Source organism: Pilosibacter sp. NGB245 (assembly GCF_057397225.1).
On record NZ_CM171584.1, the window covers coordinates 2,788,242 to 2,845,912 of the forward strand.

The 57,671-nt window shown below is 48.3% G+C and carries 46 protein-coding genes (2 of these 46 cut by a window edge); 20 read left to right on the forward strand and 26 right to left on the reverse strand.

What is annotated here, in order from left to right:
- Positions 1-760: the 5' portion of an enoyl-CoA hydratase-related protein gene (locus ACXMYH_RS12430; protein WP_486555002.1), read on the reverse strand. Its footprint begins 17 nt before the window's first position; the window shows 760 of its 777 coding nt (coding positions 1-760); it begins with the start codon at positions 758-760; its stop codon lies beyond the left edge, outside the window.
- A 41-nt stretch (positions 761-801) separates the two neighbouring features.
- On the reverse strand, positions 802-1,986 hold the full coding sequence (locus ACXMYH_RS12435) for an acetyl-CoA C-acetyltransferase (RefSeq protein WP_118321339.1): 1,185 nt from the start codon (positions 1,984-1,986) through the stop codon (positions 802-804).
- 382 nt (positions 1,987-2,368) lie between these two features.
- Between ACXMYH_RS12435 and ACXMYH_RS12440 the strand changes: the two genes are divergently transcribed.
- Positions 2,369-3,712, forward strand: coding sequence for a butyryl-CoA:acetate CoA-transferase (locus ACXMYH_RS12440; RefSeq protein ID WP_118530428.1), 1,344 nt, complete (start codon positions 2,369-2,371; stop codon positions 3,710-3,712).
- 32 nt (positions 3,713-3,744) lie between these two features.
- Here the strand turns inward: ACXMYH_RS12440 and ACXMYH_RS12445 are convergent, their stop codons facing one another.
- Positions 3,745-3,846, reverse strand: coding sequence for a hypothetical protein (locus ACXMYH_RS12445; RefSeq protein ID WP_243022268.1), 102 nt, complete (start codon positions 3,844-3,846; stop codon positions 3,745-3,747).
- A 360-nt stretch (positions 3,847-4,206) separates the two neighbouring features.
- Positions 4,207-5,112 carry a LysR family transcriptional regulator gene (locus ACXMYH_RS12450; RefSeq protein WP_118530426.1) on the reverse strand — a complete coding sequence of 302 codons (906 nt, stop codon included), beginning with the start codon at positions 5,110-5,112 and terminating at the stop codon, positions 4,207-4,209.
- A 361-nt stretch (positions 5,113-5,473) separates the two neighbouring features.
- Between ACXMYH_RS12450 and ACXMYH_RS12455 the strand changes: the two genes are divergently transcribed.
- On the forward strand, positions 5,474-6,667 hold the full coding sequence (locus tag ACXMYH_RS12455; protein ID WP_215703217.1) for a pyridoxal phosphate-dependent aminotransferase: 1,194 nt from the start codon (positions 5,474-5,476) through the stop codon (positions 6,665-6,667).
- Between the two features lie 711 nt (positions 6,668-7,378).
- Here ACXMYH_RS12455 and argH read toward each other — a convergent pair.
- The 4 genes from argH to ACXMYH_RS12475 form a co-directional block, all read right to left on the reverse strand.
- The gene (argH, locus tag ACXMYH_RS12460) at positions 7,379-8,758 is read right to left on the reverse strand and encodes an argininosuccinate lyase (RefSeq protein WP_405581107.1); all 1,380 of its coding nucleotides are present in this window, start codon (positions 8,756-8,758) and stop codon (positions 7,379-7,381) included.
- Entirely contained in the window at positions 8,755-11,448 is a 2,694-nt protein-coding gene (locus ACXMYH_RS12465; RefSeq protein WP_405581104.1) for a YfhO family protein, read from the reverse strand. The genes argH and ACXMYH_RS12465 overlap by 4 nt, the downstream gene beginning before the upstream one ends.
- An 85-nt stretch (positions 11,449-11,533) precedes the next feature.
- Positions 11,534-11,989, reverse strand: coding sequence for a GtrA family protein (locus ACXMYH_RS12470; protein ID WP_215703215.1), 456 nt, complete (start codon positions 11,987-11,989; stop codon positions 11,534-11,536).
- Between the two features lie 411 nt (positions 11,990-12,400).
- Entirely contained in the window at positions 12,401-13,681 is a 1,281-nt protein-coding gene (locus ACXMYH_RS12475; protein WP_405581101.1) for an aspartate aminotransferase type Ic, read from the reverse strand.
- Positions 13,682-14,012: 331 nt separating this feature from the next.
- Here ACXMYH_RS12475 and ACXMYH_RS12480 point away from each other — a divergent pair, with 331 nt between their 5' ends.
- From ACXMYH_RS12480 to gltS, 3 genes are all read left to right on the forward strand, one after another.
- Complete coding sequence (locus ACXMYH_RS12480; protein WP_405581098.1) at positions 14,013-15,308, forward strand: ATP-binding protein; 1,296 nt, start codon at positions 14,013-14,015, stop codon at positions 15,306-15,308.
- Positions 15,305-16,147: a response regulator gene (locus ACXMYH_RS12485; protein ID WP_142412291.1), complete on the forward strand. Its 843-nt coding sequence runs from the start codon at positions 15,305-15,307 to the stop codon at positions 16,145-16,147. The genes ACXMYH_RS12480 and ACXMYH_RS12485 overlap by 4 nt, the downstream gene beginning before the upstream one ends.
- Positions 16,148-16,436: 289 nt before the next feature.
- Positions 16,437-17,627, forward strand: a complete 1,191-nt coding sequence (gltS, locus tag ACXMYH_RS12490; RefSeq protein ID WP_215703213.1) for a sodium/glutamate symporter — start codon at positions 16,437-16,439, stop codon at positions 17,625-17,627.
- A gap of 136 nt (positions 17,628-17,763) precedes the next feature.
- Here the strand turns inward: gltS and ACXMYH_RS12495 are convergent, their stop codons facing one another.
- A complete protein-coding gene (locus ACXMYH_RS12495; RefSeq protein WP_405581090.1) occupies positions 17,764-18,654 on the reverse strand; it encodes a LysR family transcriptional regulator in 891 nt (296 codons plus the stop codon).
- Between the two features lie 243 nt (positions 18,655-18,897).
- Between ACXMYH_RS12495 and ACXMYH_RS12500 the strand changes: the two genes are divergently transcribed.
- The 6 genes from ACXMYH_RS12500 (at position 18,898) to ACXMYH_RS12525 (ending at position 26,432) form a co-directional block, all read left to right on the forward strand.
- Entirely contained in the window at positions 18,898-20,253 is a 1,356-nt protein-coding gene (locus ACXMYH_RS12500; RefSeq protein WP_486555003.1) for an MATE family efflux transporter, read from the forward strand.
- Positions 20,254-20,431: 178 nt separating this feature from the next.
- Entirely contained in the window at positions 20,432-21,958 is a 1,527-nt protein-coding gene (locus ACXMYH_RS12505) for a BCCT family transporter (protein ID WP_215703210.1), read from the forward strand.
- Between the two features lie 237 nt (positions 21,959-22,195).
- Positions 22,196-23,608, forward strand: coding sequence for a hypothetical protein (locus ACXMYH_RS12510; protein ID WP_486555004.1), 1,413 nt, complete (start codon positions 22,196-22,198; stop codon positions 23,606-23,608).
- A gap of 265 nt (positions 23,609-23,873) precedes the next feature.
- Positions 23,874-24,497 (forward strand): hypothetical protein, encoded by a 624-nt coding sequence (locus ACXMYH_RS12515; RefSeq protein ID WP_486555005.1) that lies wholly within the window; start codon positions 23,874-23,876, stop codon positions 24,495-24,497.
- Between the two features lie 413 nt (positions 24,498-24,910).
- Complete coding sequence (tnpA, locus tag ACXMYH_RS12520; protein ID WP_142411559.1) at positions 24,911-25,351, forward strand: IS200/IS605 family transposase; 441 nt, start codon at positions 24,911-24,913, stop codon at positions 25,349-25,351.
- Positions 25,314-26,432, forward strand: a complete 1,119-nt coding sequence (locus ACXMYH_RS12525) for an RNA-guided endonuclease TnpB family protein (protein ID WP_486555006.1) — start codon at positions 25,314-25,316, stop codon at positions 26,430-26,432. The genes tnpA and ACXMYH_RS12525 overlap by 38 nt, the downstream gene beginning before the upstream one ends.
- Positions 26,433-26,724: 292 nt before the next feature.
- On the opposite strand, the gene prfB is transcribed toward ACXMYH_RS12525, so the two are convergent.
- The gene (gene prfB, locus ACXMYH_RS12530; protein ID WP_118299253.1) at positions 26,725-27,864 is read right to left on the reverse strand and encodes a peptide chain release factor 2; all 1,140 of its coding nucleotides are present in this window, start codon (positions 27,862-27,864) and stop codon (positions 26,725-26,727) included.
- 91 nt (positions 27,865-27,955) lie between these two features.
- Positions 27,956-30,532 (reverse strand): preprotein translocase subunit SecA, encoded by a 2,577-nt coding sequence (gene secA, locus ACXMYH_RS12535; RefSeq protein ID WP_118533619.1) that lies wholly within the window; start codon positions 30,530-30,532, stop codon positions 27,956-27,958.
- Between the two features lie 1,213 nt (positions 30,533-31,745).
- Between secA and hpf the strand changes: the two genes are divergently transcribed.
- Complete coding sequence (hpf, locus tag ACXMYH_RS12540; protein ID WP_118533617.1) at positions 31,746-32,273, forward strand: ribosome hibernation-promoting factor, HPF/YfiA family; 528 nt, start codon at positions 31,746-31,748, stop codon at positions 32,271-32,273.
- A gap of 140 nt (positions 32,274-32,413) precedes the next feature.
- Here hpf and sdaAA read toward each other — a convergent pair whose 3' ends face one another.
- The 5 genes from sdaAA to ACXMYH_RS12565 all read right to left on the reverse strand — a co-directional run bounded on the left by sdaAA (position 32,414) and on the right by ACXMYH_RS12565 (position 38,947).
- On the reverse strand, positions 32,414-33,295 hold the full coding sequence (sdaAA, locus tag ACXMYH_RS12545; RefSeq protein ID WP_486555007.1) for an L-serine ammonia-lyase, iron-sulfur-dependent, subunit alpha: 882 nt from the start codon (positions 33,293-33,295) through the stop codon (positions 32,414-32,416).
- Positions 33,296-33,309: 14 nt separating this feature from the next.
- Positions 33,310-33,987 carry an L-serine ammonia-lyase, iron-sulfur-dependent subunit beta gene (gene sdaAB / locus ACXMYH_RS12550; protein ID WP_021905496.1) on the reverse strand — a complete coding sequence of 226 codons (678 nt, stop codon included), beginning with the start codon at positions 33,985-33,987 and terminating at the stop codon, positions 33,310-33,312.
- Between the two features lie 260 nt (positions 33,988-34,247).
- Positions 34,248-35,546: a C40 family peptidase gene (locus tag ACXMYH_RS12555; RefSeq protein ID WP_486555008.1), complete on the reverse strand. Its 1,299-nt coding sequence runs from the start codon at positions 35,544-35,546 to the stop codon at positions 34,248-34,250.
- Positions 35,547-35,620: 74 nt separating this feature from the next.
- A complete protein-coding gene (gene trxB, locus ACXMYH_RS12560) occupies positions 35,621-36,619 on the reverse strand; it encodes a thioredoxin-disulfide reductase (protein ID WP_215703098.1) in 999 nt (332 codons plus the stop codon).
- A 366-nt stretch (positions 36,620-36,985) separates the two neighbouring features.
- Positions 36,986-38,947: an aconitate hydratase gene (locus ACXMYH_RS12565; RefSeq protein ID WP_486555009.1), complete on the reverse strand. Its 1,962-nt coding sequence runs from the start codon at positions 38,945-38,947 to the stop codon at positions 36,986-36,988.
- A gap of 356 nt (positions 38,948-39,303) precedes the next feature.
- On the opposite strand from ACXMYH_RS12565, the gene ACXMYH_RS12570 reads away from it, so the two are divergent.
- The 6 genes from ACXMYH_RS12570 to ymfI all read left to right on the forward strand — a co-directional run bounded on the left by ACXMYH_RS12570 (position 39,304) and on the right by ymfI (position 45,673).
- Complete coding sequence (locus tag ACXMYH_RS12570) at positions 39,304-40,179, forward strand: LysR family transcriptional regulator (protein WP_486555010.1); 876 nt, start codon at positions 39,304-39,306, stop codon at positions 40,177-40,179.
- A 147-nt stretch (positions 40,180-40,326) separates the two neighbouring features.
- The gene (locus tag ACXMYH_RS12575; protein WP_486555011.1) at positions 40,327-41,193 is read left to right on the forward strand and encodes a LysR family transcriptional regulator; all 867 of its coding nucleotides are present in this window, start codon (positions 40,327-40,329) and stop codon (positions 41,191-41,193) included.
- A 260-nt stretch (positions 41,194-41,453) separates the two neighbouring features.
- Positions 41,454-42,503, forward strand: coding sequence for a lactonase family protein (locus ACXMYH_RS12580; RefSeq protein ID WP_486555012.1), 1,050 nt, complete (start codon positions 41,454-41,456; stop codon positions 42,501-42,503).
- A gap of 12 nt (positions 42,504-42,515) precedes the next feature.
- Entirely contained in the window at positions 42,516-43,769 is a 1,254-nt protein-coding gene (locus ACXMYH_RS12585; protein ID WP_486555013.1) for an SLC13 family permease, read from the forward strand.
- 323 nt (positions 43,770-44,092) lie between these two features.
- Positions 44,093-44,761 (forward strand): RraA family protein, encoded by a 669-nt coding sequence (locus ACXMYH_RS12590; protein ID WP_118532579.1) that lies wholly within the window; start codon positions 44,093-44,095, stop codon positions 44,759-44,761.
- A gap of 183 nt (positions 44,762-44,944) precedes the next feature.
- Positions 44,945-45,673, forward strand: coding sequence for an elongation factor P 5-aminopentanone reductase (gene ymfI / locus ACXMYH_RS12595; RefSeq protein ID WP_486555014.1), 729 nt, complete (start codon positions 44,945-44,947; stop codon positions 45,671-45,673).
- Positions 45,674-45,703: 30 nt separating this feature from the next.
- On the opposite strand, the gene ACXMYH_RS12600 is transcribed toward ymfI, so the two are convergent.
- Both ACXMYH_RS12600 and ACXMYH_RS12605 read right to left on the reverse strand, forming a co-directional pair.
- Positions 45,704-46,648, reverse strand: coding sequence for an arginase family protein (locus ACXMYH_RS12600; protein ID WP_118298704.1), 945 nt, complete (start codon positions 46,646-46,648; stop codon positions 45,704-45,706).
- A 15-nt stretch (positions 46,649-46,663) separates the two neighbouring features.
- Complete coding sequence (locus ACXMYH_RS12605) at positions 46,664-48,031, reverse strand: sodium/glutamate symporter family protein (RefSeq protein WP_215701837.1); 1,368 nt, start codon at positions 48,029-48,031, stop codon at positions 46,664-46,666.
- Positions 48,032-48,221: 190 nt separating this feature from the next.
- Here ACXMYH_RS12605 and ACXMYH_RS12610 point away from each other — a divergent pair, with 190 nt between their 5' ends.
- A complete protein-coding gene (locus tag ACXMYH_RS12610) occupies positions 48,222-48,995 on the forward strand; it encodes an IclR family transcriptional regulator (RefSeq protein WP_118532573.1) in 774 nt (257 codons plus the stop codon).
- 56 nt (positions 48,996-49,051) lie between these two features.
- Here ACXMYH_RS12610 and fliB read toward each other — a convergent pair whose 3' ends face one another.
- From fliB to ACXMYH_RS12640, 6 genes are all read right to left on the reverse strand, one after another.
- The gene (gene fliB / locus ACXMYH_RS12615; RefSeq protein ID WP_486555015.1) at positions 49,052-50,341 is read right to left on the reverse strand and encodes a flagellin lysine-N-methylase; all 1,290 of its coding nucleotides are present in this window, start codon (positions 50,339-50,341) and stop codon (positions 49,052-49,054) included.
- Entirely contained in the window at positions 50,338-51,045 is a 708-nt protein-coding gene (gene tsaB, locus ACXMYH_RS12620; protein ID WP_215701834.1) for a tRNA (adenosine(37)-N6)-threonylcarbamoyltransferase complex dimerization subunit type 1 TsaB, read from the reverse strand. Before tsaB ends, fliB begins: the two co-directional genes overlap by 4 nt.
- A complete protein-coding gene (tsaE, locus tag ACXMYH_RS12625; protein WP_021905508.1) occupies positions 51,046-51,471 on the reverse strand; it encodes a tRNA (adenosine(37)-N6)-threonylcarbamoyltransferase complex ATPase subunit type 1 TsaE in 426 nt (141 codons plus the stop codon).
- Positions 51,468-51,962, reverse strand: a complete 495-nt coding sequence (locus ACXMYH_RS12630; RefSeq protein ID WP_486555016.1) for a YcxB family protein — start codon at positions 51,960-51,962, stop codon at positions 51,468-51,470. The genes tsaE and ACXMYH_RS12630 overlap by 4 nt, the downstream gene beginning before the upstream one ends.
- The gene (locus ACXMYH_RS12635; RefSeq protein ID WP_486555017.1) at positions 51,959-53,149 is read right to left on the reverse strand and encodes a MalY/PatB family protein; all 1,191 of its coding nucleotides are present in this window, start codon (positions 53,147-53,149) and stop codon (positions 51,959-51,961) included. The genes ACXMYH_RS12630 and ACXMYH_RS12635 overlap by 4 nt, the downstream gene beginning before the upstream one ends.
- 191 nt (positions 53,150-53,340) lie before the next feature.
- Positions 53,341-55,491 carry a Tex family protein gene (locus ACXMYH_RS12640; protein ID WP_486555018.1) on the reverse strand — a complete coding sequence of 717 codons (2,151 nt, stop codon included), beginning with the start codon at positions 55,489-55,491 and terminating at the stop codon, positions 53,341-53,343.
- Between the two features lie 196 nt (positions 55,492-55,687).
- On the opposite strand from ACXMYH_RS12640, the gene ACXMYH_RS12645 reads away from it, so the two are divergent.
- Positions 55,688-56,431, forward strand: a complete 744-nt coding sequence (locus ACXMYH_RS12645) for a DUF4190 domain-containing protein (protein ID WP_486555019.1) — start codon at positions 55,688-55,690, stop codon at positions 56,429-56,431.
- A gap of 199 nt (positions 56,432-56,630) precedes the next feature.
- Here the strand turns inward: ACXMYH_RS12645 and ACXMYH_RS12650 are convergent, their stop codons facing one another.
- Together ACXMYH_RS12650 and ACXMYH_RS12655 are read right to left on the reverse strand one after the other, a co-directional pair.
- Complete coding sequence (locus ACXMYH_RS12650; RefSeq protein WP_118532559.1) at positions 56,631-57,167, reverse strand: bL17 family ribosomal protein; 537 nt, start codon at positions 57,165-57,167, stop codon at positions 56,631-56,633.
- A 144-nt stretch (positions 57,168-57,311) separates the two neighbouring features.
- On the reverse strand, positions 57,312-57,671 hold the final stretch of the coding sequence (locus ACXMYH_RS12655; protein WP_118298697.1) for a DNA-directed RNA polymerase subunit alpha. The gene runs 603 nt beyond the window's last position; only the last 360 of its 963 coding nucleotides appear in the window; its start codon lies beyond the right edge, outside the window — the gene reads right to left on this strand; its stop codon occupies positions 57,312-57,314.

A 57,671-nucleotide genomic window follows, 5' to 3' on the forward strand; every position in this document is an offset into this window, starting at 1 on the left:
CGTCCACTTTTCTCTTTTCGAGGAACGCCTTCATTCCTTCCTTCTGGTCCTCGGTCTCGAAGCACTCGGAGAAATATTTCTCTTCGATGGAGATTGCGTGGTCAAGGTCGGAAAGATAACCATCTGTCAGGGACTCCTTGGAATTTCTGACAGCAATCGGTGCGTTGGAGGCGATCTTCTTTGCCAGCTTCATAACTGTCGGCATAAGTTCTTCCTTCGCACATACACCGTTTACAAGACCGATCCGGTATGCCTCGTCCGCTTTGATATTGACAGCAGCATATACCATTTCCTTTGCTTTTCCGGTTCCGATCAGTCTTGCGAGACGCTGGGTTCCGCCGAATCCCGGAGTGATGCCAAGACCAACCTCCGGCTGTCCGAACATAGCGTTTTCGGAGCAGTAACGGATATCGCAGCTCATTGCAAGCTCATTTCCACCGCCAAGCGCAAAACCGTTGACAGCAGCAATCGACGGGATCGGAAGTGTCTCCAGCTTACGGAAAACATCGTTTCCTGCTTTACTGAATTCACGTGCTTCCTGTACAGTCATTGTACTCATTGCAGCAATGTCCGCACCGGCAACAAAGGATTTCTCACCTGCGCCGGTCACAACCAGCACTCTTGTTGTACCAAGATCGATGCTGTCAAGAACAGCGTCAAGATCCTGGATAACCTCTGTATTTAAAGCATTTAATGCTTCCGGACGGTTGATGGTGATAACACCAATAAAACCGTCCTGCTCATATTTTACAAAACCCATATCGTCGTTCTCCTCAGATTTTGTCTATGTCCCAGATCAGATTAGTCTCTCTCTACGATTGTAGCACAGCCCATTCCGCCGCCGATGCAAAGAGTTGCAAGACCCTTCTTAGCATCTGCCTTCTCCATCTCATGAAGAAGTGTAACGAGAATACGGCATCCGGAAGCTCCTACCGGGTGTCCGAGAGCGATCGCGCCGCCGTTCGGGTTTAACTTGTTAAGGTCAAAGCCAAGCTCCTTACCTACTGCTACAGACTGTGCAGCGAATGCCTCATTAGCCTCGATGATATCGAAGTCTTTGATCTCCATGCCTGTTCTCTTAAGAACTTTTCTTGTAGCTGCAACCGGTCCGATACCCATGATCTTCGGATCTACGCCGCCGAGAGCACCGGCAACCCATGTAGCCATCGGCTTAACACCGAGCTCTTTAGCTTTCTCTTCGCTCATAACAACAACTGCTGCTGCACCGTCGTTGATTCCTGAAGAATTACCAGCTGTAACTAAGCCGCCGTCTTTCTTGAATGCCGGTTTTAACTTACCGAGAGTCTCAACCGTTGTTCCGTGACGCGGGCCTTCATCTGTATCTACGATAACTGTCTCTTTTTTCTTCTTGACTTCTACCGGAACGATCTCGTCCTTGAATGCGCCGGACTTCTGAGCAGCCTCTGCCTTCTGCTGGCTTACTGCAGCGAACTTGTCCAGTTCTTCTCTTGTAAGACCCCACTGATCGCAGATGTTCTCAGCTGTGATACCCATGTGGTAGTTGTTGAATGCATCCCAGAGAGCATCGTTAACCATTGTATCAACTAATGTAGCATTGCCCATACGGTATCCGTAACGGCCCTTCATCATAGCATACGGAGCCATGGACATGTTCTCCATACCACCTGCAACAACGATATCAGCGTCACCGGAAAGGATCATCTCAGCAGCCATGTTGACAGCCTCAAGACCGGAACCGCATACAACATTGATCGTAACAGCCGGAACCTCGATCGGGAGACCAGCTTTTAATGTAGCCTGACGTGCTACGTTCTGTCCCTGACCAGCCTGGATTACGCAGCCCATGTAAACCTGGTCAACAGCTTCCGGAGCAACTCCTGCTCTCTTTAAAGCCTCTTTGATTACGATTGCGCCAAGTTCCGGAGCCGGTACTGTGCTTAATTCGCCACCCATTGTTCCGATTGCCGTACGGCATGCACCTGCAAGTACAACTTTCTTTGCCATTTTCTTTTCCTCCTCATCATACCGCTGCCAAGCTCTACACCATATATTTTTCCATAAGCAAGGCAGTATATTATGTATAACTAATCATATCACCAAACCGTTTTGCTGTCAAATCATTATCAAAAGCTTTTTATATATTTTTTCTAAACAAATTAGGAACTTTACTCTTCATTTCGTACAAAAGTTACTTTTATGCTCTGACGCGTCACTTTCTGTTTTTGTCATGTTTTACCATTTCTTTCTATTCCTTTTTCACCGGATTTCTTGACCTTGCCGGCAGATAATGATAAAATAATGTCAGAGTTTAGCCCCGGATCCTATGATCCCGGCAAAGTTCTGAGATGCAGTAATATTTTTATGGTTACAAAGAGAGGGTATTAAAATGGATTTCAAACAGATGTATCAGGAAAAGCTGGTTTCCGCTGAGAAAGCAGCTTCCGTTATCAAATCCGGTGACTGGGTCGATTACGGCTGGACAACAGCAACTCCGATCGCAGTCGATAAGGAAATCGCAAAAAGACTTCCGGAATTAACTGACGTAAACTTCCGCGGCGGTATCTTAATGTGGGTACCGGAGATCTTCAAGATCGAGAACCCGGCTGAACATATGACATGGAACTCCTGGCATATGAGCGGGATCGAGAGAAAAGCGATCGCACAGGGCTTCTGCTACTACGCTCCGCTCCGTTACTCCGAGCTTCCGAGATATTACAGAGAATCCCAGAACAAGCCGGATGTCGCTGTCTTCCAGGTTTCCCCGATGGACGAGCACGGCTTCTTCAACTTCGGACCGAACGCATCCCATATGGCTGCTGTCTGCGAGACCTCCAAGGTCGTTATCGTGGAAGTAAATGAAAATATGCCGGTATGCTTCGGCGGTACTGAGGAAGGTGTTCATATCTCCCACGTTGACATGATCGTAGAAGGTGACAACCCGGCGATCGCTGAGATGGGCGGCGCTGCAGCTGCAAGCGATGTCGATGAAGCAGTTGCAAAGCTGATCCTTGAGGAGATCCCGGACGGAGCATGCTTACAGCTCGGTATCGGCGGAATGCCGAACGCAGTCGGTGCTCTGATCGCAAAATCCGACTTAAAGGATCTCGGTGTGCACACAGAGATGTACGTTGACGCTTTCGTTGATATCGCAAACGCAGGAAAGATCACCGGCGCGAGAAAGAATATCGACAAAGGCCGTCAGGTTTATGCATTCGGCGCAGGTACAAAGAAATTATACGACTACTTAAATAAGAATCCGGAGTGCATGTCCGCACCGGTCGACTACACAAACGATGTCCGCACGATTGCGTCTCTCGACAACTTCATGTCCATCAACAACGCAGTTGACCTTGACCTCTTTGGCCAGGTAAATGCTGAGTCCGCAGGAATCAAGCACATCAGCGGAGCCGGCGGACAGCTCGACTTCGTTCTGGGCGCTTATCTTTCCAAGGGCGGAAAGAGCTTCATCTGCTGCTCTTCTACCTTCAAGAAGAAAGACGGCACCTTAGAGTCCAGGATCGTTCCGACTCTGGCTCCTGGCTCCATCGTTACCGATACCCGTGCGAATATCCACTATCTCGTTACTGAGTACGGTAAAGTAAACTTAAAAGGTCTCTCCACATGGCAGAAGACTGAAGCTATCATCTCCGTAGCACATCCGCAGTTCCGCGACCAGCTGATCGCAGAGGCTGAAAAGATGCATATCTGGAGAGCAAGCAACAAGAGATAGTATTTTCCCGTTTTTTCAGGAGAGCTTTCATTTTAGGAAGGCTCTCCTTCTTCTTTCTTTGTCTCGCCCTCTGCTTTTTCCGTTGAATGAAGATTAAACTGTTTGATCCGGCGTGTCGCGATCGGACCGCCGATCGCACATCCGGCAACAAGTCCGAAGGTTGCAGATGCGATCGCAAAGCTTCACATTTTTGTATCATAAGCCAATCTCCTGCTACACTATTTTCAGATATGTATTTTGCGTATCACTTGTGTCCATTTTTTTTACAGAAAGTTCCATCGGAATTTCCTGTAAACAAGTGAAAACACGCTTCGCGAGTTTCCCCTTGTTATCGCGACAGTCGCCAAGGTCTCGCGCAAGCGCGGACTTTGGCGACTGTCCGCAAAAAAGCAGCAGCATTTTCTGACATTCTCTCCAGAAAATGCTGCTGCTTTTTATTTCTGCAAATGATCTCTTTCTCTAAACGATCCGCTAAATCTGAATTTTTTCTCCACTCACAGATTCAGGATCGGCTCCATCAGCGTGATCCCGCTTTCCCCGGCTAATTTCTGCCTGCAGATCTCGAGAAGATGTTCCTGATATGGAGATTCATCCCCTGCCCGGTACAGATAGTACAGGGTCCGGTTCGGGAGCTCCACATCCAGTTCATGGATGGAAACCGGGGTGCTTTTTAAGATGCTCTTTGCAACCGACACAGGTAGAAACGCCCAGTTGTCACCATTCTGCGTAAAGTACTGTAAAAAGCCCATTTCATCGAGATAGACACTCGGGACGGCCGCACTACTGAAATAGTAGTTGTGCCAGCTGTCAAAATTCTGATCCCACTGCGTCCGGATCTCCTTGCGAGGATCGAGGTCCGAAATGCTGATCCGCTTCGGAAGTTTCAGCTCCGTCCCGACGACCAGGCAGAGCTTTTCTTTAAACAGGATCTCCGTCTTTACCTGGGAAGAGTACATCGGATCCGTGATAAATGCGATATCCACCGTCTTATTGTTCACATACCCATAGGCATCACTGGAATGGAGTGTCGTCACATGCAGGCTGCACTCCGGCGTATCTTTCATGAACTCCTGAAACACGGTCGGAAGCATGAATGCCAGGAGACTTCCTACACTCGCAACATAGAAACTCTTCTCATTTCCGAGGAGCGATTCTTCCTGTGTCTCGTTCCAGAGAGCCTGCCAGCGATGAGCGATCCCGACAAAGGCACGTCCCTGTCTCGTGAGTTCCACATGGCGGACTCCTTTATTCCGGATAAACAGGGAATATCCAAGTTCTTCCTCCAGCGCCCGGATCCTTCGTCCAAGAGCCGGCTGTGTGATATATAATTTTTCTGCCGCCGCGGAAAAACTTCCGCACTGAGCGATCTTTAAAAATGCTTCAATTTCCAGAAATGTCATCACGTTCTCCTTTCTGCCGGGACCGGCAGTTTTCTATTTCGATCCTGCTTTCACACATGTTTTTTTATAACGCTCATCTCTCTTCTGCTTTTTTACCACAGGATTTCATTTTTGTCCAGAAATATTATTTGAAAATAGTTTAATTCTGAAAACTAAAAGTTTGACAGCTACCATTTTCCATTTCTGTTTCTTCTATATTTATAGTAACATTCTTTTCATTTAAATGTTAATATTTATGAATATTATATCAAAAAAAGAAACATTTTACAATTATATTCACTTATGGTATCATTTAAGCATAAACAAGAACGAATTGTTCGAATCTCAGGGGAATATCAAAACATACAGGGAGGAAATCATTATGATGCTTACAAAGAGGATCCAGAACATTAAACCGGCCGCTACACTTGCACTGACCGGAAAGGTCGCTGAATTAAGAAAACAGGGAATCGACGTGATCGCCTTCAACCTCGGCGAACCGGATTTCGGTACTCCGCAGAATATCTGTGATGCGGCAAAGGCAGCGATCGATGCCCAGAAAACAAAATACACGGTTGTCTCCGGTATCATGGACTTAAAAGAAGCGATCTGTGCAAAATTCTTAAAAGACAACAATGTCGTTTACAAACCGAACGAGATCTGTATCGGAACCGGCGCAAAACAGCCGCTCGTCAATGCAGTTCTTGCCCTCTGTGAAGAAGGTGACGAGGTTATCATCCCGACTCCGTGCTGGGTCAGCTACATCGAGATGGTAAAACTTTCCGGTGCTACTCCGGTCCTCGTACAGAACCGTGAGGAAGACGGTTTCGCCCTCAACGTGGAAGGTATCAAGAAAGCCATCACACCGAAAACAAAAGCGATCATGATCAACACACCGAACAACCCGACCGGTGCTGTATATACAAAAGAACAGCTCACAGAGCTCGCAGAACTTGCCTGCAAACATGACTTCTATATTATTTCCGATGAAGTTTACGAGAAGCTGATCTATGAAGGAAAGAAACACTTCTGCGTTGCTTCGATCTCCGAGGAAGTAAAGGATCGTACCGTTGTCATCAATGGTGTTTCCAAAGCTTACTCCATGACCGGATGGAGAGTTGGTTACGCAGCCGGAAATGCAGCTCTCATCAAAGGAATGACTTCTCTTCAGGGTCATACAACATCCAACACCTGCTCGATCGCCCAGTACGCAGCTCTCGAAGCGATCAGCGGACCGCAGGACAGCGTGGAATCCATGAGAGTTGAATTCGACAAACGCCGTAAATTCCTGGTAGAGCGCTTAAATTCCATGGATGGCATCACCTGCAACAACGCAGACGGCGCTTTCTACTTAATGCCGAATATGACTGCTTTCTATGATAAAGAGTGGAACGGAAAGAAGATCGCTGATTCCTTCGGAATGGCAGATTACCTCCTTGCCGAGGCAAAGATCGCGGTTGTTCCGGGCGGTGCATTTGAGTCTCCGGACAACATCCGTATCGCTTACTCCAACTCCATGGAAAGCCTGATCGAAGGTATGAACCGTATGGAAGCAGCTTTAAAGAAACTTGGCTGATCTGACAACCTTCCATATTCGTAAAACTCTCCCGCTCCGGCGGTGATAAGGACAGATCAAACTTAGCTTTCTTCCCATATATTCAACGAACAACAGCAAGGATTCTCCTACTGACACGAAGCAAAGCACAGTCAGTCTCCGTGAAATTACCGACTGTGGATTGAAACAATATATGTGATGAAAAATCCCTGAAAAAAGCCTGTGAATGCAGGCTTTTTTCATTTACGCGAACAACAGGCCAAAGTATGCGCTTACGCGAGACCTTGGCGACTGCCGCGATAACAAGAGGACATTCACGAAGCATGTTTTCACTTGTCTATGAGCGCCGGTCTCCCTGCCGCTATACAAATTTTCACATTTTTCACGACAGTATATGAGCCTCGCCCATGCGCTGTAACAGAATAAATATAATGTATTATTAACATTTAATGGTAAAATTTGTTATTTTTCATTCGACAACAATCATTTTACATTCCGCATGATTCATGCTATAATAATCAAATGAACGGAGAAGCCGCACCAACTTCTCCCAAAAACTTTCTTCTCATTATATTTTACAACGCGATATAAAAGAAACACAGCCGCCCGGAACGATAATTGGGGTATCGTCCGTGGCGGCTGTGTTCGTATAAAGATATAGCCGACATTTTCTATGTATACAAAGACCCTGAATGATCCCATTTTGCAGGAACAGCCAGGGCCTTTCTTTTTTTATTTCTCTCCGTTCAGTTCTTTCTTATAGACCTCAATGACTTTCTTCATCGCATCCGCACCCGGAGCTCCGATTGTCACACGTTTCTCCACGCAGGTCTTCATGGAGATCGCATCGTAGATATCTTCCTCAAATACCGGGCTGATCGACTTGAACTGCTCTAAAGTCAGATCGTCAAGCGCCTTGTTCTCATCGATGCAGAGAAGGACCAGCTGTCCGATAATTCCATGTGCATCGCGGAACGGAACACCGTGGTTTACAAGGTAGTCCGCAGCGTCTGTCGCGTTTGTGAAGCCGTTCTTTGCGCTCGCCTCCATCACATCCTTGCGGAAGGTCATCGTGGATACCATTCCTGTGAAGAGTAAGAGGCAACCCTTTACGGTATCGATCGCGTCGAAGGTCAGCTCCTTGTCCTCCTGGAGGTCTTTATCGTAAGCCAGCGGGATTCCCTTCATGACCGTCAGCATGGACATCAGAGCGCCGTAGACACGCCCGGCCTTTCCGCGAATCAGCTCAGCGATATCCGGATTCTTCTTCTGCGGCATGATGCTGCTTCCGGTGCTGTAGGAATCATCCATCTCCACGAAGCGGTACTCATTGCTGTTCCAGATGATGATCTCCTCGGAGAAACGGCTCAGATGCATTGCGATCGTGGAGAGCGCAGCCAGGAGCTCGATCAGGTAATCACGGTCGGATACGGAATCCATGCTGTTTAAGGTCGGTCCGTCAAAGCCGAGAAGCTCTGCAGTGTACTCACGGTCCAGCGGATAAGTTGTCCCTGCAAGAGCGCCGGATCCCAGCGGGCAGTAATTCATGCGCTTTCTGATATCAGCGAGGCGTCCTCTGTCACGGCGGAACATCTCATAATATGCGCCGACATGGTGCGCCAGTGTTACCGGCTGTGCCTTCTGAAGGTGGGTAAAGCCCGGCATGTAAGTATGAAGATTGTCCTCCATGAGCTTTAAGAGGACCTCAAGAAGTCCCTTTAAAAGTCCGTCCATCTCGTCGATCTCGTCTCGCGTGTAGAGCTTCATATCGAGAGCAACCTGGTCGTTTCTGCTGCGGCCGGTGTGGAGTCTCTTTCCTGCATCCCCGATCCGCTCGATCAGGTTCGCCTCAACGAAAGAGTGGATATCCTCGGACTCCGTTGTGATCTTTAAGGTTCCGTTGTCGATGTCCTCGCGGATGCTCTTTAAGCCTGCGATGATCGCGTCACGGTCCTCTTCTGTGAGGATCCCCTGTTTTGCGAGCATCGTCACATGCGCGATGCTGCCCGCGATATCCTGTCTGTAAAATTTCTGATCGAAGGAGATGGACTCATTAAAGTTATGTACTAACTGGTTTTCTTTCTTCGTAAATCTTCCGCCCCAAAGTTTCATAGCTGTTCCTCCGTTGTCTCTTTTCTATTATTTATAGTGTCTGTCAGATCTTCATCATCGAGATCCGGAATCTCTTCAAATTCCGGTTCTTCATCAGGATCTTCTTCCTCTTCCTGCTGCATGTTCCGGATCTGTTTCATTCTCTTTCTCGCTTCCCGGCGATCCATCTCCCTGCGCAAAAACCACAGAAGGATCAGGATCACGATGGATCCGCCTGAGATCAGACCGCCGGTCTTTAAGCCCTCCGGGAAATAGGAGAAGTTGATCACATGATCGCCGGCGCTCACATCGATAGCCAGGAATGCACCGAACGCCTTTCTCGTCTCCACCTTCTCACCATCCACTTTTACGGTCCATCCCTTATCAAACGGGATCGAGGTGAAAAGCATTCCCGCTTTCGCCGCACTCACGGTTCCGGAAAGTTTCGTATCTTTCCAGCTCGTCAGATGCATCGGGGACTGGTTCAGCCGGTCATAGACCTGGATCATCGCGTTCTCTGAGAACCGGTAGGCGATCGCATTTAACTGTTCGCCGGCCTCATCCGCCGTGAGCTTCACTTCTGCGCCCGGAGCCAGAGTTCCAAGCTCCAGAAGATATCCGCGGTCCACGTTGCTGAAGGATTTCTGTCCGGTCGGCAGTTCCGCCTTCACAGTCTTTACCTTCTTGTTCATGACGAACACATAATATTCGCCCGTCTCATCCGGTGTGAATGTGAAGGTGTTTTTATTCACCGTTCCGCCGGCATCCACCAGAACTTCATCCGCCCCGGAAACCAGGCAGAGATCATTCTGGACCTCCGCAGGATTATCCATCTCATACTGCCAGTTTTCCTCGATATCTGAAGGAAGGACAAAGCCGAGCGGCAGTGTGTAGAGATTTTCATAGAGATATGTTCCGCCGCTCTCCCTCAGATACATCATGAGCTCCGTGTTGGAGACTGCCTCGGAACAGAGTGCATATTTCACAGAAAAAATGCTGTCGACAAGCGGCGTGCTTCCAGTGATGCTGTAAGCATTTGTGGACGATTCACATCCAAGCTTCTTAAAAAACTTCGAGAGATCCGCGTTCGCCGTTGAGGAAAACAGGGATACTGACGGAAAGTTCATCCATGCCCCGTCATTCTTCGTCTTTCTCGTCTTTTTCTCCACCCGGTAGAAATCCGATGCCGGCTGCAGGGAATCCTTTAAGATCCGTACCTCCTCATTGTCGCTGGTGTAGGACTCACGGCTCGTTGTCGTCACACTCGTCACCGACATGTTGATCGAAGCCTCAACTGCGACCAGCGTCAGTGCCAGGAATCCGCACACCGTCCGCTTTCCGTCCTTATAGAGATACATCAGTCCGGCATAAGCCGCCAGGAAGATGATTGCCACATAGTAGACGATAAAGTGGAAATGTTCCTGTGTCACCAGCTTTTCCGCCAGCAGGACAAAGCACGCGCTCCCCCAGAAGGCGATCGCGATATGCTTTTTCGGCGTCTCATCCAGATACATATACGCCCGGAAGCAGATAAACAGCATCAGGAAGATGTAGATGAAGGACTGTCTGCATGGAAGGCTGTTCGGATAGTGGAATCCATGCCAGATAAAATTCAGCGCATTGATGGAAAAGCTCGCAAAAAAGATCAGGAGCAGTCCGCAGTAGACGGCTTTCTCCTTCACTGCGATCTTCTTACATGCGAGATACATCAAAAAGAAGAGGAATACCGCGACACCGCAGTAGATATTCGGCCAGTGGTCAAGACCGATCTCCGTCTCCACATTTCCGATATGGCGGGCGATCATGTCAAAGATCGGGAAATACGAGCTCCACGCCTTCGGGAAGTCAAAATCACCGGACGCCGTGCTCTGCAGCGCATAGATCTCCGGAAGCAGGATTCCTGCTGCCAGTCCGCCTGAGAGCAGCGAGTAAATTCCAAACCGGACGCAGCTGTCCACGTATTTTCTCACCGGCCCCGGCTTTTCCATGATCAGCAGTGCGATAAAATAAAGCACCAGGAACAGGCAGGTCATGATCGAGATATAGTAGTTTGAGAGGATCGAAAGTCCGAGCGTCACACAGTAAAGCATGCCTTTCTGCTCTTTCACGAGTCTCTCAAGGCCGTATACGATCAGTGGGAACAGAAGAATGCAGTCCAGCCACATGATGTTCCAGCTGTACGCCGCCATGTATCCGGACAGGGCATAAAAGATCCCGAAGAACCCAACCCCCAGGATACAGTTCTGGCTGTGTTTCTTTAAATACCAGGCAAAGCTCAGCCCCGAAAGTCCGATCTTCAGAACAATCATGATCGTCATAAATTCGATGATAAACTTCTTCGGGCAGAGCAGGATCAGCCAGTTTAACGGGCTGGCCAGGTAGTAGGCATACAGCGCCGCGAAATTGACGCCCATTCCCACATCCCAGCTGTAAAGGAGACTTCCGCCGGTCCGCAGCTTATACTGGAACTCCGAAAAGAACGGGGCGTACTGGTGATACATATCTGTTCTCAGAAAGCACCTCTCCCCGAATGGAAAGATCCCCCTCTGAACGAAAATGCAGATCATGACGAGCACCGGGACAAAGAAGGCGATCAGAAGACCATCCCTCGGCTTTAAAAACGGCGTTGTCTGCCGCTTTTTCCTTCGATTTTCCGGACGATCCGCAGTTGGCTCATCCGGGATCGTATCGATTTCTTTTATTTCTGTCATAAAGTAAAAACTCCTCCGGCTTCATCAGCCTGTAATCATTTTTGCTTTTTCATACTCCCAACATCCGCCGGGCAGACATCGTAGATCATTTCTTTTTATCTCCTGTAAAGATCAGGATCTTGCTGAACACATAATTCAGAACAACGACCACCACGGAGATCAGCAGCTTGCAGATAAAAAACTCCATCTTCATGAGATCCACCATGATAAACAGCGCTGCCAGGTTAAATAAAAATGTCGCGATCCGGCATAAAATGAACGAGACAAATTCCTTCCATACCTTCGCCGGGTTTAAGGTGTGGCTTTCAAACACCCACCATTTGTTCGTCACAAATGCGAACAATACGGCTGCCACCCAGGCGATTGTCTGGGCCGGGACCGGATCCATCTTCCACATATAATATAGAAGATTCGAGATCGCGTAGTCGATCACCGTCGTCAGGACTCCGAAGATCAGATAAGCGATCCCTTCCCTGGCGAGACCGGACTTTTTTGTCCCCGTTTTCTGTCCGCTCTCCGGCTTCTCATTTTTTTCATTCATAAATATTTCCGTCCTTTTCCGGAATCATCGTTTTCAAAACGTTCCTCCGATTTTTTCAGGATTTCCCTATCATATTCGATAGTCTTTTTCATTTTAGTATACCAACGCAAAAAAGTAAAGGACTGACAGCCGAATTTCTAGCTGTCAGTCCTTCTTTTGTTACTTTTCACGGGTAGGAATTTTCTGAACTGAAAATTCCGTATGATACCGTTATGGTTGCGGATTTTGCCGATTCGGAATGCGAAGCATCGGCAAAATCCTGTTACAGGGCGCGGGCATGGAGTGCCCGTGTACTGTAACCTTCTTTTAAAGCGATTTGGAATGGATTTTGCTCGTAACTTGCCATGCATCCGAATGGAAGCTCCGTGGGAGGTTCCTGTAGGTATCCGGCTGCTGAACAGTTACGACGTTTTATTCTGCGAGCAGCTTCTCAACACTCACAAGTTTTACGCACACGCAGAAGATCTCTGCCGCCTGTCTGAGGTCATCCAGGGATGGGAAGGACGGCGCGATCCTGATATTGGAGTCGTGCGGATCTTTTCCGTATGGGTAAGTCGCTCCGGCACCGGTCATCACAACACCGGCCTCTTTGCACTTCGCAACGATCGCTTTCGCGCATCCGTCAAGAGAGTCGAAGGAGACAAAATATCCGCCGTTCGGTTTTGTCCACTTCCCGATCTCCAGACCGCCAAGTTCCTCATTTAAGATCTCATCGACTGCCTCAAATTTTGGTCTGAGGATCTCAGCGTGCTTAGCCATCTGCGCTTTTAAACCATCGATATTTTTAAAGAAGCGGACATGACGGAGCTGGTTGATCTTGTCATGGCTGATCATCTGGACATTCATCTGCTTCTTCAGCGCATCGATATTTGCCTTTGAAGTAGCGATCGCGGAGATTCCAGAGCCTGGGAAGCTGATCTTTGAAGTCGAACCGAATTTATATACCATGTCCGGATTTCCTGCTTTTTCACACTCAGAAAGAATGTCGAGGACATGATCCGGGTGATCCGGGTGCAGATGATGAACACAGTATGCGTTGTCCCAGTAGATACGGAAATCTTTCGCAGCCGGTTTCAGGTTTGCAAATCTTCTCACAGTCTCATCTGAGTAAGACTCACCGCTCGGGTTCGCATAGAGCGGAACGCACCAGATTCCCTTCACACTCTCGTCATTATTTACATATTTTTCAACAAGATCCATATCCGGACCTTCACCTGTCATCGGAATGTTGATCATCTCGATCCCGAAGTATTCCGTGATCGCGAAATGTCTGTCATATCCCGGGACCGGGCAGAGGAATTTCACCTTGTCAAGTCTGCACCACGGCGTACTTCCGCATACCCCGTGCGTCCAGGAACGGCTCACGGTATCGAACATCAGTGTCAGACTCGCGTTTCCGTACATCACGATATTCTCGGCCGGCGAGTCCATCATCGCACCCATGAGCTCTTTCGCCTCCTGGATCCCGGTCAGGACTCCGTAGTTTCTCACATCACCGTCCGATGTCATATAATCACTGCTGCTGTTTAAAACGTCCATCATAGGAAGAGAAAGGTCCAGCTGCTCTTTGCATGGCTTTCCCCGCGCCATATTCAGGCTAAGATTTTTTCCCTGATACTCCTTATACAGCGCTTCCAGCTGCTCCTTTAAAGACGCAAGTTCCTGTTTTGACATTTCGCGATATGGTTTCATGTCAGTTTCCTCCTCATGATTCAACGATATATTTCAGATTATCTTTTCCCTGAGTACTTATTATAATTCATTAAAACCAATATTTCAACTTATAAAATAAAGTTTTGCTTCTGTTTTTTTATTTTTTTGAACCTGACCCCATAAAAATCTTAGTCATTGCCGCCTGCAGCAGCTCCCTGTTCCCCGTCTTCAGCTCTTTCCGTGCTTCGGTCCGCGCTCCGCGAAGCAACTCCTGACCGTCTCATTGACTTTTCTTTAACAATAACGTATTATAATAAGATATAGGATGATGATTCCATCTGCTTCGAATTCTGAAAAGGAGAATGGCTTTATGACAAATAATATGCGGACGCGCGATATCCGGCGAATGATCCTGATCGGACTGATCGTTGCTCTCGTGTCCCAGCTTTACTGGAATATCTTTATAAATAATTTCCGGATCTCTTCTTCCGTGATCATACTGCCCGTTCTTCTGATGACACTTGGAAAAAGTCTTTCCACACCGCTCACCTGCGCTGTGACCGCAGTCATCGTGTTCTTCTTCCGCCTGTTTCCGGCGCTCCACAGCGGGACCAGTCTCCTCGTCTCAGCGAAAAGTGTTTTTCCGAATGCGATCTTCTATTTCTGCTACGGCATTATTTTCGCAGCCATGGTCCCGGGAAAACATACCGTCTCCTACAGCCGCCTGTTTCCGGCCGTTTTTTTTGCTGATTTCGGTTCCAACCTGGTAGAACTGTGCATTTCCGAGAGTATGTCACACTCCATGACTCCGGACAAGGCAGGATATCTCTTCCTGATCGCACTGTTCCGTACCTTTCTTGCCGGTCTGATCCTGATGGCGGAAGGTCACTACCGGACACTCTTAAAAAACGAAGAGCACGAGAACCGTTACCGCCGTCTTTTCCTTATGACAACAGGACTGAAAAATGAGATCTACTTCATGCGGAAAAATTCTGAAGAGATCGAATCCGTCATGGCAAACGCATATAAATTGTATGAGAAATTAAATGAAATGGATGTGCCGGAAGACATGAAACATATGTCTCTTGCTATCGCCCGCGATGTCCACGAGATCAAAAAGGATTATATCCGCATCATCCAGGGCATCGAGGAAGAAATTTCCGAAGAATATGACGAAAAGCAGATGAGCTTTCAGGATATCTTAAAGATCCTTGAAGACACAACTTACCATATTCTGGAAAATAAGAATGTCCATATTCAGCTGGAATTCCAGTGTTCCGATAATTTTATGACCGAAGAACACTATGAGCTGATGGCCGTTCTCAAAAATCTCGTGAATAACGCCATCGAGGCGATCGAATCTGACCGGAAATTCGGAATGATCTACATTGAGGAACATCTGACCGACGGAAATTATGTTTTCCGCGTCACCGATGATGGTCCGGGAATCTCCCCCCGTCATCTTCCGAACATCTTCAAGATGGGCTACTCGACAAAATTTGACCAGAAAACAGGAAACATTTTCCGCGGTGTCGGCCTCTATGGCGTAAAAATGACTGTGGAAGAACAATTTAAAGGAAGCATCGACGTTGAATCGGAGCAGGGGATCGGAACCTCCTTCACCATCACGATTCCGGCCACTTCCCTTGTGGAGGAAACATTATGAGAATCTATATTGTAGAGGATGATCTGTCCGTCATCAATATTTTAGAGGACATCATCGAGACACAGGATCTCGGGGAAATCTGCGGAGACTGCGGCGGGGAACCGGCAAATCTCGCAGACGTGCTGCGCGCCAAGCCGGATGTCATCCTCGTCGACTTTTTCATGCCCGTTAAGGACGGTGTAGAATTCGTAAAGGAACTGCGCGCCGTCAACACCTCGATCAAGTGCATCATGATCTCCCAGGTATCTGCCAAAGAGCTGATCAGCAAAGCCTACAGCGCAGGAGTCGACTTCTTTATCAGCAAACCGATCAATCTCATTGAAGTCCGTTCCGTCTTAAAAAATGTAGAACAGCAGATCACCAACGAACGTACACTCGCAAACATCCGCCGCATGTTCATGAACGAGATCGAACATCCTGCCAAAGATGACAAGCCGAAAGCCGACAACTACGGCCGGAAATTAAAGTACATCTTAAACCGCATCGGCATGTCCGGCGAAAAAGGATGCCCGGATATCATAAAGATCTGCGAATATCTCCACGACAACCACATTCCAGTCTCCAACCTGAGCGTTGCCCAGATGTGTGAGGCTGTCAGCGACTCGCCGAAAAACATGGAGCAGCGCGTCCGCAGGACGATCGCGGCCGGAATGTCCAACATTGCCCACATGGGGATCGAGGATTTCATGAACGAGACCTACACTCTCTACTCCGGAACTTTATTCTCCTTCGAGGACGTAAAAGCGGAGATGGACTATCTCCGGGGAAAACGCACATCCGGCGGCAAGGTCAGCATCAAAAAATTCATCGACGGGCTGATGCTGGAAGCCGAACGATAGTTTTTCATGATCCAGGTACATCTTCCGCAAAAACGGATCGTACCTGGTTTTTTCTATTTCTGATGCGTCTCTTCATTCCTCGGAAATCCACATCCGGAACAATTCCCTTTCCATCTTCACATTCCTTATATTGGAATTTTTCACATATTTTACCTTGTTGTGTATAAAAATATTGTTAAGGAATTACAAATTTTGTTAAGTAATTTTTGTAACTTTTTGTAACTTTGTGAAGTTTTTTGAAGGGACATGCTTATACTCTGTACATAAAAGGTATGGAGGTATAAAAACTATGTTACAAATCGAGCTCAACATGTATCAAGCAGTTGCAGTTGCTGCACTGGTTCTGCTTCTTGGACGTTTCCTTGTAAGCAAGATCCCATTCTTAACAAAATACTGTATTCCTGAACCGGTTGTCGGCGGCGTTGTTTACGCTGTTGTTCACCTGATTTTAAGATCCGCAGGGATCCTCGAAATCTCTTTCGACAACACATTACAGTCCTTCTTCATGACTGTATTCTTCTGTAGCGTTGGTTACACCGCATGTTTCCGTCTCTTAAAGAAGGGCGGCGTTCAGGTACTCTTATTCCTGTTAGTTTCCATTATCATGGTTGCTCTTCAGAATGGTCTTGGCGCTGTACTTGCCGGTGCTTTCCATCTCGACCCGAGACTTGGTCTTGCGGTTGGTTCCATCCCGATGGTCGGCGGACATGGTACCGCAGGCGCATTCGGACCGGTTCTTGAGGAAGCCGGTGTCGTAGGCGCTAACGCGGTTGCGATCGCATCCGCAACCTTCGGTCTTGTTGCCGGCTGTGTGATCGGCGGACCGCTCGCTTACCGTCGTATCCATTCCCTGAACTTAAAGTCCACAGAGACTGCTACCGGCAGTGATGAGGTTAAAGTTGATAAGAACGAAGTTACCGGCGCGATCGATTCCAGAAGATTCCTGGACGGCGCATTATACCTTGCAATCGCAATCGGTGCCGGCACGATCGTTTCTTTATTCCTTAACAAGTTAATGACATTCCCGAGCTACATCGGAGCAATGGTTGTTGCTGCTATCATCCGTAACGTTGTTGACGCAACCCACAAAGATATGCCGATGGAAGAGATCAGCACGATCGGAAGCTTCTCTCTTTCCTTATTCCTTGGTCTCGCAATGATGGGATTAAAGTTATGGCAGCTTGCAGAGCTTGCACTTCCGATGATCGTAATGCTTGCGGCACAGACAGTTCTCATGGCATTCTTCGCTTACTTCGTAGTATTCAACCTTCTCGGAAAGAGCTACGACGCAGCCGTTATGACATCCGGCTTCTGTGGATTTGGTATGGGTGCTACACCGAACGCTATGGCAAACATGCAGGCGATCACCGCAAAGTATGGTCCGGCTCCGACCGCATACTTCGTAGTGCCGTTAGTAGGAAGTCTGTTCATCGATTTCTTCAATGCACTTATTATTACGACATTTATGAACTTCCTGTAAGATCCAATTTGGGATCATAGATTGTAACTCTTGAAAAAGGGCCCGCACCGGAATCCTGGGGTATGTTCCGATGGCTGGGCCCTTTTTCCTGTCTGAAATTTAATTATAAATTTTTCTGAGAGACCAGGATCTCTTCTTATCTTCCTGAAAACAACTCTATCCCATCGATCATCTGCAGTTCTTCTCTCACACACTGAAAAAATCTTCGGATCTGATCATCCATCCGGTTCTCTTTTGTGAGTCCATAGATCGTCATGTCCTCCGGTCCGCCTTCCATCGGACAGATCCACACGTCTTGTCTCTTGAATCGCCTTGCAACAAGAAGTGGGATCACCGCCCATTTTTTTCCATTCAGAAAATATTCCAGAAATTCCATCTTATCCGCTGTGAGACTCGGATTTGCATCCGGCAGAAACCATCGGCTGTGCCAGATATCATATTCCGGATTCCACGGCAGCCGGATCTGTTCTTCCGGATCCAGCATATCCGGAGTCACTCTCCCTGTTTCTCTCCAGCTCTCACCACCGGCAAACACAAACGGCTCCCTGAACACAGGGAACGGAACTATTCTTCTGGAATTTAAAAGATCCGAGACCAGAGCCACATCAACACTTCCATTTTCCACATACCCATAAATGTCAGAAGAACGCCCCGTCTTAAATTCAATGCTGCAGGTGTCCCGATCGGACATCATTTTTTTTAATACAGCCGGCATCAGATAAAAAGCAATGCTGTTCACTGTGCTGACCCGCAGAAGCGGACTTTTCTTTCTTCTCGGTATCTCCTCCGCCTCCCTGTAAAGTGTCAACAGGCGTTCCGCGACCGGAACGAATTCTTTTCCATTCTCTGTAAGTTCCACACTTCTCTGACCGCGTCCACGTTCAAAAAGGCTGTATCCCAGTTCCTCTTCCATCGATTTCATTCTGCGGCTCATAGCCGGCTGTGTGATAAAAAGCCGTTCTGCCGCTGCTGAGATACTGCCGTACTGGAGAACTGCCAGGAATGCCTCCAACTCCGTTTTTGTCATAATGATCTCCGTTTTCTCCGATTTTCTTTACTGCAAATATTTTATCCTGTTCAAAATATATCATTTTGATTATATTTTACTTTTTAATTATTCATTTTTCAATTAATATTTTCTGTGATACACTGATTTCTGTGAAGGTACTGAACCATCAGATTTGGCACCAGCCGGAGCAGCGCATAGAATTTGGAGTACGCAGTGCGGAATATCCGGTATCAGAAGATTATATTTCAGGAGTACATAACCATGAACCAGACCTCTTTACTTTCCGGCAATATCCGACAGCAGATCTTAACCCTCGCCGTTCCACTGCTGCTTGGAAACATTTTACAACAGCTTTACAACACTGCCGACTCACTGATCGTGGGCAGATTCCTCGGTACCAACGCCTTTGCCTCTGTGGGAATATCCGGCAGTCTTATGAACCTTTTTATCTTCATTCTCGACGGCTTCTGCACCGGGATCACGGTAATCCTCGGTCAGTTCTACGGAAGCGGTGACAGAAAAAAATACCGCGAGGAAGTCTTCACCGCCCTTCTTCTCGGCATGATCATCGCCCTTATCATCAGCGGTGTGTGTATCGTCTTTCTGGATCCGATCTTAAACCTGATCCACACCCCGGACGAACTCATTCCTTACGCTGAATCCTACCTTTTCATTATCCTCGCAGGGCTTCCTTTTACCTGCCTTTATAACCTTTTATCCGGAATTCTGCGGTCTATCGGCAACACCAGAACTGCCCTTTCTTTTCTCGCTGCCGCCATCACAGTGAACATCGCTCTGGACTTTCTCTTTATCGGCATTCTGAGACTTGGAACCGGAGGTGCTGCCGCGGCCACGATCCTGTCACAGTTTTTCTCCGCAATCTGCTGTTTTCTGTATCTGCGGGATACTTATCCGGGACTGCTCTGCCGCAGAGAAGATATTGGTGCTCATAAGGATCTTATGATCCACACCCTGCGCTACGGTCTCATCTCAGCGCTTCAGGCCTCCAGCCTGTATATCGGAAAGATTCTCGTTCAGGGCAGTGTCAATACACTCGGAACACCGGGAATCGCCGCCTATACAGCAGCGACCCGCATTGAGGGATTCGCGAATTCCTTCGGTGACAGCGGAGGAAATGCGGTCTCCGTCATGGTCTCCCAGAATCTTGGGGCCGGAAATCATGACCGGGTGAAAAAAAGTCTATTTTGGGGGTTGATGTTAAACTGGACGGTCTGTGTGGTAATCTCCCTTTTCATGTTCTTTGGTTCCGATCCTGCACTCCGGCTGTTTTTGAGTTCTTCAGACGAACTGGCTCTCTATTACGGAAACAGTTATATAAGGCTGATTTCTGTTTTCTATATATTCTGCTTTACAGGAAGTGCTTACATGGGATACTTTAAAGGACAGGGTTACATGGTCATCGCCTTCTGCGGAACAACCCTACACATTATTTTCCGTGCGATCTGTTCCGCCATCATGATCGGAAAGATGGGGCTCACCGCGGTTGCTCTCTTTTCCGGTCTCGGCTGGATACTCTGTGTGACATTCCTGACGGTCAATTTTATCCGGATCGCAGGGCAAAACTCAAACATTCCATCCTCCCATGATCCGAACTGACGCTGAGTCCTTGTTCCCGTGCAGGGAGGCAGACAAGTTCTGAACTGAAAATGTTGTATAATACAGTGGCCGTGGCAGAATCGTATCATTTCCCCTTGCATTCTCTCTCCTGCAGTGCTATAATGTTCAATATCTTGATAAATATTTAATTTTTGAACATCATAGGAGGTTTCAAATTATGAGTTCCAAAAATTCCGAAACACCATTAAAAGATCGGATCGACTGGATCACTGTGATCGTACCGTTTCTTGCGATCCTGGCGCTCTGCGTCTGCTTTATCATGATGCCGGACGCGTCAAAGAGCGTTCTCGACACGATCCGCTTTATCCTAGGCGACACCTTCGGCCTGTTCTACCTGGCAGTCGGCCTCTTCGTCTTCCTGCTCTCCCTGTTTCTGGCTTTCTCCAGGTTTGGAAATATCCGCCTCGGAAAGCCGGATGAGAAGCCGAAATACCCGCTCTTCGTGTGGGCCAGCATGATGTTCACCTCCGGCCTCGCCGCTGACATCCTGTTCTACTCCTTCTGTGAGTGGATCCTCTACGCCAACGACCCGCATATTTCCGAGATGGGCTCTATGCAGACCTGGTCCAGCACCTACCCGCTCTTCCACTGGGGTCCGATCCCGTGGGCGTTCTACCTGGTGCTCGCCGTGTGCTTCGGCTTCATGCTTCATGTCCGCGGATGCCATAAGCAGAAATACTCTGAGGCATGCCGCGCACTTCTCGGAAACAAAGTCGATGGACTCCCGGGAAAACTGATCGATCTCCTCGCCCTCTTCGCCCTGCTCGCAGGGACAACGACGACCTTCGCACTGGCAACTCCGTTAATGTCCCAGGTCCTCACGACCCTGTTCCATCTTCCGTCCTCGAAATGGATCACGATCGCGATCCTGGCCGTCACCTGCGTCTTTTATACATACGCCCTGCTGCACGGCATGAAGGGGATCTCCCTGCTTGCAAAGTCCTGCATGTATCTGTTCTTTGCCCTGCTCGCATATGTGCTGTTCCTCGGCGGAGAGACACGGTATATTCTGGAGACAGGCTTTGCGGCTGTCGGAAATCTTGCTCAGAATTTCCTCGGCCTCGCAACCTTCACAGATCCGCAGCGGACCACTTCCTTTCCGCAGACATGGACGATCTTCTACTGGGCCTACTGGATGGTGTGGTGCGTGGCATCTCCGTTCTTTATCGGATCCATCTCCCGCGGAAGAACGGTGCGGCAGACGATCCTCGGCGGATATGCCTGCAGCGTCAGCGCTACATTCTTAAGCTTTATCATTTTAGGAAACTACAGTCTCGGACTTCAGGTAAGCGGAAAGTTAGACGTTATGGCGATCTATGCCGCCGGCAGCGATCTCTACACAACGATCATCGCCATCATCCAGACACTGCCGCTTGCACCGTTTGTCCTTGTGCTTTTAATCGTTGCCATGGTGGCCTTCTATGCTACCAGCTTTGACTCCATCGCCCTTGTAGCCTCCTCCTACACATACCGCCAGATCACCGGTGACGAGGAGCCGCACAATGCAGTAAAAGCCTTCTGGGCGATCCTGTTGATCCTGCTGCCCATGGCACTTGTATTTTCCGACAGCTCCATGGCAAACCTGCAGAGTGTCTCCATCATTGCAGCGTTTCCGGTAGCGTTTGTGATCCTGCTGATCATCGCAAGCTTCTTAAAGGACGCGTCGGATTACCTGAAATCATAAAATAGGAACTACGAAACGTACGGATCGATCACTTTCATCATAAAGTTTGATCCGTACTTTTTTCTTAAACAATTTGTAATTCCCCTGCCACACATTTACCACAAGTTGAAGGGAAAATACCATTGTCGTAAATCGGAATTCTGATATAATAGAATATGTAAACAATTTAAAAATTTTCAGCAGCCGTGAAAACAACGATCTGGCTGCTGTTACAATTTCTATGAGGAGGAAAATTAAATGAGAAAGAAAAATTTCTGCCTGGCAGTACTTTCCGCATCCGCAGTTCTCGCTCTGGGTGCTTCATTCAGTTCTTTTGCTGCCTGGAAGTCCGTAAACAGTGAATGGGTCTATACTGACAATAACGGCAACAACGTGACAAGCGCATGGAGAACCGACAACGGCGAATCCTATTACCTCGGTGAGGACGGCTATATGATCCGCAACACTCTTCTTGAGGACAACGGAAACTACTACTACTTAAGAAACGGCGGCCAGATGTTAAAGAACGGCTGGCGCTTCCTTGAGAACCCGAGCTGGCAGGGCGATGATAAAGTCGGCGACGCAAGCTGGTACTACTTCGATAACAATGGACGTGCGCTCCGCACGACCGGTGACAGCGTAAAGATCGCTGATATCGGCGGAAAGAAATTTGCGTTTGATATGTACGGAAGAATGCTCACAGGCTGGATCACAGCTGCAGGTGAGAATATCTCCGATGATTCCGACTGGGCAACGGCTACATACTACGGTGACGCAGAAGGCGACGGAAGCCTCGTTACAAACGCATGGGTATACATCAGCGTTAAGGACGATGACAACGAGGACGATAACGAGCCGACTTACCACTTCTACTTCGCTTCCAACGGTAAGAAGACTGTCAGCACAGAGAAGACCATCGGCAATGTAAAATACACCTTCGATGACAGAGGTGTCGCTCAGGATTCCTGGGTACACAACAGCGACAAGGGTACATGGAAATATTATGGTGACGAAGAGGAACCGAAGCTTCATACCGGTTGGTTTGAGGCTGTTCCGTCCAAAGAGTTAAACAGCGATGACCACGAAAACGGTACGACTCATTGGTATTATGCGAACTCCAAGGGTGAGATCACTATTCCTACTGCCGACGGCGAAGTTGGAGTCGTTAAAACAATTGATGGAAAATCCTACTTATTCAATTCGGACGGAGAGATGGTCACGGGATTGAGAATTCTTACATACGATGGTTCCAAAATCACCAATATTTCTTCTGAGGTAGACACTGCTGATACTGTCAAGAATATGAATTCTGACACGATGAAACTTGTTTACTTCGAGTCCAACGGTGCTGCCAAAACAGGTACCACAACGATCACTCTTGATGGAACTTCCTACACCTTCAGTTTTAAGTCTAATGGTTCCCCGAGAGGTGTTGGCGAAACCGGTATCTCTGATGGTTACATCTATCAAAATGGTTTACGTCTGACAGCAGATGAAGACACAAAATACGGCGTTGTTACTTACAAAAACGAGTCCTACGTTGTAAATGAAAAAGGTTCTATCCAGAAAAACAAGAAGAACCTGAAAGACGCTGATGAGACTTACTATTGCACAAACGCAAAGGGTATCTTACTCCACTCCAGTACTGAAAAGTGTACTACAAAGCACTAATCACTCCTGAGCTTCAAGAGCACCTTCTCCATCATGGAGAGGGTGCTCTTTTTTATTTCCACGTCTTTTGTTTCTATATTTATTCCAGCATTTTTCTGTCTCTCACACTTCTTCCTGCTGCATAATAATCTCTTTTCGACTCATTTCCGCCACAGATTCCTCAAGGTTTCACCACAAAGTATTCACAGCTTAATCACATTTCACTGATATACTTATTTTATCAAAAGGAAAACATAACCAACCAAAAAATTCAGGAGGTTTCACTATGAAAAAGAAGATTATGACTCTCGTGCTTACTGCAGCAATGGCTGCTTCTATGGGAATGACCGCTTTTGCAGGACAGTGGGTTCAGAACACGACCGGCTGGTGGTGGCAGAAAGACAACGGTTCCTACCCGGTATCCCAGTGGAAATGGCTTGACGGAAATAAGGACGGGATCTACGAGTGCTATGCTTTCGATTCCAACGGATATATCTATACGAATACAACAACTCCAGACGGCTACACCGTCAATGCGGATGGTGCCTGGACGATCGGCAACTCTGTACAGTTAAAGTACCAGAAAGATATGGACAGCCAGAATAACTCCGGCAACGCTTCTGATAACAACCAGAGTACTTCCTCCGACGATTCCATCGTCTACACAAACGAGGATATGGTCGGAACCTTCATGACAAATGACGAGAACAGAGAAGATTACTTCGAGCTCATGGTCGGTGCAGGAGATTCCATCGCAGCTTTCTACTATGACAACGACGGTGACACCCATATCTACAATTTTGCGAAATCCAGTGATACAAAATATCGTGACTCCTCCAATTCCCGCAATATGACGATCGTGGACTACGATACTATTATTGTAAACGATAAGACCTACATCAGAGAATAAGCCTACCACTATTTGTGATACCTTCATAAAAATTTCATACTCCCAAAAATCCGGTTCAGATCCTGAGTCGGATTTTTACGTTTTATGTTTCTCCTATAAGTGCCCTTTTTAACAATAATCAGCAAGAATTCTCCCACCTCTATAGGTGGTGAGATGAATTGCTATCTCTTGCATAGTGCCATAGTTGGCATGTAAATATCAGATTATTGCACATAGCTGTGCTGTGTATTGTAAACTTCTCATATATTGATTTTTGTAGTCGTGCTATATCATCAATCCTGCATACAATGAATAAGCCTGAAGGAAAAATAGATTGCAGATCAAACAGAACAAATGTTCTGAAATATAATAGACAAATGATCTCATTTGTGATATAATTAAATCAGTCGAAATAGAAAGAAAGGCTGATAAATATGAGAGAACTCGACAATAATGCACATTCAGTATTTTTACTCTGTTATCATCTGATCCTGGTTGTAAAGTACCGGAAAAAGGTCCTGAATGATCCGATCTCGGGTCGCGCACGAGAAATCTTTGAATATATCGCGCCCAAATATCATATCACCCTGGAAGAGTGGAATCACGATGAGGACCATGTCCATATCATGTTCCGTGCCCATCCGAAGTCGGAACTCAGTAAATTTATCAATGCCTATAAAAGTGCCAGCAGCCGTCTGATCAAAAAAGAGTATCCGGAGATCCGGCAGAAGCTCTGGAAGGAAATGTTCTGGAGTCAGAGCTTCTGCCTCCTGAGTGCCGGCGGAGCTCCGATCGAAGTGATCCGTCAGTACATCGAGACACAGGGGGAGAAAAAACATGAACGTAGTATACCGGTTTCGGATCTATCCCAATAAAATACAGCAGGAACTGTTTGCAAAAACATTTGGATGTGTCAGGTTTATATATAACCGAATGCTGGCAGAAAAGAAGGAATGCTATGAAAAGACCGGAAAAAACCTGAAGGTCACTCCGGCAAAATATAAGGCAGAATTTCCATGGCTAAAAGAAGTGGACAGCCTTGCTCTGTGCAATGCCCAGCTGCATCTGCAGACTGCTTATAAAAACTTTTTCCGGGATCCATCGTTTGGATTTCCAAAATTCAAGTCAAAAAAGAATCCTGTTAAAAGCTATACCACAAACAGTGTAAATGGAAATATCCTGTTAAAAGATGGGAAGCTGAAGCTCCCAAAGGCAGGCTGGATCCGGATCCGGCAGCATCGTAAGATCCGGGAAGATGCCTGCTTGAAAGGTGCATCCGTCTGTCTGGAAGCTGATGGGCGGTATTATGTTTCTCTTCTGTATTTTTGTGAAGAAAAGCCGGTGGAAATAAGGAACATAAGGCAGGCCGTCGGACTAGATTTTTCCATGAAAGAACTATATGTAGATTCCAATGGAAAACATGTAGGTTATCCGCACTATTTCAGAAACAGCGAGGAAAAACTGGCGAAAGCGCAGAGAAAACTGAGTCATTGCCGGAAGGGGAGCAATCGTTACAAAAAACAACAGAAAAAAGTGGCGCGGATCCATACACATATCGCTCACCAGAGAAAAGATTACTTGCATAAAGAATCAAGAAAGATAACCAATTTCTATGATATCGTATGTATCGAAGATCTGGATCTGAAGACGATGAGCGGGGAACATCATTTTGGAAAAAGTGTTCATGACAACGGTTGGAGAATGTTCACAGATTTTTTGCAGTATAAACTGGAACGGGAAGGGAAGAAGCTTGTCCGCATCGACCGCTGGTATCCCAGTTCCAGAACATGCAGCTGTTGTGGAAAAATAAAACATGATCTGAAACTGGAAGAGCGGGTATATCTTTGTAACTGCGGAAACCGGATGGACCGTGATGAAAATGCGGCGGTCAACATCTGCCGGGAAGGGCTGAGAATATCCGGGATCATATTGGAAAAGAGCGAAAAAGCATCATAAAAAGATATCAGTCCAAAAGAACCGTGGGACACACGGGGATCGCTCGTGAATGCTTTGCCCAACGGGGGAATCGAACGAGAAGCCCCCACTTCAAGCGTGAGCTAAGTGGTGGGAGTATGTCACTTTACAGGAACCTCCAGGGAATTTCCTAAAAAAAGTACGCCAGACAATGAATTTCTCCATCATCTGACGCACTTTCTTAATCTGATTCCTTTTTGATCTATCACCGGCTGCCCGGCCATTCCATCGTTTCGTATGGATCTGTTTCCGTCCATCCGTCATTCTTCCGGATCTATTCTACGTCCTGTCCGCCCTTCACCTGCGGCCGTCCAAGGCTCTCCCACTTCAGGTAGGCGCTGATAAATCCGTCGAGTCCGCCGTCGAGCACCGCATTTACGTTTCCGCTCTCAAATCCGGTCCGGTGGTCTTTTACCATCGTGTATGGCTGGAGTACATAGGAACGGATCTGGCTTCCCCATCCGATATCTTTGATATCGCCGCGGATGTCGGAGAGCTTCTCTGCATTTGCCTGCTGCTTTAACATATACAGTTTCGCTTTCAGCATCTGCATTGCCTTGTCCTTATTCTGGAACTGGGAACGCTCATTCTGACACTGGACAACAACGCCGGTCGGGATATGGGTGATACGGACTGCAGATGACGTCTTGTTGATGTGCTGTCCGCCGGCACCGCTGGAACGGTAGGTATCGATCCGCAGGTCATCCGGGTTGATCTCGATATCCAGATCTTCCTCGATATCCGGCATAACATCACAGGATACGAAGGAGGTCTGTCTCTTTCCGTTCGCGTTGAACGGAGAAATTCTTACGAGACGATGAACGCCGCGCTCGGACTTTAAGTAGCCGAAAGCATTCTCACCGTTAATCTGGATCGTTACCGACTTAATACCGGCTTCCTCACCGTCGAGGAAATCGAGGACCTCGACCTGATAGCCTTTTCTCTCTGCCCAGCGGCAGTACATGCGGTATAACATGCTGCACCAGTCGCAGGACTCGGTTCCGCCCGCTCCGGCATTCAGTCTTAAGATCGCATTGTTATTGTCATATTCTCCGGTCAGAAGTGTGCGCAGACGAAGTGCATCGAGCTCAGAAGTGAACTCGTCGAGCATCTCCTGGATCTCCGGAATGATCGCCGGGTCATTCTCCTCGTACCCCATCTCGATCATCAGTCCGATCTCCTCATACTGATTCTGGAGCTTGTTGTACTCTGCGACCGTGTCCTTTAAGTTTTTCGCTTCTTTCACGAGTCTCGTAGATTTCTCTGCATCCTCCCAGAAGCTCGGCTCTTCCATGGTCTTGTCCAACTCATCGATCCTTCTGATCTTTGCCTCCAGATTCAGGGAATCACGAACCTCCTTTAACGGAGTTTCATATGTGGACAAGGTGTATTTAAACTGGTCTAACTCAACCATTGACTCTGTCCTTTCTTATAATGATTTAACAAGGTCAGCGCAAAAGCTTGCGCTGACCAGTAACATTTCAGTATCTTTCCGGCTGCCGTCTCTATGCCAGCGGTTTTCTTCCGTGACACTGCTTATATTTCTTACCGGATCCACACGGACACGGATCGTTCGGGTAGATCTTCTGGGTCTGGCGTCTCTGCGGAGCTTTTGCCGCGGAATCATCACGGTTTGTACCTGTAACCTTGGCTGCCGGCTCTCTCTCGACCTTCTCCTCTACACGGATATGGCAGAGAATACGGAGCGTGTCCTCACGGATCGCCGCAGTCATATCATCGAACATCTCGTATGCGCTCATCTTGTACTCAACGAGCGGGTCACGGTTGCCGTATGCCTGTAAGCCGATTCCCTCACGGAGCTGATCCATATCGTCGATATGGGACATCCACTTGTTGTCGATAACCTTTAAAAGTACCACACGCTCGATCTCACGAACCTGCTCTGCATCCGGGAATTCTGCTTCCTTGGACTCATAGAACTTCGTCGCAAGCTCTTTTAACATGTGCTTGAACTCATCTTTGTTCATCTTCTTGATCTCTTCTGTCAACTCGATCGGCTTTAACGGAATGATCGGAAGAAGAAGATCATTTAATTCCTTGAATCCCCAGTTTTCCGGAGTCTGCTCGTCGCTGATGGACATGTCCACAGCGCCCTCGACAACGTCGTTGAGCATCTTCATGATCACTTCACGCATGTTCTCACCGTCAAGTACCTGGCGGCGCTCAGCGTATACGACTTCACGCTGCTCATTATTGACCTCATCATACTTTAAGAGGTTCTCACGGATACCGTAGTTGTTTGTCTCGATCTTCTGCTGTGCCTTCTCGATCGCGGAAGACAGCATCTTGTGCTCGATCTGCTCGTTCTCCGGAACACCGAGGGCATTGAACATGCTCATCAGCTTGTCGGAACCGAAGAGACGCATCAGGTCATCCTCAAGGGAGATATAGAAGCGGGACTCACCCGGGTCACCCTGACGTCCTGCACGTCCGCGGAGCTGGTTATCGATACGTCTGGACTCGTGGCGCTCTGTACCGATGATCTTTAAGCCGCCGAGTGCTTTGGACTCATCGTCAAGCTTGATATCGGTACCACGGCCTGCCATGTTCGTTGCGATCGTTACCGCACCGTGAACACCTGCGTCCGCTACGATCTCAGCCTCCAGCTCATGATACTTCGCGTTTAATACTTTATGCGGAACTCCGCGCTTCTTTAACATCTGGCTCAGCATCTCAGATGTCTCGATCGTGATCGTACCGACAAGGACCGGCTGTCCTTTCTCGTGTGCCTTTACGATCTCCTCGACAACTGCGTGGAATTTCTCTTTCTTTGTCTTATATACAGCGTCATCAAGATCCTTACGGATTACCGGACGGTTTGTCGGGATCACGATAACGTCCATGCCGTAGATATTACGGAACTCTTTCTCCTCAGTCTGGGCTGTACCGGTCATGCCGCCTTTTTTCGCGTACTTGTTAAAGAAGTTCTGGAATGTGATCGTTGCAAGAGTTCTGGACTCTCTCTTGACGTTTACATGCTCCTTCGCCTCGATGGCCTGGTGGAGACCGTCAGAGTAACGACGGCCCGGCATGATACGTCCTGTGAACTCATCGACGATCAGGACCTCATCATCCTTGACCACATAGTCCTTATCGCGGAACATGAGGTTGTGTGCACGGAGTGCGAGGATAATGTTGTGCTGGATCTCAAGGTTCTCCGCATCTGCAAGGTTGTCGATGTGGAAGAATGCCTCGACCTTCTTCACACCCTGTTCTGTCAGGTTTACGACTTTCTCCTTCTCATTTACGATGAAATCACCGGTCTCAGTGATCTCCTCGCCCATGATGGCGTTGAGTTTATTAAACTCACCGGATTCCTCACCGCGGACCAGCTGCTTTGCAAGGACATCGCAAACCTCATAGAGCTTTGTGGACTTTCCGCTCTGTCCGGAAATAATAAGCGGGGTTCTCGCCTCATCGATCAATACGGAGTCGACCTCATCGATGATGCAGTAGTCCAGGTCACGGAGTACCATCTGATCTTTGTAGATCGCCATATTGTCACGAAGATAATCGAAACCGAGCTCATTGTTCGTCACATAAGTGATATCGCACTGGTAAGCTGCTTTTCTCTCCTCGGAAGTCATGGAGTTTAATACCACTCCGACCTTTAAGCCGAGGAACTCATGAACCTGTCCCATCCACTCAGCATCACGCTTTGCAAGGTAATCATTGACCGTTACGATCTGGACGCCTTTACCGGAGAGGGCATTTAAATATGCCGGACAGGTGGAAACAAGAGTTTTACCTTCACCTGTCTTCATCTCTGCGATACGTCCCTGATGAAGGACGATACCACCGATGAGCTGTACCGGGTAATGCTCCATATTTAAGACTCTCTTTGCTGCCTCTCTGACAGTTGCAAATGCCTCCGGCAGAATATCGTCGAGCGTTTCTCCTGCAGCAAGGCGCTCTTTGAACTTTCTCGTCTGATCCTTTAACTCGTCATCAGACATCGCCTGCATGGTCGGGCGCAGTTTCTCGATCTTATCGATGATCGGGTAAATATACTTTAATTCCCGGTCACTGTGCGTACCAAATATTTTTTCAACAAAATTCATTCTGCTTGTTCTCCTATATAAATAAATATCCACATGCGGCTACCCCCAGGCTTTCAACTGAAAATCCAGCCACATACACTGTTTCAATCTCTATCCGATGCCTTTTCTTCTATGTTGCGGCACTTTTCACATGACCGCATACGACTGCATCGTACAATCCTTAATATTTTAACACCTTCCGGGCTTTTATTCAATGACTTCATTTAATTTTAACAATTCGTACATAAATCTCTTATTTTTAAGGACGGTACTTTATAAATTTACAAATTAATGTCGCCTCCAGCAAACAAGCGCGACTCCCAAGCATGTTGTCGCGGCTGAACACCTCTACGGGCAGCAGACCAACGAGCTCCCGAAACCGTACCAGCACATGCACTCGCCGCGGTTTACTACCACTGTGGCAGCGGACCGGTGAGATTCCGAGCGGGAGCACATTGATCCGGGGAGATGGCTTCTCTTAGTTCGCGGGTGACTGCGTTGGAGAACAAGGAACACTTGTCTGAGCGAAGCGAGTTGTGTTCCTCGTTCTCCGCCCTTAGCAGTCGCACGCAAGCTTAGAGGAACCCTCCCTGGATCACCGGTGCTTCTGCCCGGAATCTCACCGGCCCGCAGATACTCCCCAGCGCCCGCAATCTCTTCTCCCCAAATTCCTGCCAAACCATTTTCCACTTAAAAACTGTGCCCCTTTCCCACACACTTCCAAAAATTCAGATATTTTCCTCCCCTCTCATTTTTCCCATCTTCTCCCCTTCCGGCATCCTCTTCCCGCAGCTTTTCCTCCATGATTCCCCCATTTCCCCCAGACTGTACAACTTGCACAAACCATACATTCGATTCTCCGGTTATCCACTTTATCCACACTAATCCACCAAAATTATGTGGAAAGTTGTCCACCTCGAAAAATGCCGATTTCACGCTATTTCGCAGTTATACACCAAGTTATCCACATTATCCACAGGTTTTTTCCTCCCCACAGGTGGATTTTACACTCTCTTTATATTTGTTTTATTTTTGTGAACATCTCATAAAATTTACATTTCCGACAACTTTTTTTCCCGATCCCATTGACAAACCCGGAAGACTTTATCTAGCTTTTGAGCTTTTATACACCTTTTTTTACCTTTTGAAATTTTCTCATTTTTTGTGTATTTTAGTTGTCTTTTACAGAATTTTGTGTTATACTTAAGCCATCCCAAACAAAGGAGTTGATTTTATGCGTTACACAATCAGCGGAAAAAATATCAACATTACACCAGGCTTAAAAGATGCCGTGGAAAGTAAATTAGGAAAACTGGAGCGCTATTTTTCTCCTGATACAGAAGTACAGGTAACATTAAGCGTAGAGAAAGGACGTCAGAAAATAGAGGTTACGATTCCTGTCAAAGGCAGCATTATCCGTGCTGAACAGGATTCCAGCGATATGTACGTATCCGTTGATCTTGTAGAAGAGATCATCGAGCGCCAGATCAAGAAATATAAAACCAAGATCGTCGATAAGAAACAGAGCGCATTAGCTTTCAGCGAAGCTTTCCTTCAGGAAGAAGCAGAGCAGGAAGAAACCGTTAATATCGTAAAGACAAAACGCTTCGCGATGAAACCGATGGATGCTGAAGAGGCATGCGTACAGATGGAACTTTTAGGACACAATTTCTTTATGTTCCTCAACGCAGATACAAACGAAGTAAACGTTGTTTACAAGAGAAAAGGCAACTCCTACGGACTGATCGAGCCGGAGTTCTAAGTGTTCTGAAATTTCATAAGAATGAATCACCGGATAGCGGCACCGATACGGATCATCGTACAGTGACCGGTTCTCCGGATCAGTAGAAAAACAGGCGGTACCTGATCTGAAATCGGTTATCGCCTGTTCTTTGTCTTCTTTTATCTCTTCTTTTTTGCACACGCCGCGCACGCCTCACATGCGCTCTTCGCGACTGCCATCCCGCCGAGGGATGTCTCGCGAAGCTCCGACGGGATCGAACGTCCGACCGCATACATGACTCCGATCGTCTCATCGATCGGGGTGATGCTCCGGATCCCGGCCATGGAGAGTTCTGCTGAGATCAGCGCATTCGAAGCGCCCATCGCATTCCGGTTCTGGCATGGATTTTCAACCAGTCCTCCGATCGGATCACAGACGAGTCCTAAAATATTCACGATCGCAAAGGATGCCGCATCGAGACACTGTACCGGAGTTCCTCCGAGAAGCTCCACGGCCGCGGACGCCGCCATCGCACTCGCCGCTCCGACCTCCGCCTGACAGCCGCCCTCCGCTCCTGCCGTTGTTGCATTTCTCGTGATCAGGTAGCCGACTGCCGCCGCATTGAACAGCACCTTGCAGATCTCCTCATCCGTAAATCCGAAATTTTCCTGCAGCGAACAGAAAACTCCCGGGATCACTCCCGAAGATCCTGCGGTCGGTGCAGCCACGATAAGTCCCATGGATGCGTTGACCTCAAGAACTCCCACTGCGTAAGCGATCGCCTTTGAGACCACATCCCCGCAGATATTCTTTCCGTTCTCCCGGAGTGTGTGCAGCTTCCGGCTCTCCCCGCCGATCATGCCGCCCATGCTGACGATGTTCTCCTTCAACGGCTTTTTCGCCGACGCCTGCATGATCGACCATGCCTTTTTCATCTTTTCCTTCGTCTTTTCCGGATCCTGCTCCAGGAAGGTCGTCTCCCGCTCAAACATCGCCTCGGAGATCGTTTTCTTTTCTTTCTCACAGTACTCTAAAAGTTCTGCTCCATTTGTAAAATTCATCGTTTTCCCTCCCGTCAGTCCAGATTGATCGCCGGAACCAAAAGTACATTTTTGACCGCCTCAAAGCCGCGCAGAGCGTTTACCACCTGGTTTGAGACCGTCGTGTCCACTTCAATGATCGCATAGGCCATCTTGCCCTTGCTCTCCCTGTAGAGGCGCAGGGAACCGATATTTAAGTCGTATGCACTTAAAACTGCCGTCACGAATGCAAGCGTTCCCTTCTTATCGATATGCTGGACTACGATCGTACTGTAATTTCCAGTGAGATCCACATCAACGCCATTTAACCGCGTAATGACCGCATTTCCGCCGCCGATGGACTTTCCGCGCAGGGACATCTCATTCCCGTTCTCATCCTTCACATAGATGTCCACCGTGTTCGGATAGATCTCCTTGTCCGTAAAATTCTCCTCAAAACTGAACTGGAGTCCCGCCTCCTTCGCGTACTCAAACGAATCGCGGATCCTCTCATCATCCGGATGGTACCCTAAGATACCGCCGACCAGCGCCCGGTCCGTGCCGTGTCCATGGTACGTGCGCGCAAAAGAGCCATAGAGAACAAAGCGCACCGACACCGGTTTCTCCACCATTTTTCCGGCGATAAAGGCGATCCTCAGCGCTCCCGCCGTGTGAGAGCTTGACGGTCCGATCATATTCGGTCCGAGAATATCGAACGTTCCGATCTCATTCATACCTGTTTCCTCATTTCCTGTATTTTTCGCAAAACGGCCATGATGCTGCATGGAAAATACGCAGCGCTGGATTATAAAACGCAGCTGCCGTTTTGCTTTCCTTTTTCTACATACTGCACTATCCACTATTATACACAAAAAGGAGCTGTTTTTCCACAGCTCCTTATCGTTTCTTTTTTATAGTTCCTGCTGTAATTCTTCGCTTGTTCTTCTCTCTATTCCCGACAACTCCCAGCGGCAAGTCTCCGGGCAGGAGTGCCTTAATTCAGGAACGTAACCGCCTTCGCCGGCGTTCTGTAATACGCGTTGGAAATAATAATACCGGTCTTTGACGTGCTGGCGTGAATGATCTTTCCATCGCCGATATAGAGCGCAACGTGGTTGATCGTCTTTCCGCTCGCATAGAACAGAAGGTCACCCGGCTGGATCTCAGACAGGGAGATCTGCTTTCCGTTCGATGCCTGATCTCTCGAAGTACGTCCGGTGGAAACTCCAAAATGCTCAAAGATCCGCATCGTAAATCCGGAACAGTCCGCTCCGTTTGTCAGGCTTGTCCCACCGTATACATACGGATTTCCGAGGAACTGTTTCGCATAAGCCACGATCGCTGTGCGGACTGCAGAATCATATACCGCACTTCCCGGTCCGTTCTGGGTATCCTGGTAACTTCCGGAGGTTCCCGTACTGCTGCCTGTGGAAGTATTACTGCCGTCACCGCCCGGACCTGCCGTATTGCCGGTATTCTGGCTTGTGCTGCCCTGGCTGCTCTGGTTCGTCTGCTCCTTCGTCGTTCCGTTGTCCGCATTCGGATTCTGCGCGATCATACCGATCGAGGTTGACGGAGTGTCCTTATTTTCCGTGCTCTGTCCGGATTCCTTTTTCAGCTCCTCAACCTTTGCGATCGCATCGTCCGCCTCTTTCTTGATCCGGGCAGCCTCCTCAGCTTTCTGCTTTTCTTCCTCAACGCTGACCGCCTGCTTGAACTCTACCCTCTGTGTGACATAATCCTTATGAACATATCCGCTCAGGGATTCATCGACCTGGATCTCGATAAAATCGCCGTCTTCCTTCACTTCCAGATATTCTGAATCTTTGGAAAGTGTTGTGAGGACCGCGCTGTTCATATTCGGCTGTTCGCGGAGATTTAAACCGTCCGCGCTGACTGTGACATATACAGTTCCCACATTCTTTGCGATCTTCTCAGCCTCAGCACCGGTAATAAAATATTCTGATTTTATGTAACCTTTAACGGAACCGGACTGGATCTGATACCAGGTTCCTCCCTCTCCGTCCACCGTTGCAAGGATCGTCGCCGCACAGTTATTGTAGATCTTTCCGACAATACTGCTGGAGGTGTTCGCCTCAGAACGGATATTTACATAGTTGCTCACGTGGGAGATCGCCACATTATCGTAAGCCGACTGTTTATTTCCAACGGTCGTGATCCCCTCTCTGGCGCTCACCTGCACCGAAAGCGTCTCAGCCGCATAAGCAGCCTGCGGCATCATGAGCGCCATGCTCAGCCCGCAGAACGCGATGATTCTTCCTGCTCTGTTCATTCTTTTTCTTTTCTCCTGTCAATTACCGGCAATCCCGTCTTAATTCTGCATCCTGTCAAAAGCTGTCGATATACTTAATTCTGCCCGTTCAGATAAGCTTCCACCGATGCGACGCAGTTCGCGCCGTCCGCCACCGCCGTCACGATCTGGCGGAGCGCCTTTGTACGGACATCCCCGGCCGCGAAAATTCCCGGAACATTTGTCCTTCCGTCCTCGCCGGCTGCGATATATCCCGCCGGATCCATCTCCACGGATCCTCTGAATATCTCACTGTTCGGGGTGATCCCGACCGCGACGAACACGCCGTCCACAGCCAGGTCATTCTTCTCCCCGGTCTTCTTATTTAAAATTCTGAGTGTTTCCACCTTATCTGTTCCGACAATTTCTTCCGGGACTGTATCCCACAGGATCTCCACATTCGGAAGCTCCATCAGACGCTTCTGTAAACTCTTCGCTCCCCGGAACTCGTCTCTTCTGTGGATCACATAGACTTTCTCGCAGAGTCTCGCGAGGAAGATCGCATCCTCAAGGGCAACATCCCCGCCGCCGATCACCGCAGTCGTCTTTTTCCGGAAAAACGCACCGTCACAGGTCGCGCAGTAGGAAACACCTTTTCCCGTAAACTCCGCCTCTCCCAGGATCTCAAGCTTTCTGTGGTGCGCCCCGGAAGCGATGATGACCGCTCTCGCAAGTCTCGTCTCCTTTTTGCAGACAACCTGATAGATCACAGGCGGGCGCTCCGCCCCGGCTTCTGCTGCCGTCAGGAGTTCCTGCTCCTCTTCCTTCCCGGATGCGTCTGCGGACTCCGCACTTTCGATCTTCTGTACGGTATCTTTTGCGAATTCCACTCCAAGCTTATCGGCATGTTCCCGGAATTTCATTCCGAGATCAAAGCCGCCGATCCCCGGAAGTCCGGCATAATTGTCTACCTCATATGTTGTAAGCACCTGTCCGCCGCTCATCATCTCTTTTTCGATCACGAGTGTCTCAAGCTCCGCGCGTTTTGCGTAGATCGCAGCCCCGAGTCCCGCCGGACCGGAACCGATAATGATCAGATCATAAATCTGTTCCATGATGCCTCCAATCTCAGAATCGATATATGTGATACATTTTCCGCACATCCTGTTCTTCATGTCCGCACCAGGCGGTCACAAAACACAAAAATACGCCTTGTATAGTATAGCACCATATATATCTATTATACAATCAGTTTCACTGAAATTTAAGTGGCATTCCTGTGGCAAAATACAGAAAAACGCAGCCATACGAGGGAGTACGACTGCGTTTTTCTACATCCTGATCAATTCACTTGGGGTATTAAAGGATATTGAAGGTATCTTTGCTGCATCCTGCAGCATATTTATCTGTAACGGTCCGTCCCTGGTTGAAGTACAGAGGGATGGGACGAAACCATTGCATTCAGGGAATTTTCCAGCTGTTTATTTTTCTCTTTCCGCCGCAAGCTGCTTCTTTAAGAAGGACAGCTGGCCGCCGCTCAGCACAACTGCGATCTCATTATCCGTAAGGTCAAGGCGTGCGCGGAAGGTGAAGTCTTTCGTCTTATCTTTGATGAGAATGGATCTTGTCAGGATCTGATCGAGCAGATCCGTAAACTCCAGCTCATCATTCTGGTCAAGACGGTCGTAGTCGGCCGGATTTTCGAATAACATCGGGATCACGCCGTGGTTTACAAGGTTTCCCTTGTGGATTCTCGCGATGCTCTTTGCGATTACCGCTTTGACGCCGAGGTACATCGGGTTGATGGCCGCATGTTCACGGGAAGATCCCTGGCCATAGTTTTCGCCGCCGATAATGATGCTCTTTCCCATCGCCTTTGCACGTGCCGCAAACTCCGGATCATAACGGTGGTAGCAGTACTGGGACATCAGCGGAATATTGGAGCGCATGCTGGAGAATTCCGCGCTGGCCGGGGTGATATCATCCGTCGAGATGTTGTCACGCCCCTTTAAGCTGATCGGTGCACAGAGATACTGGGTCGGAGCTTCCGGCACCGGAAGGAACTTGATGTTCGGTCCGCGGACGATCTCAACCTTTTTCGCTTCCTCCTCGGAGAGCGGAGGAATGATCATGGAATCGTCAACAATGTACTGATCCGGCTCTTTGATCTCGCCGAGGATCTTCACGTTCTCGCCCATGATGTCCTCTGCGGTCGCAAATGTTCCCATGATCGCAGTCGCAGCGGCACTTTCCGGGCTTACCAGGTAGATCTTCGCAGTCGGATTTCCGGCGCGTCCCTTGAAGTTACGGTTGGAAGTGCGGACAGCGACTCCGTCTGTTGCCGGTGTCTGGCCGATCGCGCAGCACGGGCCGCATGCGATCTCAAGGATCCGGACTCCTGCTGCGAGCAGCATATCGATATAACCGTCACGCAGCAGCTCACGGTAAGTCTGTTTCGAAGCGATCGCACATGTGCAGCTCACGTCATCGTTGACATGATGTCCTTTGAACACGAGAGCAGCTTTTGCGATATCTGCATAGCTCGCATTCGTACAGCTTCCGATAAATACCTGCTGAACGCGCTTTTTCTCTGCATCCTTTAGCGGTATGACGTTGTCCGGCTGGTGTGGACATGAGATCAGCGGTTCCAACTCGCTTAAGTTGATGTCGATGCATTCATCATATTCCGCATCCTCGTCCGGCAGCATTTCCACATACTGGTCGCCGCGTCCCTGCGCAGTCATGAACTTTTTCACCTGCGCATCCGCCGGGAAAATCGAGGTTGTCGCACCCATCTCAGCACCCATATTGGCGATCGTGGCTCTCGCCGGGACCTCCAGAGCTGCTGCGCCTGGTCCTACATACTCATATACATTTCCAAGTCCGCCTTTGATCGTGACGAGCTGGAGCATTTTTAAGATGACTTCCTTCGGGTTACAGCCGGGTTTCAGGGAACCGGTAAGATTTACCTTCACGACACGCGGCATGGTGAGGCGCATCGGAACACCGGTCATTGCAGTCGCAACATCCATTCCGCCGACTCCGATACAGAGCATGCCGATCGCGCCGCCGTGCGGAGTGTGGCTGTCACCGCCCATGCTGACCTTTCCCGGAATTCCGAATCTTGCAACATGGACCGCATGGCAGATCCCGTTTCCCGGCCTGGAGACATGGACACCAAATCGCTTTGCCGCAGACTGTAAGTAGATATGGTCATCCGGCGTCTTATTGTCCACATAGAGCAGGTTGTGGTCCAGGTAGCTGACACTGCACTCCGTGCGGATCCGGTCAAGGCCGATCGCTTCAAATGCCAGGTATGTCATAACGGCATTGATGTCGTGGGTTAAGGTCTGGTCCACTTTAATAAAAACTTCCTCGCCCGGAGTCATGCTGCCGGAAACATAGTGGGACTCGATAATTTTTCTGGTCAATGATTTTCCCATGGTAAAACCTCCATCACAATCTTCATAACTGCTGTTTTCACTTTTTTATTTTCTTCTTCATCTGCACGATCTGCCGACTCTGACTTTCTGAAATTTTGCGGCGCCGATCACGCTCAAATTACTTTCGATCTGGTCTCATCATATCATCGGCAGCCGGGAAAATAAAATTGAAAGGTGGAATGAAATGATTCAAAAGTGGAATGGGGTACTTGCAAAAGCAAAATTTTTCTCTAAAAAACGGGACAAGCTGCCGATTCTGTCGTAAAATAATACTACGAATCCATAAAACGATTCCGTAGGTCTGCGTATTTCTCGCCCCGGAATCGTTACCATGACTTAAGGGATGTGATTTTTCCATGAAAGACTCCGACTGGAGAATTCTTTATGAACTGCATAAAACATCAAATCTGACGAAAACGGCAAATCTGCTTTTTATGACGCAGCCGACCCTGACAAAGCGTTTAAAACAGATGGAAACCGAATGGGGATGTACCATTGTGGACCGGACGCCAAAAGGCCTGACATTTACCGCTGAAGGAAATTTTCTTGCGACACAGGCGGAAAAATATCTGGATCTGTTCCGCGACACAAAGGATGAATTAAAAAAACTGCAGGAGGCCGCACTGACGGAGATCGTGATCGGCGCTTCCTATACTTACAGCAAATACTCGCTCGCGGATGTGCTTGTTCCGTACCAGGTAACACATCCGAATGTAAAATTCCGGATCGTCAATGATTCCAGTGATGCACTTTACCGCCAGGTTCTCGATGGTTCTGTGGACGTAGGATTTCTGCGCGGGGACTACGAGGGACCGGTAAACCGGACTCTCTTAGGTGAGACACGGGGTTTTCTTGTCTCAAAAACGCCTGTGGAACTGTCCGCGCTTCCCGGAATGCACCGGCTGGACTATAAGACAAATGAAAAAACGACCGGGATCCTGAACAGATGGTGGGAAATGTGCTTTGAGAGCGCTTACCCGTCCGGAATGATGGTCGGGCACATTGACGGAGCATGGAAGCTGATCGATGAGGGGATGGGCTATGCCCTGAGCTTTCTGCCGGAAAACTTTGAGAACCGGTATCAACTGACGCTCACGCCGCTTACATGGCCAGACGGGACTCCTGTGACCAGAAGAACCTGGTTTGTGTATCCAAAGGAGAAACGGCTGCCTGAGAAACTTGCCGATTTTATAAAATATACGGAATCACTTTCTGCGAAAGTTTCCGAATGACCGTCCGATCTGGCTCCGTAAGCGTCTAATCACCGCAAGATGAAAAACGCCTGACATGCGCGTGTCCAGAAAATAATGTACCTGCACTGACAGCCAAATTGCCCCTTGCTGCTTCATTTTCGTCTTTTATTGGAAGAAGGAATTTCTATGAAAAACATTGACTGGAAAATTTTGAAAGTATTATATGAAAAACGAAGCATCACAAAAGCCGCCGAATCCCTCTTTATGACCCAGTCCGCCCTGACAAAGCGGCTGCAGTCGATCGAGAGCGAGTGGGGCCGCCAGCTCGTGGAACGGACAAGCCGCGGCGTAACTTTCACAGAAGACGGAAAATATCTGGTACAGAAGGCAAACATCATGCTGGATTTTCTCCAGGAGATCGAGGACCACTTTGCAGACCGCTATACAAAGATGGAATCCTTAAAAATCGGCGTCCCGAACTCGTTTGCAAAGCGCCATCTTCCGAAACTCCTCGCCGCATACCAGAAAAGCGGAGCCAATCTCTATATCAAGACAATTTCCAACTCCAGCGACGTGATCTTAAAGGATCTGATCGACGATACGATCGATATCGGTCTCGTCTGCGGCGATTTCCCGTATCTCGGTGACCAGGTATGCCTGTTTCAGGAAGAGCTCTACATCGTTGCCCCGAAAACAGCAACCATGGATTCCATCGAACATATGCCACTCATCGAGACCTTCTATAATCCGATGGTCCGCATGATCATCAATCAATGGTGGAAAAGTCAGTTCGGAAGCAGTCCCCATGAGAAACAGCAGGTTCCCTACTTTGACATCGCCATCGAAATGGCAGAAAACGGGCTCGGGATCTGTTTCGTGTTCGGAGATGACTGGAAGATCGACGAGGAAAAACTACAGCTGATCCCTGCTTATGACCGGGACAGAAATCCTGTTTCCAGAAAAGTCTCCATGCTGATCTCGGACCGCTGCTATAAAAGCGAGGGAATCTCTGATTTTATCCGGTTTGTGGAAAACTATTACGGAGTAAACTGAAATTGGATCCGGCTGTCTGAAACCTGTTTGTAATCCGGCGTGATATTCCATAATGGAATACCGCGCCTATTCTTTTCCTGAATTTCCATTTGACATGTTAATAATTTATCATAAAGATATCACAAGACAGGATCCCTCCGATCTTTCCCTGAAGCCATCACTCCGGCTGCAGAAAATCCGGCATCGGATCTGGGAATCCCGTAACGTGATCAAGTGGGTATCTTTTATATGATCTATATTCATCTCAGGAGGAAAAGGAAATGAGCTACGCTTATGTGGGCTGCAGAACAACAAAAGAACGAAATGCACGCGGAAAAGGCTTAAAAGTTTTCGAGATCAACGACAAGACCGGAGACTGGAACCTGATCCAGTGTTTAAAAACGGAGGAGGAAAATCCATCCTACCAGACACTCGACAATGAGGGAAATTTTCTCTATTCCATACACGGAGACAAGACAAAAGTCTCCAGCTATAAAATTCTTGAAGACGGAACTTTATCTCCGTTAAATATGATCGATATCGGCGGAAAAAATCCGGTGTTCATCACTGCTGACAGAACAAACCGCTTTTTAGTCGTTGCTGCTCTTCAGGGCGGCGCTGTCTATGTCATTAAGAGAAATGAAGACGGAAGCCTCGGCGAGATCGTCTCTGAGACTCATCTTCCTGGCAAAAAAGAGGGAACTGTCTCCTTCGCACACCAGTGTATCTGGGATCAGACAAAGACCTACCTTTTTGTTGTGACCCAGGGAAGGATCCAGGGCTACGGTCAGGTTCTCGTATACCGCTTTGACGCAGAAAACGGGACTCTCACCGAGACCGACTGCTTCCGCTCCAGAGAGTACGATGAGCCGCGCCACATCGCGATCCATCCGAACAACCGCTACGCATACCTGATCAATGAAAAAGGCAATAAAATGACATACTTCGGCTTTGATGCTGAGAATGGAAAGCTTCATGCACGTCAGAATCTGCCGACACTTCCGGAAACCTACACAGGCGAAGGACAGGCCAGCGCCTCTCTCCTTGATAAAAACGGTGAGATCCTCATCGGTTCCAACCGCATCCACGAATCCATCGTTCTCTACCGCATCGATCAGGAGACCGGTTATATGAAGGAGCTCGGCTACTACCCGGCAATGGGTCTCACCCCACGTTTCATTACCTTCAATCCGGATTACAGCCGTTTCTATATGGCAAATGAGGACAGCGATACCATTATCGAGATGAAACTTGACTCTGAACAGGGCCGCATGGAATACACCGGCCGCGTGATCGCAGCCGAAAGTCCGGTCTGCATCACATTCCGATAGGGAGGTGCACATATGAATCTTGGTCTTATTTCACTGATTGCTCTTTTAGCAGCCATCGTTATCGGCTTTGTCCGCAAGGCAAATGTCGGAATTTTATGTATCGGCTTCTCCATGATCCTCGGCCTCGTCTACGGGATCAAGGCTGGAGACATCATCAAAGGCTTCAGTTCCTCCCTCTGTATGCAGATGATCGGCATCACATATCTGTTTGCCATCATCAACGAAAACGGAACTCTGGAGCTTCTCGCAAAAAAAATGGTAGCGCTTGTCGGACCGCACAAGGCGCTGATCCCGTTCGTCATGTACCTGCTCGGATTCCTGATCTGTGCGGTGGGACCGGGAGCTATCCCGTCTCTCGCGATCGTTCCGGTCATCGCGATCCCGGTTGCGATATCCGCAGGTGTGAACCCGATCATGACGGCAATCATCGGCGATCTCGGCGTTATGTCCGGACGTATGAGCCCGCTGACTCCGGAGAGTGCCGTTGTCCGTGAGCTTATGGAAGCACAGGGACTTACCGGAAATACTGTTCCGATCATGATGTGCCTCACTGTGACAGCTCTTGTCGTGGCTGTTCTCGTGTACATCTACTACAAAGGATGGAAGGTCGCTCCGCATACAGATCATGAGGACGTTCTTCCGAAATTCAGCAAAAATCAGTGGCTCTCCCTCGCGGGGCTTGCCGCTCTCGCCATCGGTGCCCTGTTCTTTTCATGGAATGTCGGTCTCACAGGATTTACCGTCGGTTCCGTTCTGATCGTACTTGGATGCGGCGATGAAAAGACTGCGTTCAAGATGATCCCGTGGAACGTGATCATCATGGTTCTCGGTGTCGGCATCTTAATGAATGTCATCTCCCTCTCCGGTGGTATCGACATCATGGTCGACGGTCTGGAATCCGTTATGGGACCGAAGACAGCCGCAACGATCATGGCGATCGCAGCAGGTCTCATGTCCTTCTTCAGTTCCGGTCTCGGTGTCGTATTTCCGACCCTGATTCCGACAGCCAGCGGACTCGCTGCAAGTATCGGCGGCGTGACCGCATTAGAGCTTGTCTCCGTGATCGTTATCGGAGGAACTGTTTCCGGCTTTACACCGATCTCCACTACCGGTGCCCTCATCATGGCAGGTGTTGCACAGCAGGAGGACGCAGATGAAAAATTCCCGCAGAACAGACTGTTTGTCGAGCTGTTCGCTGTATCCTTCATCGCGCTTGCGGTGTTGGCAGTATTCGCTTTTATTGGAATTTATAAGATTATTGCATGAATATGCTAATTTGCTAAATAATTTCGATTATTCCATTTTTTTGTTCATTCAGGGACTGAAGGTCCCAAATACATCCTTTGGAATGCCTGGTGAATCTTCATCGGGCATTTTTCTTAAAAAGTAATAAATTTAAGGAATGAATCTTCATGACATTTTGGCATGATGAATTGCGCCAAATTCATAAAATCCCTGCTGTTTTTCTGATATACTAAAATCAAATTATGACCGCCTGGGAAGAATTCAAATGGTTCTTCCAGAAATGATCTATCATTATTTAGAAAGGAGAATCACAGCTGTATGAATGCAGAAACGCTGTGATACAAATGACCATGTTCAATAAAGAAGAACGAACCTACTGGATCGAAAACTACAAAAAATTTCCGACTGCAAACATCTCCGATGCCATGGACAATCTCGGACTCCGCTCCGGAGTTGTACTCGGACTTCACGCTCTGGATGTCTACCAGCCGCGTACTGCAGGCTTTGCGAAAACGATCCGCCAGATGCGCAGAAAGACTGCATTCGACGGAAAAGCACTGACAAAACAGGCATCCATCATCGACACCCAGACCGAATACGGCGATCTTCTCGTCATCGAAGCGACCGGTCTCACCGATATCGCCACAGGCGGCGCCATGTTAGCCACAAGAGCCCAGATGCGCGGCGTGATGGGGGAACTCACAAACGGAAGTCTCCGCGACATCGACGAGATCGCAGACCTGAAATTCCCGGTCTATCTGGGCAGCACAAGCCCGGTAAAAAGCGCCCGTTTCATGGAGACGGTTGACACCGATGTCCCGGTATTCATCGGCGGCGTCCAGATCTGCCCGGAAGACCTCATCCTTATGGACCGCACCGGCGTTGCCGTCGTTCCAAGTGCACATTTAAAGGAAGTTCTCGAAGAAGCCAAAAAGATCAAAGCAAAGGAAGACCGGATCGAAGACCTCGTCCGCGGCGGAATGAGCCTGAATGAGGCGAGACAGCAGAAATAAACTTACACAAAATCCCTCCGAAATATTTCGGGGGGATTTTCATCGTTACCATTGTATGATTTAACCTGATATGTTATACTTCGCACATCGGAAAGCCGGACGACTTTCCCCTCTTCGATTGAAGAGCAATTATACATCTCTCCCACACATGAAAGGGAGAAATAAAAAATGAGGTGTCTCTCTATGAAAAAAACAGTTCTCGTCACCGGCTCCTCCCGCGGGATCGGGCGGGCCGTGGCTTTAAAATTTGCTTCCTGCGGATACCGGGTCGTGATCAACTGCGCCAGAAGTGCGGACCGGATGGAAGAAGTGAAAAAAGAAGTGGAGGCGCTCGGTGCAGAGTGCCTGGCGGTACAGGCGGATGTCGGAAATCCGGAAGACTGTAAGCGCCTGTTTCAGGAGATCGAGTCCCGCTTCGGTCATGTAGATGTCCTCGTAAACAACGCCGGGATCTCCATCATCGGGCTCTTACAGGACTTGAGCTTTGAAGACTGGAACCGGATCGTCTCCGCGAATCTCTCCTCCGTCTTCCACTGTGCAAAACTCGCGATCCCAGGCATGATCCACAACCACAGTGGCAAGATCATCAATATCTCCTCCGTCTGGGGAGTCTGCGGCGCGTCCTGTGAAGCGGCATATTCCGCGACAAAAGGCGGCGTCAACGGACTCACGATGGCTCTCGCAAAAGAACTCGCCCCGTCGAATATCCAGGTCAACGCGATCGCCTGCGGCGCGATCGACACCGAGATGAACGGTTTTCTCTCCGAGGAAGAACATGCGATGCTTTTGGATGAGATCCCGGCCGGACGCATGGGAAAACCCGAGGAAGTCGCTGACCTCGTCATGAAACTCGTCGAAGCACCGGAATATCTGACCGGTCAGATCATTAAAATGGATGGGGGCTGGATCTAATCCGCCCCCATTGTTTTAACTTTCTTATTTTTATACAAGATCCGGCAGCTGTTTCCAGGATGTCAATCCTGCCTCTAAAATTTCTTTTCCACTGCTATAGGTCTTTTCTCCTCCCATATCGTACCGGTCAAAATCCACGCAAAATAATGAAAATGCGATCACTTTCCCTGTTTCCATCACGATCTGTACATTCTGTTTCACGGTCTCTAAGCTATGTCCGTCCGGAACATATTTCGCATAAGCTGGAATCCATTCAGCTGCAAGAATATCTGCATCCACAGACAAATATAAAAGATCTGTCTGATCCGCAAGTTTTTGTATTTCTTCTTTCCATTTTTCCGGATCATCAAATATTTCTCCAGAAACTTTTTTACTACCAGCATTTTTCAGATTCTCATCAAATTCCGGGATGTTCATTCGACCATCACTAACCAGGATATGCTCTCCTGCAATCGGGACTGTTAAACCACAAACTTTTTTTCTATAATCTTCAGCTGTCTGTCCCACCATGACAGAAACAGGAACGCCAACCAATCTGATATCTAACGATTCTGTAGTTTCTGCAATTCGATTGTCTGCATGAGCATCGATCCATATCACTCCGATTTTCTTATCCGGACCAACTGCACGTTCAATTCCTCCGGCAATCGCAGGCGCATGCGCGCAGTATCCACTGGACATCAGAATTCCGTTTCCTTCTTTTATTTCTTTGCAAACCAAATCCGAAAGATTTTTCAATACTCCTTCATAGGGCTCACATTTTTCCCTTCTTTCAAAGTCTGTTTTGAAGACTTTATAATCAACTCCCGCTTTTTGGTAAGTTCCAGACTCTTTATAATAAGTAGTATCCCTTGGATCTCTGTACTCCCGTATCGATGACAGGATCCGTTTTCTTTCTTTGGTGCTCGTATCGAATCTCCATTCGTTATAGCAATATTCATTTTCGATAATTGATAATCCATTTAGTTTTCTCATATTTCTAATCCCACCTTACCCCTTCTTTTTCAGATTGACAAGACATAAAGCTACCATAAAAATAACCGCATGAATTACCGTAAAGATCATCGCTGCCATCGCTCCGCGTTTCACAACAAATGGGAACAGAATTGCGAGCATTGCAACACAATAAAATGTATTGATTGAATATGCAATAGAGAAATCTCCCATTGCCTCTGACTTGAAGTCCGGATCGACCATTCTCGTTAATAAAACGCCGGTAATAAAATCACCAGTGAGCATTCCCAACGGTCCCATCGATTTTTCGATCCAGTCTTTGCTCAGATACATTTTATCAAGGAATAAAAGTACACTCACTGTCACAACAAATCCTAAAACAGAAGTTGTAAGCAGCGGCAGCCAATATTCAGCGATCATTTCGATCGGCATACTGAAAATAGCCGCTGTTACAATAAAATCTGTGACACATCCCTGAATTCTGCTTTTTATATTTGCATCAAAATACTGTTCGCAATTTAACTTGCGCACTGCAAACCAGATCACATACATCGACATTAACATCCAGAACCATGAGCTTAAATACGTCAGACCAGGGATTTGATACTTATTGATCATGTAGTTAATGACATATCCAGCACCAACAGAGAGGAAAATAAGTGCTAAATGCAGTCCAAGTGTATCAATGCTTCCTCCTGCAGTTGTAATGCGGCCTGCTGAAGGACATTCATCTACTGTACTGTATAATCCTGTTTTCATCTCTTTCGGAAGCGCACCTGGATCTTTGACATAATTGGTTAATCCTTTTCTGGAGACGATATTGATTACCGTGATTCCGATCATGATTCCACCGACCATACCGATCGTAGAAAACGTCATCGCCATACCCTGGGCAACTTCCCAATAGTCCTGACCAAGATTCTGCAGGATTCCTCCGACTGTAGCCGCTGTTCCATGTCCTCCGCAAAAGCCGAGCATCATTTCCAGTCCATATCCGGAGTACATCTCAAGACCAAGCTTTGTAAAAACAATATTGGTTAGAAATCCAATTGCAAATTGTAACGCACTGATCAAAGAAATGATAATTCCCAGCTTGATTGCATCGATCCGTTGAAACAATTCACCCTTTTTTAATTTCTGACTGCACATCGGTAATGCCGCAATGATCAGTGCAAAAAAACGACCTGGCATATTAGAGGCAGTTGTCATGATCTCGTCTGAAATCGGCAACACTCCCAGCATTCTCGGCCCTAAAATCAGTCCGATAATCCCGCCGATCACACAAGCCGGAAGAAAAAGGTTTTGAAACAAACTAACTTTTGCACGCAAAAAAGTGCCAATCAACAGCAAGGTACCAACTAATGCCATTGTTTTCAATAATACATCAATCTGTGATCCTGTCATAATCTTCCTCCTTTATTAGTTGCTTTGTGTTTTATAATATAAAACCAGGTTTTATAATTGAGCTCATTTTTATTATAAGAACACTTTTTCTGTCTGTCAAATATTTTTTCACAATAGGAACTTATTTTTTATTATGTTTTATATTGTAAAACGTTCTGTGATATGTTATGATTAATCCGGAGGTATTCTTATGGATAATTTGGAAAAAAACGTAAAAACAATTCAGTCGGTTCATCGCGCTCTTGATATCCTGGAATTCGCAGTTTTCAGTGGGAATGGTCAAAAGCTTTCAACAATTACCGAACATTGTCATCTCAATAAAACAACTGCTTTTCATTTGATTAAAACCCTGGAAGCACGCGGGTATCTGGAACAAAGCCCTGATACGCTTTCATATAAAACAGGCGGAAAGGTCTTCGAACTCGCATCAAAGGCATATCAGAATATTAATCTCACCACCATTTGCCAGCCATACCTTGAGCAATTGGTTTCCGAGTTTAATGAAACGGTCGGAGTCTATCACTACTCAAAAATCAATGGTCTCACTCAGGTTCTATGTACCAGCTACGTTGAATCCACTCATCCAGTGCGTGTTTCTGTTGCTGTCGGAAAATGGCTTCCTTTGATGCACACTGCTTCTGGCTATATCTTCTTATCCAGTCTTTCCAGTGATGCATTGAAAGAGATTTTGATTTCAGAGGGACATTCTTCACTCAGCGATTCTGATTTTTCCTCATTAAAAGAAAAATTGGAAAAAATACATACTTCCGGAATCTGCCTGGAACAGGAAGAATATGAAGAAGGTGTCGTAAATATAGCTGTTCCAATTTATAAATATACCGGACGTCCGATCGCAGCCATATGTGTAAGTATTCCAGTTCAAAGAGCTCAGGAAGAACTTTTAAATAAGATGACAGAAAAACTCAAAAAAATTTCTCGCGAGATTTCTTCGCTTCCTCTATAGTAAAAAGGTCCATGCAAATATCTGTCTCGATACCTGCATGGACCTTTTCTTAGCTATTAAAACCAACTTTTCGTTTCTATAATCCGCCGGATCCCAAATTCCGGCTGTTTTAATAATTGTTCCAGCAGATCCCTGTTTTCCGCTGAATTTTCTATCTGTCTCACAAAGAGATACGCGGTGCGGGAGAGTGCTGAAATCCGTTCTTTCGCAGATCTTTCTGTGACCATTTCATCATTTTCCAGAGACATTACAGGCTCTACATCTTTCCCTCTGCCCTCTCCGGTTCTCTTCCCATACTTCCCGGGATTTCTGAAATACTCCGCCATCTCCAGCTCTTCCGCTGCCACGGCGCCAAGCACAGCCATTTTCGCTTTCGTATAAAGATCCCCATCGTAGAACCCCGGCATCACAAACGAATACAGGAAATAGAACAGGAGCCGTTCCGTACAGACTTCCGTCTCCGGCATATTCCGGCGGAACTCCTGCTGCCGTTCCTCATACCGGCTGCGGCTGTCCTCCGAATGATACAAAAACGTCCTGCTGCGCTCCAAAAGTTCCGGGAATCCGTGTCCGATCGGGGAGAGGGATGCAAACTCGGCGAAAAAATCCGCCATGAGGGAAAAACGCTCTTCCAGGTTATGCATGTCTGCCTTCCCTGGTGTGTATACATCGTTAGTTTTTTTCCAATCTTTTTTCCTGTGATCGGCTTCTTTCAATCTTCCCGGCACGCTTTCTTTCGCCCGCTCCACAAGCGCCTCCACGCCAGCCGTATCTTCTCTTCTCAGTCTTCCCTGCACGTCATGACAAAATGCCAGGATCCGCCTCATGCGAGCCCAAAGCGGCATTCTGCGGTCTCCCGCCATCGCGAACACCTGCTCCCTGACGGAAAACCAAAGCGCCAGGCGCTCCTCATCGATCCCGTCCGTATTTCCTTTTCGCTCCGGCATGTTCCTCGTGATAAGCCGGAAATCCTCCGACAGGATCAGTCTCGCCGCCTCCGGGCAGGAACATAAAAGCTCCACCTCGTGGATATCTCCAAAATCCTCCACATGCCTCGGATAGCGCCTGCAGGTCCTCGTCATCGCCGCTTCCCCGTATTCCCTGCAGAGATCACAAAGCCCGTCCCCAGCAAGGAACGGGCATCTGTCTCCGTCCGGGATAATGAGACGGCGGCGGACTGATCTTCTCAGGCGCTCTGCCAGCTCACTTTTCCCCTTCCGGAGTTTCTGATATGTTTTTTCCGTCTCCCTGTCCACGGTGATCTCCCATCCGATACAGCAGGTATCCGGACATTCCCCCGCAAGACAGCGAAACTTTTTATAATAACCTGGATAATGAATGATCAAGCGTTCTTAGCCTCTCTCTCCTCACGTTCCCGCTCCGCCTGGGACTTTCTCAGATAGTCCGGCTTATGCTCCATGGCGGTCTCCGTCTTTCCTTCCGCAAAGTAGACAGCCCCCAGAGCGGCCACAGAAGCGGCTCTCTGTCGGTTTACATGGGCCGGGGCAAGATCGTAAGGCACAGTCATTTTTTCCGATATCTGCTTCTCGTAGACCGGCACACCGTCACCTAAGAAGATCACGCGCTCTCCCATTCCATTTAACTTCCCGATCAGCTCGCCCATATCCATCGCATCCTGATCCATCACGGTCTCAAATTTCTTCTCAAAGCGATAGATTCCCGTGTAGACCTGGTTTCTTCTCGCATCCATAATCGGGCAGATCAGGCCGGAAGCGCCAAACAGGTTGTACGCTGTCGCGTCAAGCGTCGGAACATGGATCAGCGGCTTATTTAATGCCAGTCCAAGTCCCTTCGCAGTCGCAGAGCCGATCCTGAGTCCCGTAAAGGATCCCGGACCGCCTGACACCGCGATCGCATCGATCGTGTTCAGATCGATCCCGACAAGTTTTACCATCTCATCGATCATCGGCAGCAGAGTCTGTGAATGGGTCATCTTGAAATCCACCGTATATTCCGCCATCGTGATCCCATCCTCATAGATGGCCGTCGATGCCACCAGTGAGGAGCTCTCAATTCCTAAAATCCGCATCTATTTGTCCTCCACCGTGATCTTTCTGTAATCAAAACCTTTCTCCAGGTTCTTTTCGATCGTGACGGTCTTCACATGTTCCGGCAGGATCTCCTCGATCATGTTGGACCACTCGATGAGCGTCACACCATCCCCGTAGAAGCAGTCTTCGTATCCGACCTCATCCATCTCGCTGATGTCGCCGATCCGGTACACATCAAAATGGTACAGCGGCATTCTTCCGCTGTCATACTGCTGGACGATCGTGAAGGTCGGGCTGTTTACCGGCTCCGTGATTCCGAGTCCCTCAGCAAAGCCCTTCGTAAAAACTGTTTTCCCGACGCCAAGATCGCCGTTCAGACAGATCACTTCGCCCGGCTTTGCCTGTTCCCCAAGCATTTTTCCAAAGGCGAAGGTCTCCTCCGGTGCATTTGTTTCCTTTATCATGCCTTTAATCCTTTCGTCTTCTTCGGCGGAAGATTCCGCTTGCAGAAATCAACAAACTCCTGCTTTCTCCCTTCAATGGACCGGAATGGCACAAGATATCCGTTTGTCGGTCCGACCTTGATGATATACATATTCGGGATCCGAACGACTTTCCAGATCTGATCCCATTTCAACTCTCCGGTCACACCGGCCTGTTCGACCCCGATCTGCTCATCCGAAACGTCAAGATTGATCGGCGTTGAGTATCCGGTCGTTTTCGCATGCGCCTTTGCCTTCATCCAGATCATGATCGGCTGGACAAACACAAAAAGGATGATACAGCCCAAAAGCATGACTCTCTGCATCACTTCCACTGAGCTCCATGCGTATCCGAGGATCCCGATGACCAGGATCAGGAACACGAACGTAAAGATCCCGGCAAATCCCGAATAAGCGCTGTACATAGAGAAATCAAAAATATCTCTCGCTGTCATTTTCACCTGAATTTTCATACCAATTTTTCCTCTTCAAATGCCGTCCGGATCCGGTTCATACACTCCTCGATGACGCTGCGCGGGGAAGCGACGTTGATGCGCTCAAATCCGCGTCCCTCATCACCGAAGATATATCCCTCATCCAGAGCGACCTTTGCTTTCTTCTGCATCAGTTCTTCCAGTTTTTTCTCATCCCGGTCAACGTATCCGTTGAGATCAAGCCACGCGAGGTAGGTTCCCTCCGCCTTGACGAGATGGGCCTTCGGAAGGTATTTCTTTAAATATTCGTCGATATACGCGAAGTTTCCATCCAGATAGTCCTTCAGCTGCTCCAGCCACTCTTCCCCCTCTGTGTAGGCCGCGATCATCGCCGTCATGCCCAGAGCGGAAGCGCCGTCCATAGACAGGCTGCCATTCACATAGTCTTTCCACTTTTTCTGAAGCTCTTTATTGTGGATCACGATGTTGGAGGTCTTCATTCCGGCAAGGTTGAAGGTCTTGCTCGGCGCCGTGCAGACAACGATCCGGTCCGCATACTCCGGAGCCACATTCATGATCGGTGTGAAGGTCACGCCGCGGCGGATCAGATCGCAGTGGATCTCATCGCAGATGATCCATTTGTCATATTTTTTACAGATCTCAACCGTCTTTTTAAGCTCATCTTCTGTCCAGACACGGCCTGTCGGGTTATGCGGGCTGCACACCACGAGAACCTTGTTTGCCGGATCCGCCATCTTTCGATCAAGATCTTCAAAGTCGATCCGGTAAGCACCGTTCTCATAGATCAGGGCGTTATCTACCGGAATGCGGCCGTTGCTGTTGGCCTTATTCGTAAATGGATAGTAGATCGGGCGCTGGAGAACGATCCCGTCCCCCCGCTCCGTGAGGAGGTTGATGAGCGCTGCATAGGCAGCCACAACGCCCGGACAGAAGAACAGGTTCTCTCTGCTCTCATCCCAGCCATAGCGCTTCTTCATCCAGCCTGTCACAGCGTCCATACACTCGTCCGCATCGTACATGGTGTATCCGAAGATTTTCCGGTCGATCCGCTCATGGAGAGCCTTTAAGATCGGTTCTGCGCAGGCAAAGTCCATATCTGCTACCCAGAGGGCAAGAGAATCCTTGTCCGCTCCCTTCGGCAGGCGCTCAACCTTCATTGCATGGGTTCCCTTACGATCGATCACTTCATCAAAATTGTACTTCATGAATGACTCCTCCATTTCTTCGGCTCGCCGGATGCTTCTCCGTCTGACCTGTTTATTCATTTTTATCTGGTTCGTCTCCTTAAAAGCCTTATATCTCTGGCATTCCTACGCTAAAATCAGTTTCTTACTGCCGCAGGGATTTCAGGACTTTTCCGCCAATTAAATATTCCTTCATATCGACAATTTAGAATTTATTCCTCGTCCAATATCATAGATAAGGAAATTCTTTTCTTCGCCATATCCACTCCGAGAACCTTCACCTCAACGATATCCCCTACGCTGACCGCCTCAAGCGGATGCTTGATGTACTTCTTGGAAAGCTGGGAAATGTGCACAAGACCGTCCTGATGGACACCGATATCTACGAAAGCGCCGAAATCAATGACGTTTCTGACGGTTCCCTTTAAGATCATTCCCGGTTTTAAGTCCTTCATATCGAGGACATCTGTTCTGAGGATCGGTTTCTGCATCTCCTCACGCGGGTCTCTCGCCGGTTTTTCCAGTTCCTTTACGATATCCTTTAAGGTCTCCTCACCAACTTCCAGTTCCTCTGAGAGCTTTTTATAATCCATGATCTTCTTTGAGATCCCGGCAGCTCCGCCTTTTGTGATCTCCTCCGGCTCTACATGGACACGTTTTAACAATTCCATCGCCGCCTTGTAGGACTCTGGATGCACAGACGTTCCGTCAAGCGGGTTATCCCCGCCCGCGATCCTCATAAATCCGGCACACTGCTCGAACGCCTTCGGGCCGAGCTTTGCGACCTTTAAGAGCTGGCGGCGGTTTGTGAATGCACCGTTCTCCTCACGGTAAGCGACAATATTTTTCGCGATCATCTTTGACACGCCGGAGATGTACTCCAAAAGGGATGCCGATGCTGTGTTCAGGTCAACTCCAACCTTGTTTACGCAGTCCTCCACAACATTCCCGAGCGCCTCACCGAGGTGTTTCTGGTTCATATCATGCTGATACTGACCGACGCCGATGGCCTTCGGATCGATCTTTACAAGCTCTGCAAGCGGGTCCTGGAGACGTCTCGCGATGGAGACAGCACTTCTCTGACCTACATCAAATTTCGGGAATTCCTCTGTCGCAAGCTTACTGGCAGAATATACGGAAGCTCCCGCCTCGTTTACGATCACATACTGGACGTGTTCCGGGATCTCCTTGATAAACTCCGCGATGATCTGCTCAGACTCTCTGGAAGCAGTTCCGTTTCCGACGGAGATCAGGGAGATCTGATATTTCTCGATCAGCTTCTTTAAGGTCTTTTTCGCGTCCTCGACCTTATTCTGCGGTGCGGTCGGATAGATCACAACGGTATCGAGGACTTTTCCGGTCGCATCAACGACAGCCAGCTTACAGCCGGTACGGAACGCCGGGTCCCATCCAAGAACAACGCGTCCTGCGATCGGAGGCTGCATGAGAAGCTGTTCCAGGTTCTTTCCGAATACCTGGATCGCGCCGTCCTCCGCCTTTTCCGTCATGAGATTTCTGACCTCACGCTCGATCGCCGGAGCGATCAGACGGTTATAGCTGTCCGCGATCACTTCCTGCAGGATCGGAGTTGTCACCGGGTTTTCTCTCGTGATCACCATCTTGTTCAGATAGCGCAGGATCTTCTCCTCCGGAGCCACGATCTTTACAGTCAGGATCTTTTCCTTCTCGCCGCGGTTTAAGGCGAGGATCCTGTGTCCTGCACACTTTCTCACGAGTTCCTCGTGGTGATAGTACATCTCATAGACAGATTCTGTCTTCTCATCCTTTGCCTCGGAGACGATCGATCCCTCTTCCTTCGTCACGTTTCGGATATAGGCGCGGTATTTCGCAACCTCGGAGATCCGCTCCGCGAGAATATCCTTTGCGCCGTCGATCACTGCTTTCACGTTCGCAACGCCTTTTTCCTCTGATACATACGGGGCCGCAAGAGTCTCGATCGGCTCCTTCGCCATCTGCAGCATAATCGTATCGGCAAGCGGCTCAAGTCCTCTTTCCTTTGCAACGCTTGCTCTCGTCTTTCTCTTCGGGCGGAACGGAAGATATAAGTCCTCGACCGCCACCATCGTCTCAGCATCCTCGATCTTTTTCTTCAGATCAGCGGTAAGTTTTCCCTGATCTTCGATCGCCGCGAGGACCTGGGTCTTACGTTCTTCCAGTCCTCGCAGATATTTTAATCGTTCATCCAGGTTTCTTAATACCTCATCGTTTAAGGAACCGGTTACTTCTTTCCGGTATCTGGCAATAAACGGAATCGTGTTTCCCTCATCGATCAGATTTACGGCTGCCTCGATCTGGCTCCGTTTTACCCCTAATTCCGCTGTCAGTACGCCTAAAATGTCCATGTTGTTTCTCCTTCTGGTTCTTCCCCGGACGGCTCCAGGCTGCCGGAGATGTCAATCTCCATTATAATTCAATCCATCCTCTTATGCAACTTAAATGTGGACATGCGCGGCGTTTCATGTTAAACTATACGGTAACTGTTCCGTGTCATTTTTCCGCGGCGCGGACAAGTTTCACATACATTTAGGAGGAATTTTCATGACAGATTACGACGATCAGAATTCATCTGAATATAAAGACCAAACCACTGAAACAGCTCCTGCAGAACAGACCGGTCAGCAGATTTCATCCCCGGCAGACGGACAGGCTACAAACCAGCAGTCCCCGGACAATAGGCAGATGCCTCCTCAGAATAATGGACAGGATCCTTACTGGCAGAACCCAAATAACCAGCAGATCCCTCCTCAGAACAACGGACAGAATCCTTACTGGCAGAACCCAAACAACCAGCAGATCCCTCCTCAGAACAACGGACAGAATCCTTACTGGCAGAACCCAAACAACCAGCAGATCCCTCCTCAGAACAACGGACAGAATCCTTACTGGCAGAACCCAAACAACCAGCAGATGCCTCCTCAGCATAACGGGCAGCCGCCCTACTGGCAGGATCAGCCGCAGCGCCCAAGACGCGAGAAAAACTCATTCGCAGCGATGTCCCTGATCAGCGGTATCTTCGCGATCCTGACGCTCTGCTGTTTCGCATTCCCGGTTGCGATCATCTGCGGAGTCGGCGCGATCTGTTTCGCGATCATCTCCAAACGCGGGCAGGCATTCCGCGGAACAGCCATCGCAGGCATCATTCTCGGTGTGATCGCCATTCTCCTCGGTGTCGGTGAATTCTTTTATGCTCTGACGATCACCAACTTGATGAAGGACCCGGCCAACGCGGCAGCTTTCAACCAGTTCTTTGAACAGTTTCAACAGCAGTTCGGGATCAATTAATCTTTTGTTTCAAAAGCCGGTTGATCACCTTTTATGACAATCGAAAAGCCACTGTTCCCTTCCATCGATCACAAAAAGATCGCGGAAGAAGAACAGTGGCTTTCCTTTTTTCCATATGACGCAAAAAAACCGGCAGAACACGCATAAAACGTATTCCACCGGTCTTAAGTTCTGCCGTACGGCTAATTGCTATACAGAATTAAACGAGCTCGATCAGAACTGCCATAGCACCGTCGCCCTTACGCTGACCGATCTTGATGATTCTTGTGTAACCACCGTTACGGGAAGCGTACTTCGGAGCGATCTCGTTGAACAGCTTGTTTGTAAGATCAACTTTCTTTGTGTTTTTCTTCTTACCAGCTGCTGCTGTCGGAACCTCTGTTACGTCATAAAGAGCTTTTACCATCTGTCTTCTTGCATGAAGTCTGGACGGCATGTCCTTCTTGATTTCCTTCTCAACTTCGTCGTATACAGTAACTTTCTTACCGTCAACAACTTCTTTTACTCTCTTGCCGTTAGCGTCCTTGCGGGCAACTTTAGCAGTAACTTTTACAGTCTCGAAGTTATCTTTCTCTTTTACTGCAAGAGCGATCAGGCTCTCAACGATCTTTCTTACTTCTTTAGCTCTAGCCTCAGTTGTAACGATCTTTCCATGATATAAAAGGTTTGTAGCCTGGATTCTAAGTAATGCTTTTCTCTGACTGGAAGTTCTTCCGAGTTTTCTATAACCTGCCATGATTTAATTCTCCTCCATTTGTGGAACAGCCGCCCACGCATCTTTGGACTTACTGGACTGCCGCCTTTTTCTCCATAATGAGTCGCTCTACGCCCGTCCGTGCTTCTTTGGACTTACCATCCGGGTGTGTATCACAACTAAATTTTACTGTTCGTCACTTGAATTGAGCTGTAAGCCCAGTTCTTTTAACTTTGCAAGTACTTCCTCGAGGGACTTACGACCAAGGTTTCTAACCTTCATCATATCCTCAGATGTACGGCTGCAAAGCTCTTCAACGGTATTGATACCGGCTCTCTTGAGACAGTTGTAGGAACGAACGGATAACTCCAGCTCGTCAATGTTCATCTCAAGAACTTTCTCTTTCTCGTTGTTCTCCTTTTCAACCATAACCTCTGCAGTCTTTGCATTCTCAGAGAGGTCGATGAAGAGATTCAGATGCTCGCTTAAAACTTTAGCAGCAAGGCTGACTGCCTCGTCCGGATCAAGTGTTCCGTTTGTGTAGAT

Coding starts and splice junctions, on each gene's coding strand:
- ACXMYH_RS12435 (WP_118321339.1), bottom strand. CDS start 1,986: ATGGCAAAGAAAGTTGTACTTGCAGGTGCATGCCGTACGGCAATCGGA.
- ACXMYH_RS12440 (WP_118530428.1), top strand. CDS start 2,369: ATGGATTTCAAACAGATGTATCAGGAAAAGCTGGTTTCCGCTGAGAAA.
- ACXMYH_RS12450 (WP_118530426.1), bottom strand. CDS start 5,112: ATGACATTTCTGGAAATTGAAGCATTTTTAAAGATCGCTCAGTGCGGA.
- ACXMYH_RS12455 (WP_215703217.1), top strand. CDS start 5,474: ATGATGCTTACAAAGAGGATCCAGAACATTAAACCGGCCGCTACACTT.
- argH (WP_405581107.1), bottom strand. CDS start 8,758: ATGAAACTTTGGGGCGGAAGATTTACGAAGAAAGAAAACCAGTTAGTA.
- ACXMYH_RS12465 (WP_405581104.1), bottom strand. CDS start 11,448: ATGACAGAAATAAAAGAAATCGATACGATCCCGGATGAGCCAACTGCG.
- ACXMYH_RS12470 (WP_215703215.1), bottom strand. CDS start 11,989: ATGAATGAAAAAAATGAGAAGCCGGAGAGCGGACAGAAAACGGGGACA.
- ACXMYH_RS12475 (WP_405581101.1), bottom strand. CDS start 13,681: ATGAAACCATATCGCGAAATGTCAAAACAGGAACTTGCGTCTTTAAAG.
- ACXMYH_RS12480 (WP_405581098.1), top strand. CDS start 14,013: ATGACAAATAATATGCGGACGCGCGATATCCGGCGAATGATCCTGATC.
- ACXMYH_RS12485 (WP_142412291.1), top strand. CDS start 15,305: ATGAGAATCTATATTGTAGAGGATGATCTGTCCGTCATCAATATTTTA.
- gltS (WP_215703213.1), top strand. CDS start 16,437: ATGTTACAAATCGAGCTCAACATGTATCAAGCAGTTGCAGTTGCTGCA.
- ACXMYH_RS12495 (WP_405581090.1), bottom strand. CDS start 18,654: ATGACAAAAACGGAGTTGGAGGCATTCCTGGCAGTTCTCCAGTACGGC.
- ACXMYH_RS12500 (WP_486555003.1), top strand. CDS start 18,898: ATGAACCAGACCTCTTTACTTTCCGGCAATATCCGACAGCAGATCTTA.
- ACXMYH_RS12505 (WP_215703210.1), top strand. CDS start 20,432: ATGAGTTCCAAAAATTCCGAAACACCATTAAAAGATCGGATCGACTGG.
- ACXMYH_RS12510 (WP_486555004.1), top strand. CDS start 22,196: ATGAGAAAGAAAAATTTCTGCCTGGCAGTACTTTCCGCATCCGCAGTT.
- ACXMYH_RS12515 (WP_486555005.1), top strand. CDS start 23,874: ATGAAAAAGAAGATTATGACTCTCGTGCTTACTGCAGCAATGGCTGCT.
- tnpA (WP_142411559.1), top strand. CDS start 24,911: ATGAGAGAACTCGACAATAATGCACATTCAGTATTTTTACTCTGTTAT.
- ACXMYH_RS12525 (WP_486555006.1), top strand. CDS start 25,314: ATGAACGTAGTATACCGGTTTCGGATCTATCCCAATAAAATACAGCAG.
- prfB (WP_118299253.1), bottom strand. CDS start 27,864: ATGGTTGAGTTAGACCAGTTTAAATACACCTTGTCCACATATGAAACT.
- secA (WP_118533619.1), bottom strand. CDS start 30,532: ATGAATTTTGTTGAAAAAATATTTGGTACGCACAGTGACCGGGAATTA.
- hpf (WP_118533617.1), top strand. CDS start 31,746: ATGCGTTACACAATCAGCGGAAAAAATATCAACATTACACCAGGCTTA.
- sdaAA (WP_486555007.1), bottom strand. CDS start 33,295: ATGAATTTTACAAATGGAGCAGAACTTTTAGAGTACTGTGAGAAAGAA.
- sdaAB (WP_021905496.1), bottom strand. CDS start 33,987: ATGAATGAGATCGGAACGTTCGATATTCTCGGACCGAATATGATCGGA.
- ACXMYH_RS12555 (WP_486555008.1), bottom strand. CDS start 35,546: ATGAACAGAGCAGGAAGAATCATCGCGTTCTGCGGGCTGAGCATGGCG.
- trxB (WP_215703098.1), bottom strand. CDS start 36,619: ATGGAACAGATTTATGATCTGATCATTATCGGTTCCGGTCCGGCGGGA.
- ACXMYH_RS12565 (WP_486555009.1), bottom strand. CDS start 38,947: ATGGGAAAATCATTGACCAGAAAAATTATCGAGTCCCACTATGTTTCC.
- ACXMYH_RS12570 (WP_486555010.1), top strand. CDS start 39,304: ATGAAAGACTCCGACTGGAGAATTCTTTATGAACTGCATAAAACATCA.
- ACXMYH_RS12575 (WP_486555011.1), top strand. CDS start 40,327: ATGAAAAACATTGACTGGAAAATTTTGAAAGTATTATATGAAAAACGA.
- ACXMYH_RS12580 (WP_486555012.1), top strand. CDS start 41,454: ATGAGCTACGCTTATGTGGGCTGCAGAACAACAAAAGAACGAAATGCA.
- ACXMYH_RS12585 (WP_486555013.1), top strand. CDS start 42,516: ATGAATCTTGGTCTTATTTCACTGATTGCTCTTTTAGCAGCCATCGTT.
- ACXMYH_RS12590 (WP_118532579.1), top strand. CDS start 44,093: ATGACCATGTTCAATAAAGAAGAACGAACCTACTGGATCGAAAACTAC.
- ymfI (WP_486555014.1), top strand. CDS start 44,945: ATGAAAAAAACAGTTCTCGTCACCGGCTCCTCCCGCGGGATCGGGCGG.
- ACXMYH_RS12600 (WP_118298704.1), bottom strand. CDS start 46,648: ATGAGAAAACTAAATGGATTATCAATTATCGAAAATGAATATTGCTAT.
- ACXMYH_RS12605 (WP_215701837.1), bottom strand. CDS start 48,031: ATGACAGGATCACAGATTGATGTATTATTGAAAACAATGGCATTAGTT.
- ACXMYH_RS12610 (WP_118532573.1), top strand. CDS start 48,222: ATGGATAATTTGGAAAAAAACGTAAAAACAATTCAGTCGGTTCATCGC.
- tsaB (WP_215701834.1), bottom strand. CDS start 51,045: ATGCGGATTTTAGGAATTGAGAGCTCCTCACTGGTGGCATCGACGGCC.
- tsaE (WP_021905508.1), bottom strand. CDS start 51,471: ATGATAAAGGAAACAAATGCACCGGAGGAGACCTTCGCCTTTGGAAAA.
- ACXMYH_RS12630 (WP_486555016.1), bottom strand. CDS start 51,962: ATGAAAATTCAGGTGAAAATGACAGCGAGAGATATTTTTGATTTCTCT.
- ACXMYH_RS12635 (WP_486555017.1), bottom strand. CDS start 53,149: ATGAAGTACAATTTTGATGAAGTGATCGATCGTAAGGGAACCCATGCA.
- ACXMYH_RS12640 (WP_486555018.1), bottom strand. CDS start 55,491: ATGGACATTTTAGGCGTACTGACAGCGGAATTAGGGGTAAAACGGAGC.
- ACXMYH_RS12645 (WP_486555019.1), top strand. CDS start 55,688: ATGACAGATTACGACGATCAGAATTCATCTGAATATAAAGACCAAACC.
- ACXMYH_RS12650 (WP_118532559.1), bottom strand. CDS start 57,167: ATGGCAGGTTATAGAAAACTCGGAAGAACTTCCAGTCAGAGAAAAGCA.